The 57,151-nt window shown below is 73.8% G+C and carries 51 protein-coding genes and 1 pseudogene (2 of these 52 running past the window's edge); 19 read left to right on the top strand and 33 right to left on the bottom strand.

The window, feature by feature from the left end; genetic code table 11:
* From ACFFKU_RS11310 to ACFFKU_RS11265, 10 genes are all read right to left on the bottom strand, one after another.
* A protein-coding gene (locus ACFFKU_RS11310) for a TAXI family TRAP transporter solute-binding subunit (RefSeq protein ID WP_380137941.1) crosses the window boundary here: on the bottom strand, positions 1-693 show its 5' portion. The gene continues 204 nt to the left of window position 1, outside the view; 693 of the gene's 897 nt are visible here — the first part of the coding sequence; its start codon is at positions 691-693; the stop codon falls past the left edge of the window.
* Positions 694-728: 35 nt separating this feature from the next.
* The gene (locus ACFFKU_RS11305) at positions 729-2,204 is read right to left on the bottom strand and encodes a sensor histidine kinase (RefSeq protein ID WP_380137939.1); all 1,476 of its coding nucleotides are present in this window, start codon (positions 2,202-2,204) and stop codon (positions 729-731) included.
* Positions 2,205-2,207: 3 nt separating this feature from the next.
* Positions 2,208-2,897 (bottom strand): response regulator transcription factor, encoded by a 690-nt coding sequence (locus tag ACFFKU_RS11300; RefSeq protein ID WP_380137937.1) that lies wholly within the window; start codon positions 2,895-2,897, stop codon positions 2,208-2,210.
* Between the two features lie 38 nt (positions 2,898-2,935).
* Complete coding sequence (locus ACFFKU_RS11295; protein WP_380137935.1) at positions 2,936-4,162, bottom strand: L,D-transpeptidase; 1,227 nt, start codon at positions 4,160-4,162, stop codon at positions 2,936-2,938.
* 216 nt (positions 4,163-4,378) lie between these two features.
* Positions 4,379-4,780 carry a cytochrome c oxidase subunit 4 gene (locus ACFFKU_RS11290; RefSeq protein ID WP_380137934.1) on the bottom strand — a complete coding sequence of 134 codons (402 nt, stop codon included), beginning with the start codon at positions 4,778-4,780 and terminating at the stop codon, positions 4,379-4,381.
* Between the two features lie 3 nt (positions 4,781-4,783).
* On the bottom strand, positions 4,784-6,556 hold the full coding sequence (gene ctaD / locus ACFFKU_RS11285) for an aa3-type cytochrome oxidase subunit I (RefSeq protein WP_432499594.1): 1,773 nt from the start codon (positions 6,554-6,556) through the stop codon (positions 4,784-4,786).
* Positions 6,556-7,458 carry an aa3-type cytochrome oxidase subunit II gene (ctaC, locus tag ACFFKU_RS11280; RefSeq protein WP_380137933.1) on the bottom strand — a complete coding sequence of 301 codons (903 nt, stop codon included), beginning with the start codon at positions 7,456-7,458 and terminating at the stop codon, positions 6,556-6,558. Before ctaC ends, ctaD begins: the two co-directional genes overlap by 1 nt.
* A gap of 120 nt (positions 7,459-7,578) precedes the next feature.
* Positions 7,579-8,286 carry a leucyl/phenylalanyl-tRNA--protein transferase gene (aat, locus tag ACFFKU_RS11275; protein WP_380137931.1) on the bottom strand — a complete coding sequence of 236 codons (708 nt, stop codon included), beginning with the start codon at positions 8,284-8,286 and terminating at the stop codon, positions 7,579-7,581.
* A gap of 145 nt (positions 8,287-8,431) precedes the next feature.
* A complete protein-coding gene (locus tag ACFFKU_RS11270; RefSeq protein ID WP_380137929.1) occupies positions 8,432-8,818 on the bottom strand; it encodes a HesB/IscA family protein in 387 nt (128 codons plus the stop codon).
* A gap of 132 nt (positions 8,819-8,950) precedes the next feature.
* Entirely contained in the window at positions 8,951-10,429 is a 1,479-nt protein-coding gene (locus ACFFKU_RS11265; RefSeq protein WP_380137927.1) for a dipeptidase, read from the bottom strand.
* Between the two features lie 131 nt (positions 10,430-10,560).
* Between ACFFKU_RS11265 and ACFFKU_RS11260 the strand changes: the two genes are divergently transcribed.
* Together ACFFKU_RS11260 and ACFFKU_RS11255 are read left to right on the top strand one after the other, a co-directional pair.
* A complete protein-coding gene (locus ACFFKU_RS11260) occupies positions 10,561-11,154 on the top strand; it encodes a DUF3043 domain-containing protein (RefSeq protein WP_380137926.1) in 594 nt (197 codons plus the stop codon).
* Positions 11,155-11,225: 71 nt separating this feature from the next.
* Complete coding sequence (locus tag ACFFKU_RS11255; protein WP_380137925.1) at positions 11,226-12,236, top strand: aldo/keto reductase family protein; 1,011 nt, start codon at positions 11,226-11,228, stop codon at positions 12,234-12,236.
* A gap of 42 nt (positions 12,237-12,278) precedes the next feature.
* Here ACFFKU_RS11255 and ACFFKU_RS11250 read toward each other — a convergent pair whose 3' ends face one another.
* From ACFFKU_RS11250 to ACFFKU_RS11215, 8 genes are all read right to left on the bottom strand, one after another.
* Entirely contained in the window at positions 12,279-12,512 is a 234-nt protein-coding gene (locus ACFFKU_RS11250) for a hypothetical protein (RefSeq protein WP_380137923.1), read from the bottom strand.
* Positions 12,509-14,005 (bottom strand): MFS transporter, encoded by a 1,497-nt coding sequence (locus ACFFKU_RS11245; protein WP_380137922.1) that lies wholly within the window; start codon positions 14,003-14,005, stop codon positions 12,509-12,511. Before ACFFKU_RS11245 ends, ACFFKU_RS11250 begins: the two co-directional genes overlap by 4 nt.
* Positions 14,006-14,064: 59 nt before the next feature.
* On the bottom strand, positions 14,065-15,159 hold the full coding sequence (locus tag ACFFKU_RS11240; protein WP_380137921.1) for a quinone-dependent dihydroorotate dehydrogenase: 1,095 nt from the start codon (positions 15,157-15,159) through the stop codon (positions 14,065-14,067).
* A gap of 142 nt (positions 15,160-15,301) precedes the next feature.
* Entirely contained in the window at positions 15,302-16,375 is a 1,074-nt protein-coding gene (locus tag ACFFKU_RS11235) for a Gfo/Idh/MocA family protein (protein WP_380137920.1), read from the bottom strand.
* Between the two features lie 37 nt (positions 16,376-16,412).
* On the bottom strand, positions 16,413-16,853 hold the full coding sequence (locus ACFFKU_RS11230) for a DUF779 domain-containing protein (RefSeq protein ID WP_380137919.1): 441 nt from the start codon (positions 16,851-16,853) through the stop codon (positions 16,413-16,415).
* Positions 16,850-17,875, bottom strand: coding sequence for an alcohol dehydrogenase AdhP (adhP, locus tag ACFFKU_RS11225; protein ID WP_380138090.1), 1,026 nt, complete (start codon positions 17,873-17,875; stop codon positions 16,850-16,852). The genes ACFFKU_RS11230 and adhP overlap by 4 nt, the downstream gene beginning before the upstream one ends.
* Before the next feature lie 257 nt (positions 17,876-18,132).
* On the bottom strand, positions 18,133-19,656 hold the full coding sequence (gene adh, locus ACFFKU_RS11220) for an aldehyde dehydrogenase (protein ID WP_380137918.1): 1,524 nt from the start codon (positions 19,654-19,656) through the stop codon (positions 18,133-18,135).
* Positions 19,657-19,759: 103 nt separating this feature from the next.
* The gene (locus tag ACFFKU_RS11215) at positions 19,760-21,052 is read right to left on the bottom strand and encodes a GAF domain-containing protein (protein ID WP_380137916.1); all 1,293 of its coding nucleotides are present in this window, start codon (positions 21,050-21,052) and stop codon (positions 19,760-19,762) included.
* Between the two features lie 128 nt (positions 21,053-21,180).
* On the opposite strand from ACFFKU_RS11215, the gene ACFFKU_RS11210 reads away from it, so the two are divergent.
* The 6 genes from ACFFKU_RS11210 (at position 21,181) to ACFFKU_RS11185 (ending at position 29,214) form a co-directional block, all read left to right on the top strand.
* A complete protein-coding gene (locus tag ACFFKU_RS11210; protein ID WP_380137915.1) occupies positions 21,181-22,521 on the top strand; it encodes a nicotinate-nucleotide--dimethylbenzimidazole phosphoribosyltransferase in 1,341 nt (446 codons plus the stop codon).
* A gap of 28 nt (positions 22,522-22,549) precedes the next feature.
* Positions 22,550-24,076, top strand: a complete 1,527-nt coding sequence (locus ACFFKU_RS11205) for a leucyl aminopeptidase (protein WP_380137913.1) — start codon at positions 22,550-22,552, stop codon at positions 24,074-24,076.
* Between the two features lie 334 nt (positions 24,077-24,410).
* Positions 24,411-24,755 carry a hypothetical protein gene (locus ACFFKU_RS11200; RefSeq protein WP_380137912.1) on the top strand — a complete coding sequence of 115 codons (345 nt, stop codon included), beginning with the start codon at positions 24,411-24,413 and terminating at the stop codon, positions 24,753-24,755.
* Positions 24,756-24,883: 128 nt separating this feature from the next.
* Complete coding sequence (gene lpdA / locus ACFFKU_RS11195) at positions 24,884-26,335, top strand: dihydrolipoyl dehydrogenase (protein ID WP_380138089.1); 1,452 nt, start codon at positions 24,884-24,886, stop codon at positions 26,333-26,335.
* Between the two features lie 23 nt (positions 26,336-26,358).
* A complete protein-coding gene (gene sucB / locus ACFFKU_RS11190) occupies positions 26,359-28,239 on the top strand; it encodes a 2-oxoglutarate dehydrogenase, E2 component, dihydrolipoamide succinyltransferase (RefSeq protein WP_380137911.1) in 1,881 nt (626 codons plus the stop codon).
* Between the two features lie 78 nt (positions 28,240-28,317).
* On the top strand, positions 28,318-29,214 hold the full coding sequence (locus tag ACFFKU_RS11185) for a TIGR01777 family oxidoreductase (protein ID WP_380137909.1): 897 nt from the start codon (positions 28,318-28,320) through the stop codon (positions 29,212-29,214).
* A 9-nt stretch (positions 29,215-29,223) separates the two neighbouring features.
* Here ACFFKU_RS11185 and ACFFKU_RS11180 read toward each other — a convergent pair whose 3' ends face one another.
* Entirely contained in the window at positions 29,224-31,122 is a 1,899-nt protein-coding gene (locus ACFFKU_RS11180; RefSeq protein ID WP_380137907.1) for a serine/threonine-protein kinase, read from the bottom strand.
* 194 nt (positions 31,123-31,316) lie between these two features.
* Between ACFFKU_RS11180 and ACFFKU_RS11175 the strand changes: the two genes are divergently transcribed.
* The 6 genes from ACFFKU_RS11175 to ACFFKU_RS11150 all read left to right on the top strand — a co-directional run bounded on the left by ACFFKU_RS11175 (position 31,317) and on the right by ACFFKU_RS11150 (position 37,431).
* Positions 31,317-32,612: an FAD-dependent oxidoreductase gene (locus ACFFKU_RS11175; RefSeq protein ID WP_380137906.1), complete on the top strand. Its 1,296-nt coding sequence runs from the start codon at positions 31,317-31,319 to the stop codon at positions 32,610-32,612.
* On the top strand, positions 32,602-33,336 hold the full coding sequence (locus ACFFKU_RS11170; protein WP_380137904.1) for a Type 1 glutamine amidotransferase-like domain-containing protein: 735 nt from the start codon (positions 32,602-32,604) through the stop codon (positions 33,334-33,336). Before ACFFKU_RS11175 ends, ACFFKU_RS11170 begins: the two co-directional genes overlap by 11 nt.
* Before the next feature lie 54 nt (positions 33,337-33,390).
* The gene (gene lipB / locus ACFFKU_RS11165; RefSeq protein ID WP_380137903.1) at positions 33,391-34,044 is read left to right on the top strand and encodes a lipoyl(octanoyl) transferase LipB; all 654 of its coding nucleotides are present in this window, start codon (positions 33,391-33,393) and stop codon (positions 34,042-34,044) included.
* A gap of 99 nt (positions 34,045-34,143) precedes the next feature.
* Positions 34,144-35,547 carry a serine hydrolase domain-containing protein gene (locus tag ACFFKU_RS11160; RefSeq protein ID WP_380137901.1) on the top strand — a complete coding sequence of 468 codons (1,404 nt, stop codon included), beginning with the start codon at positions 34,144-34,146 and terminating at the stop codon, positions 35,545-35,547.
* Positions 35,548-35,574: 27 nt separating this feature from the next.
* On the top strand, positions 35,575-36,576 hold the full coding sequence (lipA, locus tag ACFFKU_RS11155) for a lipoyl synthase (RefSeq protein ID WP_380137900.1): 1,002 nt from the start codon (positions 35,575-35,577) through the stop codon (positions 36,574-36,576).
* Between the two features lie 108 nt (positions 36,577-36,684).
* Positions 36,685-37,431, top strand: a complete 747-nt coding sequence (locus ACFFKU_RS11150; RefSeq protein ID WP_380137899.1) for a DUF4191 domain-containing protein — start codon at positions 36,685-36,687, stop codon at positions 37,429-37,431.
* A gap of 27 nt (positions 37,432-37,458) precedes the next feature.
* On the opposite strand, the gene ACFFKU_RS11145 is transcribed toward ACFFKU_RS11150, so the two are convergent.
* Positions 37,459-37,887, bottom strand: a complete 429-nt coding sequence (locus ACFFKU_RS11145; protein WP_380137897.1) for an RDD family protein — start codon at positions 37,885-37,887, stop codon at positions 37,459-37,461.
* A gap of 171 nt (positions 37,888-38,058) precedes the next feature.
* Here ACFFKU_RS11145 and glnA point away from each other — a divergent pair, with 171 nt between their 5' ends.
* On the top strand, positions 38,059-39,483 hold the full coding sequence (glnA, locus tag ACFFKU_RS11140) for a type I glutamate--ammonia ligase (RefSeq protein ID WP_380137895.1): 1,425 nt from the start codon (positions 38,059-38,061) through the stop codon (positions 39,481-39,483).
* A gap of 112 nt (positions 39,484-39,595) precedes the next feature.
* Here glnA and ACFFKU_RS11135 read toward each other — a convergent pair whose 3' ends face one another.
* The 6 genes from ACFFKU_RS11135 to ACFFKU_RS11110 form a co-directional block, all read right to left on the bottom strand.
* A complete protein-coding gene (locus ACFFKU_RS11135; protein WP_380137893.1) occupies positions 39,596-40,423 on the bottom strand; it encodes a hypothetical protein in 828 nt (275 codons plus the stop codon).
* A complete protein-coding gene (locus ACFFKU_RS11130) occupies positions 40,423-41,175 on the bottom strand; it encodes an SDR family NAD(P)-dependent oxidoreductase (RefSeq protein ID WP_380137892.1) in 753 nt (250 codons plus the stop codon). The genes ACFFKU_RS11135 and ACFFKU_RS11130 overlap by 1 nt, the downstream gene beginning before the upstream one ends.
* Positions 41,172-41,963: an SDR family NAD(P)-dependent oxidoreductase gene (locus tag ACFFKU_RS11125; protein WP_380137891.1), complete on the bottom strand. Its 792-nt coding sequence runs from the start codon at positions 41,961-41,963 to the stop codon at positions 41,172-41,174. The genes ACFFKU_RS11130 and ACFFKU_RS11125 overlap by 4 nt, the downstream gene beginning before the upstream one ends.
* Entirely contained in the window at positions 41,963-43,375 is a 1,413-nt protein-coding gene (locus tag ACFFKU_RS11120; RefSeq protein ID WP_380137890.1) for an MFS transporter, read from the bottom strand. Before ACFFKU_RS11120 ends, ACFFKU_RS11125 begins: the two co-directional genes overlap by 1 nt.
* Before the next feature lie 186 nt (positions 43,376-43,561).
* Positions 43,562-44,461: a polysaccharide deacetylase family protein gene (locus tag ACFFKU_RS11115; RefSeq protein WP_380137888.1), complete on the bottom strand. Its 900-nt coding sequence runs from the start codon at positions 44,459-44,461 to the stop codon at positions 43,562-43,564.
* Positions 44,462-44,534: 73 nt separating this feature from the next.
* The gene (locus ACFFKU_RS11110) at positions 44,535-45,548 is read right to left on the bottom strand and encodes an asparaginase (protein WP_380137887.1); all 1,014 of its coding nucleotides are present in this window, start codon (positions 45,546-45,548) and stop codon (positions 44,535-44,537) included.
* Between the two features lie 231 nt (positions 45,549-45,779).
* Here ACFFKU_RS11110 and ACFFKU_RS11105 point away from each other — a divergent pair, with 231 nt between their 5' ends.
* Positions 45,780-46,838 carry a LacI family DNA-binding transcriptional regulator gene (locus ACFFKU_RS11105; RefSeq protein ID WP_380137886.1) on the top strand — a complete coding sequence of 353 codons (1,059 nt, stop codon included), beginning with the start codon at positions 45,780-45,782 and terminating at the stop codon, positions 46,836-46,838.
* A gap of 516 nt (positions 46,839-47,354) precedes the next feature.
* Here the strand turns inward: ACFFKU_RS11105 and ACFFKU_RS11100 are convergent.
* Positions 47,355-47,750: pseudogene (locus ACFFKU_RS11100) on the bottom strand (EamA family transporter); the annotation flags it as partial.
* 58 nt (positions 47,751-47,808) lie between these two features.
* Between ACFFKU_RS11100 and ACFFKU_RS11095 the strand changes: the two are divergent.
* Both ACFFKU_RS11095 and ACFFKU_RS11090 read left to right on the top strand, forming a co-directional pair.
* Entirely contained in the window at positions 47,809-48,471 is a 663-nt protein-coding gene (locus ACFFKU_RS11095; RefSeq protein ID WP_380137885.1) for a TetR/AcrR family transcriptional regulator, read from the top strand.
* A gap of 26 nt (positions 48,472-48,497) precedes the next feature.
* On the top strand, positions 48,498-48,869 hold the full coding sequence (locus tag ACFFKU_RS11090) for a DUF427 domain-containing protein (protein ID WP_380137884.1): 372 nt from the start codon (positions 48,498-48,500) through the stop codon (positions 48,867-48,869).
* Positions 48,870-48,893: 24 nt separating this feature from the next.
* On the opposite strand, the gene ACFFKU_RS11085 is transcribed toward ACFFKU_RS11090, so the two are convergent.
* The 6 genes from ACFFKU_RS11085 to ACFFKU_RS11060 all read right to left on the bottom strand — a co-directional run bounded on the left by ACFFKU_RS11085 (position 48,894) and on the right by ACFFKU_RS11060 (position 56,075).
* Positions 48,894-49,943 (bottom strand): ABC transporter permease subunit, encoded by a 1,050-nt coding sequence (locus tag ACFFKU_RS11085; RefSeq protein ID WP_380137883.1) that lies wholly within the window; start codon positions 49,941-49,943, stop codon positions 48,894-48,896.
* Positions 49,940-51,031 carry an ABC transporter permease gene (locus tag ACFFKU_RS11080; protein ID WP_380137882.1) on the bottom strand — a complete coding sequence of 364 codons (1,092 nt, stop codon included), beginning with the start codon at positions 51,029-51,031 and terminating at the stop codon, positions 49,940-49,942. The genes ACFFKU_RS11085 and ACFFKU_RS11080 overlap by 4 nt, the downstream gene beginning before the upstream one ends.
* Positions 51,028-52,635 carry a sugar ABC transporter ATP-binding protein gene (locus ACFFKU_RS11075; protein ID WP_380137881.1) on the bottom strand — a complete coding sequence of 536 codons (1,608 nt, stop codon included), beginning with the start codon at positions 52,633-52,635 and terminating at the stop codon, positions 51,028-51,030. The genes ACFFKU_RS11080 and ACFFKU_RS11075 overlap by 4 nt, the downstream gene beginning before the upstream one ends.
* A 71-nt stretch (positions 52,636-52,706) precedes the next feature.
* On the bottom strand, positions 52,707-53,684 hold the full coding sequence (locus ACFFKU_RS11070; RefSeq protein WP_380137880.1) for an ABC transporter substrate-binding protein: 978 nt from the start codon (positions 53,682-53,684) through the stop codon (positions 52,707-52,709).
* A 232-nt stretch (positions 53,685-53,916) separates the two neighbouring features.
* The gene (locus ACFFKU_RS11065; RefSeq protein ID WP_380137879.1) at positions 53,917-54,975 is read right to left on the bottom strand and encodes a LacI family DNA-binding transcriptional regulator; all 1,059 of its coding nucleotides are present in this window, start codon (positions 54,973-54,975) and stop codon (positions 53,917-53,919) included.
* A 77-nt stretch (positions 54,976-55,052) separates the two neighbouring features.
* Positions 55,053-56,075, bottom strand: a complete 1,023-nt coding sequence (locus tag ACFFKU_RS11060) for an acetamidase/formamidase family protein (protein WP_380137878.1) — start codon at positions 56,073-56,075, stop codon at positions 55,053-55,055.
* 118 nt (positions 56,076-56,193) lie between these two features.
* Between ACFFKU_RS11060 and mprF the strand changes: the two genes are divergently transcribed.
* Positions 56,194-57,151: the 5' end (the start) of a bifunctional lysylphosphatidylglycerol flippase/synthetase MprF gene (gene mprF, locus ACFFKU_RS11055; RefSeq protein ID WP_380137877.1), read on the top strand. Its footprint extends 1,574 nt past the window's final position; the window shows 958 of its 2,532 coding nt (coding positions 1-958); it begins with the start codon at positions 56,194-56,196; the stop codon falls past the right edge of the window.

The following is a 57,151-nucleotide window of genomic DNA, read 5'->3' as shown; positions in this document are numbered from 1 at the left end:
CCCGACGGTGCTGAGGCGTCCCTCGGTGCCGTAGGCGCCGACCGGGACGCGCACGGTCCGGTACACCTCGCCCCAGCGTTCCCGCAGCGCCACCGCCTCCTCCCCCAGGTCCAGCAGCCGCAGACCGGCGCCCACCTCGGTCAGCGCCGGGGTGGGCACCCCGCCGGAGAACAGCACCCCGTCGACCTGTCCGCCCACCAGCGCGGCGACGGCGTCGCGCAGCGGCAGACTGACCCGCTCGACCCGCACCCCGGTCAGGTCGAGCAACCGCGCCGCGGTGAGCGCCGCCCCGGACCCGACGTTGCCCACCGACACCGGACGACCGGTCAGGTCGGCGAGGCGGGTGGCCCGGTCACCGGCGCGGACCACGAGCTGCAGGTAGTTCTGGTAGACGCGACCCAGGGCCAGGAGGCCCGTCGCCTCCGGGGCCGCCGCCACGTCGGCCAGCGCCAGCCCGACCTGGGCCGTCCCGGCGCGGACCCGCGACACGTTGTCGACGCTGCCCCCGGTGCTGAGCTCCTCGGTCGGCCGCCCGGCCGAGCGCAACGCGCTCGCCAGCAGCCGGCCGAACTCGGCGTAGAACCCGCCCGGCTCCCCGGCCGCGAGCCGCAACGGCTCCGCCCGGGTTCCGCAGCCGGCCACCGGTCCCAGCACGGTCAGGAGAGCCGCCGCCGTCCCGGCACGGAGGCACACGCGCCGTCCCGGCCCCGGCCCCTCTCCCGCGCGGGTCACGGATGCTTCCCCGGGAGCACCGCCACGGCCAGCAACCCCCCACGCCCCGACGTCTCCAGGCGCAGCTCCCCACCGCGGCCGCGCACGAGCCGGTCGGCGATGGCCAGACCCAGCCCCGTCCCCCCGCGCCCGCTCCAGAACCGCCGCCGCGCGGCCTCGCGCTGCTGCGGCGGGATCCCCGGACCGTCGTCGTCGACCGACAGCAGCACGACCGTCGCCCGGTCCGCCCCGGCGTCGGCCACCGAACCGGCCACGGAGTCCACCACGGAATGCACCACGCTGACCCGGACCTCCGACCCCGGACCCGCGTACCGGATCGCGTTGTCCAGCAGCACGTCGAGGACCTGGGCGAGTTCCCCGGGCGGCCACGGGACCTCGCCCGTCGTCCCGGCGCTCTCCGACGTCGCGGCACCGTCCGACACCCCGTCGCCGTCCGTCGACCCCGGGCCCAGGATCCTGACCCGGGCCGCCCGGGCGGCGGGCGCCCAGGCCGCGACCTGCTGCTGGGCGACCTCGGAGGGGTCGCAGCGGTCCCCGGTGTCCGCGGGGCCGACGGAGGCCAGCGCCGAGGCCTCCGCCGCGGCCAGGCCGAGCGTCCCGTCGAGGATCCCGGTCAGCCGGTCCACCTCGACCAGGGCACCCTCGTAGGCCGCCCGCCCCGGTCCGGTGACGTGCGGGTCCAACGCGTCCACCCGCAGCTGCAGGGCGGCCAGCGGGTTGCGGATCTGGTGGGAGGCGTCGGCGACGAGGTGCCGTTGCCGCTCGGCGGTCTCGCCGACCGTCTCGGCCATGGTGAGGAAGGACCGCTCGAGCTCCCGCAGCTCCCGCGGTCCGGTCTCCCGTCCGAGTCGGACGCCCCGGCCGGCCATGACGTCGGCCACCCCCGCCGCGAGCTCCCGGACGGGCCGGAGCAACCAACGGGCCAGCAGCAGCGCGAGGACCGCGGCGAGCAGCGAGGCGAGCAGCGCGCCGGCGGCGACCAAGGACCAGGCGCGGGTGATGTCGGCGGCGGCCAGGGTGGGGTCGGCCCGCAGGACGACGGCCCCGTCGGCGTCGGCCCCGGTGCCGACCGGACGCCAGAGCAGCACGGCGTCGTGCGACCACGGTCGCAGCCCCGCGGGCGGGGCCGGCGGCTGGTTGCGCAGGGCGGCGTCGACCGCGGCGGCGGTCCGCGGGTCCCCGAGCGGTTCGGCCCCGAACCCCGCGGCGGCCCGGACGCGCCCCTGCCCGTCGACCACGACCACGGCCTCCCCGTAGAGGTCGTGGTGGCGGCGGACGTCCTCGGACAGCGTGCCCCCCGCCGCCTCGTCGGGGTCGGCGGCCGTCGCGGCCAGGCGGTCGAGGTCCCCGGAGCGGACCAGCAGGAACTGCGCGGTCCGGGCCGCGGCGCTGCTGGCGGCCAGCGGCACCGCGAAGGCGGCGACCGCGAGCACGCTGAGCACGGTCAGGACGAGCAGCAGCCGCCGGCGCACCGCCTACTCCCCCAGCCGCAGGCCGACCCCGCGCACCGTGACGAGCAACCCCGGCCGGTCGAGCTTGCCCCGCAGGCCGGTCAGGTGGACGTCGAGGGACCGCGAGGCGCCCAGGTGGGCGTCGCCCCACACCTCGTCGAGGATCAGCTGCCGGGGCACGACGACCCCGGTCCGCCGGGCCAGCACCGCCAGGATCTCGAACTCCTTGCGGGTCAGCTCGACGGTCTCGCCGCCCACCAGCACCCGGTGGGCGGCGAGGTCGATCTCGAGGTCGCCCACCACCACGGGACCGACCTCCTCGGCCCCCTCCTCCGCCCCCGGGCCGGTCCTTCCGGCACCGACCCCGGCCCGGGCGGCGACCACGTCGATGCGGGCCAGCAGCTCGCGCAGCCGGACGGGTTTGACCAGGTAGTCGTCGGCCCCCAGGTGCAGGGCCCGGACCACGTCGCGCTCGGCGGAGCGCGCGGTCATCACCAGGACGGGGGTGCGCGAGCGGTGCCGCAGCTCCCGCAGCAGCACCAGTCCGTCCCCGTCGGGCAGGCCCAGGTCGAGCAGGACGAGGTCGACGTCGCCCAGGACCCCCCGGGCCTCGGAGATCCCCGCCACCCGCAGGACGGCGTGGCCGTAGGTGCGCAGGGCGTCGACGACGGCCCCCGCCACCCCGTCGTCGTCCTCGACGACGAGGACCTTCATGCGGTCACACCCACCGGATCACTGTGCCCTACCGGTGTTCAGGAGGGCAGGGCGGACCCGCCCTTCCAGTCCGCGAAGCTCTCGTTCCAGACGTCGAAGCCGTTGCCCGCCTCGATGGCCCGGTCCGAACCCGAGTAGGTGACCACGTCACCGACCTTGGAGTGCGCGAACATCCACTGCGCGTCGGCGGTCGACATGCCCGTGCAGCCGTGCGAGACGTTGGCCCGCCCCTGCGACCCCACCGACCAGGGCGCGGCGTGCAGGAACTCCCCCGAGTTGGTCAACCGCATCGCGTACTTCACGGCCACGTTGTAGTAGTTCGGGTCGTCCTTGCTGACGCCGGTCGTCTCGGCGTCCATCTGCCGGCTCTTCTCCAGGCTCATGATGACCTTGGTGCCGCTGCGGGTGACGTAACGACCGCCGGACCCGGACTGGCCCAGGGTCACCGGGATCGTCCGGAGGACCGTCCCGTCCTCGGTGACGGTGAGGGTGTGGGCGGCGATGTCGACGTGGCTGACCATCGCCGACCCCACCGTGAAGTCGATGTCGCGGGTCGTGCCCCACACGCCGGGCGAGACCTCGACCGAGCCGAGGTCGAGGTCGACGTGGACCTTGGTGTGCGCGGGCCAGTAGTTCTCGGGCCGGAACTCGACCTTGGTGGCGGACTGCCAGCTCCAGGCCCCGACGACGCCCTGCGGGTCGGTGCTGACGCGCAGCTGCTCCTCCACGGCGGCCCGCCGGTCCTCCGCCACGGGCTCGTCCAGCGTGACGATGATCGGCATGCCGACGCCGACCGTGGACCCGGACAGCGGGGCCACGGCGGGGAAGGCGGTCGTGGCCGGGGTCAGGGTGGCGACCTCGGCGTCGCGCGTCGCCGAGGCGCCGGCCGCGTTGCGGGCCACGGCGTGCACGGCGTAGCGGGTCGCGGGGGCCAACGGATCGGTGCTGGTCCAGCGCTGCCCGCCCTCGCCGAGGGCGCCGGCGACCGGGGCACCCTCCGGGGTGGTGACGGCGACCTCGGTCAACGCCCCACCGGCGGCGGTGACGACGAGCGGCTGGTCGGGGCGCACACTGCCGGCGACCTCGGTGCCCTCGACCGTGATGACGGCCGGGGCGGCGCTGGCGGTCGCGGCCGGGGCCGCGGTCCCCGCCGCGGTGCCGGGCTGGCACCCGCTCAGACCGACCACGAGCGCGAGGCCGACGACCCCCGCGCCGACGAGACGCGTCCCCCCGTACCGCTGCGAACGGGCCCTGCTGCTGCTCACGACACTTCCCCCCGGCTTGCTGCTGACGTCCACCCCCGATCGTGACGGCTCCGGGGGCTCGGTAGGTGGACGTCGCGCGGCATCCTCGCGTTGCACACCAGATGTGCGCAGTCCGCGAAGGATTCCGGCGGCGTCGTCACCTCCTCCATCGACCACGACGACGACGACCGCAGTCCCGGAGGACTGCGGTCGTCGTGGTCGTGCGTGCGGTGGGTCTCAGTGGGCGTGCTCACCGCGGTAGTACTCGAAGACCCACCCGACGATCATCGGGATCGTGATCACGACGCCGATGATCCAGAGCCACCAACCGACGGCCACCCCGAAGAAGGCGATCGCCGCGCCGAGGGCGAGGTAGAGCGGCCACCAGCTGTACGGGGAGAAGAACCCCTGCTCGCCGGCGCCCTGGGTGATCTCCCCGCGGGGGTCGTCCTCCGGACGCTCGTCGATCCGGCGGGCGGTGACGGCCAGGTAGGCGCCGACCAGGATCGCGAGGCCACCGGTGAGCAGCAGCGCGATGAAGCCGACCAGCTCCTGCCACTCGGTGAGCAGCGCGTAGATGAACGCCACCGGGACGAAGAAGAGGATGCCCCCGGAGAACAGCCAGGTTTCGGACTTCATGGCTCAGTGCTCCTTGGTGCGCGTCGTGCCGGCGTCCTCGCGGTCCGCCTCGCCGAAGACGTGGTCCAGCAGGTTCTTGTCCTGCGTCTTGCTCTCGGCGGCCGCGACCTCGGGGTGGTGCAGGTCGAAGGCGGGACGCTCGGAGCGGATGCGCGGCAGGGTCGTGAAGTTGTGCCGCGGCGGCGGGCAGGACGTCGCCCATTCCAACGAGGCTCCGTAGCCCCACGGGTCGTCCACGGTGACCTTCTCGCCGAAGCGCGCCGTCTTGTAGACGTTCCAGAGGAACGGGATGAACGAGGCACCGAGGACGAACGAACCGATCGTCGAGATCTCGTTCATCGTCGTGAAGCCCTCGTCGGGCAGGTAGTCGGCGTAACGACGCGGCATGCCCGCCGCACCCAGCCAGTGCTGGATGAGGAACGTCGCGTGGAAGCCGAAGAACATCAGCCAGAAGTGGATCTTGCCCAGCCGCTCGTCGAGCATCTTGCCGGTGAACTTGGGCCACCAGAAGTAGAAGCCGGCGAACATCGCGAACACCACGGTGCCGAAGACCACGTAGTGGAAGTGGGCGACGACGAAGTAGGAGTCCGAGAGCTGGAAGTCCAGCGGCGGCGCGGAGAGGATGACGCCGGTCAGACCGCCGAAGAGGAAGGTGACCAGGAAGCCGACCGCCCACAGCAGCGGGGTGTCGAACGTCAACGACCCGCGCCACATGGTGCCGATCCAGTTGAAGAACTTTACGCCGGTCGGCACCGCGATGAGCATGGTCATGAACGCGAAGAACGGCAGCAGGACCTTGCCGGTCACGTACATGTGGTGCGCCCACACGGTCACCGAGAGCCCGGCGATCGAGATGGTGGCGAAGACCAGGCCCTTGTAGCCGAAGACCGGCTTGCGGCTGAACACCGGGAAGATCTCGGTCACGATGCCGAAGAACGGCAGGGCGATGATGTAGACCTCGGGGTGGCCGAAGAACCAGAACAGGTGCTGCCACAGGATCGGCCCGCCGTTGGCGGCCTCGAACACGTGGGCGCCCAGGACGCGGTCGGCCCCGAGGGCCAGCAGCGCGGCGGCCAGCACCGGGAAGGCCATCAGCACCAGGACGCTGGTGATGAGGACGTTCCAGGTGAAGATCGGCATCCGGAACATGGTCATGCCCGGCGCGCGCATGCAGATGATCGTGGTGATGAAGTTGACCGCCCCGAGGATGGTCCCGAACCCACCGAGGGCCAGACCCATCACCCAGAGGTTCCCGCCGAGACCCGGCGAGTGCACGACGTCGGACAGCGGCGCGTACGCGAACCACCCGAAGCTCGCGGCCCCCTCGGGGGTGAGGAACCCGGCGGCGGCGATGAGGCCGCCGAAGAGGAAGAGCCAGTAGGCGAACATGTTCAGCCGCGGGAACGCCACGTCGGGCGCACCGATCTGCAGCGGCATGATCGCGTTCGCGAACGCGGCGAACAGCGGCGTCGCGAACAGCAGCAGCATCACCGTGCCGTGCATGGTGAACGCCTGGTTGTACTCGTTCTTGGTGTTGAAGATCTGCATCCCGGGCTCGAACAGCTCGGCGCGGATGAGCAACGCCATGACGCCGCCGGCCAGGAACCAGACGAACGAGGTGATGAAGTACAGGTTGCCGATGACCTTGTGGTCGGTGGTCGAGAGCCAGTTGGCGATGACCCGGCCCCGGCTGAGCGGGGTGGCCACCCCCATCGGCTGACGGCTCGTCGCGACCCGCGGGCTGAAGCCCGGGGACTGCGGGTTGTCGGTGGACATCAGTTCCCTCCCCCCTGGCTGGCGTCGACACCGAGGTCGGCGTCGGCGTCGGTGTCGCCCTGGTGCTCGCGCTCGATCGCCCCGGCGAGGCCGGTGGGCAGTCCGCCGGTCTGACCGCGGGCGGCCAGCTCCTGCAGGTGCTGCTGGTACTCCGCCTGCGACACGACCTCGACGTTGAACAACATCTCGGAGTGGTACTCGCCGCACAGCTCCGCGCACTTGCCCTGGAAGGTGCCTTCCTTGGTGGGCGTGATGACGAAGGAGCTCGGGTCTCCCGGGATCATGTCCATCTTGAACAGGAACGCCGGGATCCAGAACGAGTGGATGACGTCGCGGCTGAAGATCTGGAAGCGGACGGTCTCGTCCACGGGCAGGTACAGCGTGGGGAGGTTCTCCTCCACGCCCGGCTGACCCGAGAGGTCGGCCTGGCGGCCCGTGTCGTAGACGAGCGGGGTCCGCTGGTCGGTGTCGAGGTAGTTGAAGTCCCACGACCACTTCTTGCCGACGATCTGCACCGTCACGTCGGTCGGCTCGTCGCGGTCGATGATCGCGGCCTGGTCGCGGGCGGTGTAGTAGAAGAGCACCCCGACCATCATGACCGGGACGATCGTGTAGAGGATCTCGATCGGCATGTTGTACCGGACCTGCGGCGGCAACTCCGGGTCGCCCTTGCGGCGCCGGTAGGCGATGACGACCCAGATCGTCAGCCCCCACACCAGCAGGCCCGTCGCCAGGGCGGCGATCCAGGACCCGTTCCACAGGTTCTGCATGCGTTGCGTCATGTCGGTGGCGCCGACGCTGACGTCCGGGAGGAAGCCGTTTCGCAGGCTCGCTTCCGGGAATTCTGCGCTCGCGCAGCTGCTCAGCAGCAGCGTCGTCGCGCCGAGGAGCGCACCACTCACCAGCGCTCTAGCTCGCGTGCCCAAGGTCGGCCTTCCCACGGTTCCTCTGCTGCCCGGACTCCTGCGCCTGCGCACGGAAGGCTCACCGCCCGTGCACGCAATCGTCCCGTCGGGAGGAGACTACCCCCCGTCGTAGGTCGCGGAGGGGCCGGGGCGCGCCGAGAACCGCTCGGGCACAGGCAGCGCCCGGGCTGCTCCCAGCAGTCGCAGGTAGCGTGCGCGGGGCACCTCCCGCACGCCGAGGGTCTCGAGGTGGTCGGTGGCCCACTGCACGTCGATCAACCGCCCCGGGATCGCGTCGCCGTGCATGATCCGGGCCAGTCCGACCACGGCCGCCTTGGAGGCGTCGGTCACGCGGTGGAACTTGGACTCGGCGGCGAACAGGCCGCCGATGCTGACCCCGTAGAGACCGCCGGCGAGCTCCCCGTCGGCCCACACCTCGACCGAGCGGGCCCAGCCGAGCTCGTGCAGGCGCAGGTAGGCGGCCGCGAAGCGGTCGGTGATCCAGGCGCCGCTGCGGCGGGGGTCGGCGCAGCCGGCGACCACGTCGGCGAAGGCCGTGTCCGTCGTGATCGTGAAGCCCCGCATCGAGCGGCGCAGCGACCGGGAGACGTGCACGTCCGCGGGGTGCAGCACCCCCCGCCGGGCGGGGCACCACCACCCGAGCGGGTCGGAGCCGCCCGACCCCGTCCCCATGGGGAACAACCCGAGCGCGTAGGCCTCCAGCAGCGTGGACGGGCTCAGGTCGCCGCCGCAGGCCAGCAGGTCCGGGTCGTCGGGGTCGAGGCCGACCAGGAGCGCGGAGAGGTCGAACCGGGACGGACCCACCTCGGCCCGGGGGCGAGCCCTGCCTCGGTCGGACCCGGCCCCGGGACCGGCCCCGGACGCGACGACCCCCGCACCGTGGGGTGCGGGGGTCGTCACGGGAACCGCTGACCCGGCCGCGGCGCGCGCGCCGTCCGGGTCGGAGGGCTCAGGAGAAGGAGTCGCCACAGGCGCAGGAGCTGCCCGCGTTGGGGTTGTCGATCGTGAACCCCTGCTTCTCGATGGTGTCGGCGAAGTCGATGGTGGCGCCGTCCAGGTAGGGGGCGCTCATCTTGTCGACGACGACCTCGACGCCGGTGAAGTCGCGCACGGCGTCACCGTCGAGCTCGCGCTCGTCGAAGTAGAGCTGGTAGATGAGGCCGGAGCAGCCGCCGGGCTGCACCGCGATCCGCAGGCGGAGGTCGTCGCGACCCTCCTGCTCCAGCAGCGTGCGCACCTTGGTCGCGGCGACCTCGGTGAGCTCCACCCCGTGGGCCTGGGCGGTCGTCTCCGCGGACGCGGCGTCGGTGGCCGGGGCGGTGGTGGGGGTGCTCATGGACATCGTCTCCGGTTCGCTCGGGTACCTCCCCCACGAGGGGCGAGGCTGGCCTGTCGAGGCGTCCAACCACCGGGCGGGCCCGGGTGTTCCCGGGACGGTCCCGCGGGGTGCCGTCGGCCGAGGACCAGGTTACGACGTCCGCGGCCCCGTCCGAGGCGGGTCGGGAACGGGATCCCCCGCGGCCAGACCCTCCAGGAGCAGCACCTCGCCCAGGCACACCCGGGCGAAGTCGGCCAGGTGCAGGGACTCGTCGGCCCCGTGGGCGCGGGAGTCCGGGTCCTCGACCCCGGTCACCAGGATGGCGGCGCCGGGGTAGACCGCGGCCAGGTCGGCCACGAACGGGATGGACCCGCCCATGCCGGTCTCGACCACCTCGGCCCCGAACGCCGCGGCGAAGGCCCGGCGGGCGACGTCGTGGGCGGCCGAGGACGTGTCGGCGGAGAACGGCCGCCCCTCCTCCCCCGGGACGACCTGCACCCGCGCCCCGAACGGGGCGTGGGCGAGCAGGTGCTCGTGCAGCGCCCGGGCGGCCTCGGCCGGGTCCTGGCCCGGGGCCACGCGCAGGCTGAGCTTGGCCCGGGCCGAGGGCAGCAACGTGTTCGAGGCCCGGTCCACCGGGGTCGCGTCCAGACCGACGACCGCGAGCGCCGGTCGGGTCCACAGCCGGTCGGCCAGGCTGCCCGTCCCGGCCAGCCGGACCCCGTCGAGCACACCGGCGTCGGTGCGGAACGTCGCCTCGTCCAGCCCCGGGTCGGTCGCGGTCCCCCGGTGCAGCCCGGCGACCGCGACGTCGCCCGCCTCGTCGTGCAGGGTCGCGAGCAGGCGGCAGAGCAGGGTGAGGGCGTCGAGCACCGGGCCACCGTTGATGCCGGAGTGCACCGCGTGCGAGAGCACGTCGAGACGCACCTCGCAGTCGACGAGACCCCGCAGCGTGGTGGTCAGGGCGGGCACGCCCACGGCGAAGTTGGCGGAGTCGGCGACGACGATCACGTCGGCGGCGAGGTCGTCGCGGAACGTCTGCAGGAAGGTGCCGAACGAGGGCGAGCCGACCTCCTCCTCCCCCTCGACGAAGACGGTGACCCCGACGCCGTCGTCGTCCGACCAGCGCGGCAGCAGGGTGCGCAGGGCGGCCACGTGGGCCATGACGCCCGCCTTGTCGTCGGCGGCGCCACGGCCGAACAGCCGGCCGTCGCGCTCGGTGGGCTCGAAGGGCGGGCTGGCCCAGTCCGCGTCGTCCCCGGGCGGCTGCACGTCGTGGTGGGCGTAGAGCAGGACGGTCGGGCGTCCTTCCGGTGCCGGGCGCCGGGCCAGCACCGCGGGGGCCCCGGGTCGACCGTCGGGTCCGGGGACGCGCACGACGCGCACCGAGGGCAGCCCGGCCCCGCGCAGGAGGTCGGCGACCGCCTCCGCGGAGGCCTCGACGTGGGCCTGGTCGAAGGCGGCGGCGGACACGCTCGGGATGCGGACGAGGGCCTCCAGGTCGGCCCGCACCCCGGGCGCGACCGCCTCGGCGGCGGCCCGCAGCTCGGCCACGAGCGCAGGGTCCGGGTCGCTCCTCGGGCCGCCCGGGGCGCTCGTCGGGGCGGTGGGGACGTCGGGCTCGGCCATGCCGGCCACCGTAGGCGACGTGCTCGCGGGGGCCCGGGCACCCCGACCGGGCCGCGACCGGGCCGCGACCGGGCCGCGACCGGGCCCGCGCCGGGGCCGGTCGCGACGGCGGCTGTCGTACCCTGAGCGGCGTGTTCGGGCGAAGCAAGAGCGAGAAGAAGGCCGCCGACGCGGCCACCCCCGCGGTCAACCTGACCAAGGAGGGCGGCAAGGGGCGGCCGACCCCCAAGCGCAGCGTGGCCCAGGCCCGCAACGTGCGCCCGCTCGTCCCGGCCGACCGCAAGCTCGCCCAGAAGGCTTCGCGGGAGCAGGCGCGCGCCGAGCGGATGAAGGTGCAGCAGGCCCTGCTCACGGGCGACGAGCGGCACCTCCCGCTGCGCGACCGCGGCCCGCAGAAGCGGCACGTGCGCGACGTCGTGGACGCCCGCCGCAACGTCGGGGAGTACTTCCTGATCGTGGCGGCGGCCTCGCTGCTGCTCTCCATCGTGGTCACCCCGCTGAACTCCCGCGAGGTGGTCGCCGGGACCACGCTGCTGATCTACGGGATGCTCGCGGTCGTCATCATCGACTCGATCCTGCTGGGCCGGAAGATCAAGCGTTCGGTGACCGAACGGTTCGGGACCCCCGAGCGCGGGGTCGTCGGGTACGGCGTGACCCGGGCGTTGCAGATCCGCCGCCTGCGCCGCCCCGTGCCCATGATCAAGCGCGGGGACGCCCCCCGCTGATCCGCGGGTCCGCCCGGGACGCGTGCCGGGGTGGAGCTGCCCCTCGCCGGTCGCGGTCGTAGGTTGCCGCCATGGAACACCGCCACCTCGGCTCCTCCGGTCTCAAGGTCTCCGAGATCACCTACGGCAACTGGCTGACGCACGGCTCGCAGGTCGAGAACGACGCCGCCGTCGCCTGCGTGCACGCCGCGCTGGACGCGGGGATCACGACCTTCGACACCGCCGACGTCTACGCCAACACCGCGGCCGAGTCGGTCCTCGGTCGGGCGCTGAAGGGCCAGCGCCGCGAGAGCCTGGAGATCCTGACCAAGGTCTACTTCCCCACCGGCCCCAAGGGCCCGAACGACACCGGGTTGTCCCGCAAGCACATCCTGGAGTCCATCGACGGTTCGCTGCGCCGGCTCGGGACCGACCACGTCGACGTGTACCAGGCCCACCGCTACGACACCGAGACCCCGCTGACCGAGACGATGCAGGCCTTCGCCGACGTGGTGCGGGCCGGCAAGGCGTTCTACGTCGGGGTCAGCGAGTGGACCGCCGAGCAGCTGCGCGAGGGCCACGCCCTGGCCCGCGAGCTCGGGTTCCAGCTGGTCTCCAACCAGCCGCAGTACTCCGCGCTGTGGCGGGTGATCGAGTCCGAGGTCGTGCCCACGTCCGAGGAGCTCGGCATCGGTCAGATCGTGTTCTCCCCCGTCGCCCAGGGGGTCCTGACCGGCAAGTACACCCCGGGCGGGGAGCTGCCCGCCGGGTCGCGCGCACGGGACGAGAAGGGCGGCAAGACGATGATCAGCCGGTGGATGCGCGACGACGTGCTCGTCGCCGTTCAGGGGCTGCGACCGGTGGCCGACGACCACGGCCTGAGCCTGTCGCAGCTCGCGCTGGCCTGGGTCCTGCAGAACCGCAACGTGTCCTCGGCGATCATCGGCGCCTCCCGCCCCGAGCAGGTCGTGGAGAACGTCAAGGCCTCGGGGGTCACCCTGCCGCCGGAGACCCTGCAGCGCATCGACGAGGTGCTGGCCGGGGTGGCCGAGCGGGACCCCGGCAAGACCGCCGAGAACGCGCCCAAGGCCCGTCTCGTCTGACGTCCCGCCCGTCTGCGGCGGGGCCCGGTCCGCGGGCCCCGCTCAGTCGGCCGGGTGCAGGCTGAGCGGGGGCCCCACCGGTCGGCCGTCACCGTGCAGGTGGGCGTGCTCCACGCCGTGGCGGCGCAGCTCGCGCCACCGCTGCCCGATCCACACCTCGGCGTCGGAGCGGGAGGGGAAGCCGCCCGTCGTGGGCGGGCCGGTGTCCGGCACGCTCTCCACCGCGCGTCCCTCGGTGTCGGTGTAGGTCCACGTCCACTGCTCGACCCGGCTCATCGGGCCACCGTAGAAGACCCCGGCCCCGGTGCCTCGCCCGCGGGGGTCGGGGCGTCCTGACGTCGGCGGGCGTCCACGAGGGCCAGGACGAGCGCGAGGACCACGCAGCCGACCGAGACCCGCAGCCCGGCCGAGAGCGCCTCGCCGTACACGGCCGCCCCGCGCCCGCCCCCGACGCCCGCGAAGAAGACGCTGGTCACGGCGGCGACCCCGACGGCCGTCCCGATGCGCTGCCCGGTCTGCAGGACCCCGCCCGCGACCCCGGCCACCCGACGCGGCACCTCGGCCAGCGCCAGGGTCTGGTTCGGCGAGATGGTCAGACCGCTGCCCGCCCCCGCCACGGCGAGGACCGCGCCGAGCAGGACCGCCGGCAGCCAGGTGGGGGCGTCGGCGGGGACGGTCGCGGCGACGACGTCGGCCCCCACGAGACCGACGAGGGTGAGCACCAGCCCGACGACGACGATCCGGCGGCCCCGGGTGGAGACCCGCCGGCCCCCGATCTGGGCCGTGACCGCCGAGGCCAGCGCGAAGGGGGTGAGCACGAGACCGGCCTGCAACGGGGGCAGCCCGAGCCCGGTCTGCACGTAGAGCGTCGTGACCAGGAAGATGCCGGTGAAGCCGGCGAAGTAGGCGATCCCGACCGCCGCGCCCAGGCTGAACGAGGCCGTCCGCACGAGGTCGCCGGAGACCACCGGCTCGCGGCCGCGACGGGCGTCGTGGCGTTCCCAGAGCACGAAAGCGGCCATGAGCAGCGCCGCCACGGGCAGCAGCGCCCACCGCCAGGCGGGGGCCCCGCCCCCGGACCCCTCGGTCAGGACGAAGGGCAGCATCGCCACGGTCACCGCGGCGGCCAGCAGCAGCAGCCCGACGACGTCGAGGTGGACCCGCCCGGACGCGCTGCGGTGCCGCGGGCCGGCCGGCTGGGCGGCACCCGTGGGACCGGTCCCGGCGGCCGCCTCGCGCGGACCGGCCGCGGTCGGACGCGGGAGCCAGCGCCAGGCGAGCGGGAACAGCACGAGCCCGATGGGGACGTTCACGAGGAAGACCCCGCGCCAGCCGTGCTCCTCGCCGAAGACGAGCAGGATGAGTCCGCCGAGCAGCGGCCCGACCGCGGTCGAGATTCCGACGGTCGTCCCGAACGCCCCGAAGGCCCGGGCCCGTTCGGCCCCGCTGAACAGCTGCTGCAGCAGGCCGAGCACCTGGGGGTTGAGGATGCCGGCCGCCGCCCCCTGGATCAGCCGGACGACGGCGAGCGCCGTGCCCGACTCGACGAGGCCGGCGACCGCGCTGGTGACGGTGAAGGCGACCAGGCCGACGAGGAACAAGGTGCGTCGGGAGAACACGTCGCCGAGACGGCCCGAAGGCACCAGGAACAGGCCGAAGGCCAGGGCGTAGCCGGCCACGATCCATTGCAGCTCACCGGCGGAGGCGCCCAGCGAGCGCTGCATGCTGGGCAGGGCGACGTTCACGATGGACACGTCGAGCAGGGTCATGAACCCGGCGGCCAGGCAGACCCCGAGGGCCCGCCAGCGCTGCGGGTCGTCGGCGGCGTTCAGGCCGGGTCCGTCTCGCGGCGGCTGCGCTGGGCGGCGACGCCTTCCAGGACCCGCCGCGGCCAGGCCGGGCCCTCGTAGATGAAGGCGGTGTAGGCCTGGACCAGGGACGCGCCCGCGTCGAGCCGTTCCTGCACGTCGGCGGCCGTCTCGACCCCGCCGGCGCTGATCAGCACCAGGCGCGAGCCGACCCGCTCGGCCAGGCGGCGCAGCACCGCGAGCGAGCGGGCCTTGAGCGGGGCCCCGGACAACCCCCCGCCGCCGGCGGCGTCGACCTCGGCCGAGGAGCTGCGCAGGCCCTCGCGCGAGATGGTCGTGTTGGTGGCGACGATGCCGTCCAGCCCCTCCTCGAGGGCGAGGTCGGCGACCGCGTCCACGTCGGCGTCGCCGAGGTCGGGGGCGATCTTGACCAGCAGCGGGACCCGGCGCGGCGAGCTCTCGTCGGCGGCCTCCCGCACCGCGCGCAGGACGGGGCGCAGCTTCTCCACGGCCTGCAGGTCGCGCAGCCCGGGGGTGTTCGGGGAGGAGACGTTGATGACCAGGTAGTCGGCGTAGGGGGCCAGCAACCGCGCCGAGGTGGCGTAGTCGGCCGCGGCGTCCGCCTCGGCGACCACCTTGCTCTTGCCGATGTTGACGCCGATGGGGACCAGGTTCGGCGGGGGGGCCGCGCGCAGCTGCCGCAACCGCCCGGCGACCTCCTCGGCCCCGCGGTTGTTGAAGCCCATGCGGTTGACGACCGCCCGGTCGGCGGTGAGCCGCTGCAACCGCGGCCGGGGGTTGCCCGGCTGCGGGAGGGCCGTCACCGTCCCGATCTCGACGAAGGTGAACCCGAGGTTGCCCAGGGCCTCCACCCCGGTCCCGTTCTTGTCGAAGCCGGCGGCGAGTCCGAGGGGTCCGGCCAGGTCCATCCCCAGCACGCGGGTGCGCAACCGGTCGTCCTGCGGTATGAAGACGCGCCGGATCGCGGAGTTGGCCAGGGGGACCCGCGCCGAGGCCTTGATGGCCGAGAACGCCCAGGTGTGCGCCGTCTCCGCGTCGATGCGCGTGAACACGTGTCGGTACAGCGAGCGGTACAGCACAGGCGACTTCCTCACCCCCGGGGATCGTGACGATCGGAGGCTAGCTTGCAGGTCGGGGCGGGTGCGCGCGCGGGGAGGGCGGGCCACCCCGCTCCCCCCTTCCCTCCCGTGATCAAGGAATCCATTCCTTGATCACGGAGGGGTGGGGGATGCGGGGTCAGGCGAGGCGGACGGTCGTCCCCTCGGCGGCGGCCCGGCGGGCGGCGTCCAGGACGCGCATCGAGGCGATCGCCTCGCCCGGCTCGACCGGGAGCGGCCCTCGGCCGCGCACCGCCCGCGCGACGGCGGCGTAGAACCGGGGCCAGGCCCCGGCCTCGCTCGGGACGGGCAGCGCCGGGCCCGACCCGACCGCGACCCGCGCGAAGTGGTGCGGGGGTTCGACGCCCCAGGCCGCGCCGTCGGCGCGGGGGGTGCGACCCGCGAGCAGGGCCGCCTCCTGGGAGTCCATCGGCGCGTCCAGCACGAAGCTCCCCCGGGTCCCGGTGACCCGGAAGCGAGGCGCCGGCTGGGCCTGCTTCCAGGATCCGGAGAGCTCGGAGCGGACCCCGTTCACGTGGGTCAGCTGCAGGCGGACGTCGTCCTCGGGCGCGTCGGGACCCGCGGCCCGCGACCGGGTCTGCGCGGCGACGGTGGCGACCGGCCCGAACAGGTGCAGCGCCTGGTCGACCAGGTGCGAGCCGAAGTCCCGCAGCAGCCCGGCCCCGGCCGCGGGCGGCTCGGAGTCCGCCCAGCGTTCGAAGGCCGACTCGAAGCGGACGACCTCGCCCAGCGTCCCCTCCTGGAGCACCCGGCGCAGGGTCAGCAGGTCGGAGTCGAAGCGACGGTTCTGGTAGACGCTCAGCAGGACGTCGCGCTCGGCGGCGAGCGCGACGGTGGCCTCGGCGGCGGCCGCGTCGAGCGCGAACGGCTTGTCGCAGACGGTGGCGAGACCGAGGCGCAGCGCCCGGTCGGTCAGCTCGGTGTGGGTCGCGGCCGGGGTGGAGATCGCGACCGCCTCGACGCCGAGGTCGGCCAGCTCCTCCAGCTCGGCGACGGTGCGCACGCCGTGCTCGGCGCGGGCCAGCGCGGCCCGCTCAGGGTTGCCGGTCACGACCGCCACGAGGTCGCAGCCGTCCGCCCCGCTGATGATCGGGGCGTGGAAGAACCGCCCGCCCCCGCCGTAGCCGACGAGGGCGAAACGGACCGGTGGGAAGGGTTCGGCGAGGTCGGTGGGCACGGCGTCGTGGGTCACGCGGCGACCCTAGGGCACGCCTGCGCGGTCCCCGGCGTCAGATCTCGCAGGACGCGGGTGGGGCCTCCTCGCCCAGCCGACCGTCGGAGAGGATCAGCCGGGAGCGGATGAGGAAGCGCACCCCGTCGGGGGCCTCGAGGGAGAACCCCGCCCCGCGTCCGGGCACGAGATCGATGGTCAGGTGGGTGTGCGACCACAGGCGGAACTGCTCCTTCGACATCCACACCGGGACGCGGAAGACCTCGGTGGAACCGTCCTCGGTCGAACCCTCCTCGACGGCGACCTCGAGGTCGCCGAGGAACTCGTCGGCGTCGGAGGTCAGGAAGTCCCCGGCCGCGAAGCACATCGGCGAGGACCCGTCGCAGCACCCGCCGGACTGGTGGAACATGAGTTCGCCGTGCCGCGCCCGGAGGCGGCGCAGCTGCTGCGCCGCCTCCGGGGTCACCGCGACCCGCTGGACGTCGGCCGGGGAGGTCACGAGTTGTTCCCGCTCACGTCCAGCACGATACGCCCGTCCACCTTCCCGTGGTGGAGCCGCTCGAAGACGTCGTTGACCGCGTCCAGGGGTTCGACGGCCACGGTCGGGTGGATCTTCCCCTGGGCGTAGAAGGCCAGGGACTCGGCCAGATCCTCGCGCGTGCCGACGATCGAACCGCGGATGGTCAGCCCCTTCAGCACGATGTCGAAGATGGGTGCCGGGAAGTCCCCGGGCGGCAGTCCGTTGAACACGATGGTGGCCCCGCGCCGGGCGACGCCGAGGGCCTGCCCGAACGCCGCCGGGTGGACCGCGGTGACCAGGACCCCGTGGGTGCCGCCGACCTGGCGCCGGATCTCCGCGGCGGGGTCGACCTCCCGCGCGTTCACGGTGACCTCGGCCCCGTGCCGGCGGGCCAGGTCGAGTTTCGCGTCGTCGACGTCGACCGCGGCGACGTGCATCCCCATCGCCACCGCGTACTGCACGGCGACGTGGCCCAGCCCGCCGATCCCGGAGATGGTCACCCACTGCCCCGGGCGCACCTCGGTCTGCTTGAGCGCCTTGTAGACGGTCACCCCGGCGCAGAGCACCGGGGCGACGGCCACCGGGTCGGCCCCGTCGGGGATCCGGGCGGCGAACCGGGTGTCCACCAGCATGTACTCGGCGAAACTCCCGTTCACCGAGTACCCACCGTTGGTCTGCTGCTCGCACAGCGTCTCCCAGCCGGTGTTGCAGTAGCTGCAGTGCCCGCAGGCCGACCAGAGCCAGGCGTTGCCCACCCGGTCGCCGACCCGCAGGTCCTCGACGCCGTCGCCGAGCGCGACCACCTGCCCGAACCCCTCGTGCCCGGGAACGAACGGCGGGGACGGTTTCACCGGCCAGTCCCCCTGGGCGGCGTGCAGGTCGGTGTGGCAGACGCCGGTCGTCTCCACCCGGACGAGGGCCTGGCCCCGGCCCGGCTCGGGCACGGGCAGCTCCAGCAGTTCCAGCGGCCGGCCGAACGCGGTGACCACGGCGGCCCGCATGGTGCTCGGCACCGGGGTGGAGGTCGACGCCGCGGGGGTGGTCGCGACGGCGGGGTCGAGGGTAATCTGGGCGTTCACGGGATTCTCCTTGTCTCGGCGTCGGCCTCGCCGCCGGCGCCGGTCGGGGTTTGCTCGTGCGGAACGGTTCGGTGCAGATCGGACCCTCGGGCCGGGGAGTTGCCGCTCCCCGGCCCGACGCGTGCGCGGGCACCGCCGTCCGGCCCGGGCGGACCCGGGGCCGGACGGGGTGCGACCGGTCAGAAGAAGCCGAGCTTCGACGTCGCGTAGCTCACCAGCAGGTTCTTGGTCTGCTGGTAGTGGTCGAGCATCATCCGGTGGTTCTCGCGGCCGATGCCGGAGGACTTGTACCCGCCGAACGCGGCGTGCGCGGGGTAGGCGTGGTAGTTGTTCGTCCACACCCGCCCGGCCTGGATCCCGCGCCCCATCCGGTAGGCCAGGTGGATGTCGCGGCTCCACACACCGGCCCCGAGGCCGTACAGCGTGTCGTTGGCGATCTTGAGGGCGTCGTCCGGGTCGTCGAACCGGGTCACCGAGACCACGGGGCCGAAGATCTCCTCCTGGAAGATCCGCATCGAGTTGTCACCCTCGAAGATGGTCGGGGTCACGTAGTACCCGCCGGAGAGTTCCCCACCCAGGTCGGCCCGCTCACCCCCGGTGACGATCTTCGCGCCCTCCTGCTTCCCGATGTCGATGTAGGAGAGGATCTTCTCGAGCTGGTCGTTGCTGGCCTGGGCGCCGATCATCGTGTCGGTGTCCAGCGGGTTGCCCTGCTTGACCGCCTGCGTCCGCGCGGTCGCGTCGTGCAGGAAGTCGTCGTAGATCGTGGACTGGATGAGCGCGCGCGAGGGGCAGGTGCAGACCTCGCCCTGGTTCAGCGCGAACATGGTGAACCCCTCGAGGGCCTTGTCGTAGAACTCGTCACGGCGGCTCGCGACGTCCTCGAAGAAGATGTTCGGGCTCTTGCCGCCGAGTTCCAGGGTGACCGGGATGAGGTTCTGGCTCGCGTACTGCATGATCAGCCGACCGGTGGTGGTCTCCCCGGTGAAGGCGATCTTGCGGATGCGCGGGGAGGACGCCAACGGCTTGCCGGCCTCGGCGCCGAACCCGTTGACGACGTTGACGACCCCGGGCGGCAGCAGGTCGCCGATGAGTTCCATGAGGACCAGGATCGAGGCCGGGGTCTGCTCGGCGGGTTTGAGCACGACCGCGTTGCCCGCCGCCAGGGCCGGGGCGAGCTTCCAGATCGCCATGAGCAGCGGGAAGTTCCAGGGGATGATCTGCCCGACCACGCCCAGCGGTTCGTGGAAGTGGTAGGCGACCGTGTCGTCGTCGATCTGGGAGATGCCGCCCTCCTGGGCGCGCACCACCCCGGCGAAGTAGCGCAGGTGGTCCACCACCAGGGGGAGGTCTGCGGCGAGGGTCTCGCGGACCGGTTTGCCGTTGTCCCAGGTCTCGGCGACCGCGAGCTTCTCGAGGTTCTGCTCGATGCGGTCGGCGATGCGGTTCAGCACGAGGGCCCGTTCGCCCACCGACGTCCGACCCCAGGCCGGCGCCGCGGCGTGCGCGGCGTCGAGGGCGCGGTCGATGTCGGCGGCGGTCCCCCGGGCCACCTCGGTGAACACCTCCCCGGTGACCGGGGTGCGGTTCTCGAAGTACTCCCCACCGGCCGGCGGGACCCATTCCCCGCCGATCCAGTGCTCGTACCGTTCGGCGTACGTCGCCGGGCTTCCGTCTCGGCCAGGGGCCGCGTAGAGCGCCACGGAACAACCTCCACTTCGAGGGGCGGCCCGGCACCGTCACCGGACCCGTGCCAGCAACGCTAGGTCGGCCCCCGTTGCGGCCCCGTTGCGCGAGCCGGCCCCGTCAGCCCACCCGCAACCGCGCCGCACGGGCCAGGGCCTCGCCCCGGGCCGGGTCCCCCGGGGCGAGCCGGCGCAGCAGCTCCCGGGCCACCACCGGGTCCTCCCGCCCCTCGGGCGTACGGGCCCAGCGCAGCAGCGCGTCGTCGTCCTCGCCCTCGAGCACCGCCGTGCGCACGCTCATCAGCAGGTCCTCGCGCAGCTCCCGCACGGCCGGGGCCTCCGAGGCCGGGAGCACCGGTCCGCCCCAGGCCGCGACGGCGTCCCCGATCCGACCGGAGCGCACCGCGTCCCGGACGTCGAGCGCGTCGCAGCGCAGGCGTCCGGTGACGCGGTAGGGCGAGGGTGTGAGGCCCACCTGGCCCCCGGTCCGCTCGCCCAGCACCGCCCGCAGCCGGTGGATCTCCGCGCGCACCGAGACCGGCGCGAGGTCGCGCTCGTCGAGGTCGGCCGCGAGCTGCGCCGCGCTGGCCCCCGGCGCCGTGCCGCCGGCCGTCTCCGCCGCCAGCAGCAGGAGGAGGATCTCGCTGTGGCGCAGCGCGATCTGCCGTTCCAGACCGTCGAAGAGCAGGGTCGGGTCGCCCGGGCCCAGCACCCGCAGCATGGGCGCGGGCGGCGCGAGCCCCTCGCCCTGCCAGACCCGGCGACGGAGGTCGACGACGCGCAGCTCGGCCTCGACCGCGCTGACCGCGGCCCGGACCAGCTGCAGCGCCCGGTCGCGCCCGAGCTCGTCCCCCCCGGTCAGGTCCAGGACCCCGAGGACGTGCCCGGTCGAGGGGTCGCGCACGGGTGCCGCCGAGCACGACCAGCCGGCCACCGCGGTCGCGTAGTGCTCCGCGGAGCGGACCCGGACCGGGCGGCGCAGCTCCAGGGCCGTCCCCGGGGCGTTGGTGCCCGCGACGTCCTCGCTCCAGCGGGCGCCCTCCACGAAGCTCATGCGCTCCGCGGCCCGGCGCAGGCCGGGGTCGCCCTCGACCCAGAGCAACGTGCCGTCGGCGTCGCTGACCGCCATGAGGACGGGGACGCCGAGAGGTTCCTCGAGCAGGAGCCGGCGGGCCGTCGGCAGCACCGGCGACAACCGGTGCGCGTCGCGGCGCTCGCGCAGACCGGCCGCGGTGAGCCCCACCGGGGCCACGATGCGGTCCGGGTCCAGCCCGGTCCCCCGACTGCGCCACCAGGACGTGGACACCAGTTCCCGGGCGCCGGGCAGCGGTTGCCCGGTCTCGCCACGGGAGAAGTGCTGCAGCCAGTCCTCGCGTGCCGCGAGCAGCTGCGTGCGGACCGCCTCGGTTCCCATCCGTCCCGCCCCCCGGACCCTCGTCGTCGGGCCCTCGTCGTCGTCGACGCGCTCGACGGTAGGCCGAGCACGGCGGGGGCGACAAGCCACCCACGGCCCCCGGCCCACCGGATGGGAGCATTCGGCGCATGAGCGACGAGACGCCCCCCCAGGACGAGACGCCGGCCCCGCCGCGGCCCCTCACCCTGCGCGACCTGGCGTCCGGTCTGGCCGCTCCGACCAAGCGCCCCGTCACCACTCCCCGTCCTCTGCTGCCCCCCTCCCGTCTGGTGGAACTCGCCGAGTGGCTGCGGTCGGTGCAGGACGGGGCGGTCGCCGCCCCGGTACGCCGGCCGCGTCTGGTCGTGCTCGCCGGTGACCACGGGGTCGCCGCCGCCGGGATCTCCACCCGGCCCGTCGGCTGGACGGGGTCGGCGATCCGCGACCTGGTGGCCGGGCGCGGTCCGGTGGCCGCCCTGGCCGCCGAGGCCGGCGTCGAGGTCGCGGTCCACGCGCTGTCCCTGGACGAGGACGCCGACGACCTGCCCGAACCGGTCCGTCGGCACCGCTGCGGTCGCGGGAGCGGCGACGTCCGGCGGGGGGACGCCATGACCGCCGCCGAGGCCGAGGCGGCCGTCCGGGTGGGGGCGGGCATCGCCGACGACGAGATCGACGCCGGGGCCGACCTGCTGCTGCTGGGGCACCTCGGCACGGGGGGGACGACGGTCGCGGCCGGCCTGGTCGCCGCCTGCCTGCGCAAGGGGGCCGTCGACGTCGTCGGGCGCGGCAGCGGTGCCGGGATCGACGACGACACCTGGATGCGCAAGACGGCCGCCATCCGCGACGCCGTCCGCCGCAGCCGACCGTTCGCGACCCGTCCGGTCGTGCTGCTGCAGACCATCGGCAGTCCGGACCTGGCCGCCGCGGTCGGGCTGCTGGTGCGGGCCGCGACCCGGCGCACGCCCGTCCTCGTCGACGGCGTGATGGGCGTGGCGGCCGCGCTGGTCGCCTCCCGGGGGGTCCCCGGCGTCGAGAACTGGTGCCGGCTCGCGGCCCGGACCGCCGAGCCCGCGCTGGTCCTGGCTGCGGAGCGGTTGAAGCTGGAACCGTTGCTGGACCTGGGTGCCGGGCGCGGGGACGGGACCGGCACCCTGCTGGCCCTGCCGCTGCTCCGCGCGGCGCAGGTGCTCGCCGAGCTCGACCCGCAGCCGGAGCCCGACCCGCAGCTCGACCCGGAGCCCGACCCGCAGCCCGACCCGCAGCCCGACCCGCAGCCCGAGCCCACGCCCGCACCCCACCCGCAGCCCGAGCCCGCACCCGGACCCGAGCCCGGCGAACCCACCGGCACCGGCTGGGTGCCCGAGCCGGACGCGACTCCCGAGGACGCGCACGACACCGGGGCCGCCACCGACGCCGGGACCTCCGCCGACGGGAGCGGGCACCGCGTCCGCTCCTCCGCCGCAGGTGAGAACCACTCCCCCCAGGGGTGAGACCGGCGGCTCTGGTTAGTGTGGAGCGGTGCCGCAACTGACCCTGTCCACCAAGTCCGTCAAGAGCCTCTCCGCCGACGCCCTGTTGCTCGCGGTCGCCTCTCCGGAGGTGTCCGGCACCCCGGTCCCCGGTTCGTTCACCCCCGCCGCGCTGCTGGGGGCCGAGACGCTGCCCCGGGCCACGCGCGAGGCGCTGACCACCGCGATCGCGGACCTGCGGGTGACCGGACGGGCCGGTCAGGTCCAGCTCGTCGGCAACGTGCCCGGCGTCGCCGCCTCGCTCGTCGCGCTGACCGGGGTGGGGCCGCTCGCCGGGGCGGGGTCGACGGAAGGGGTGCGCCGGGCCGTGGGCGCCGCGGTCCGCACCCTCGCCGGCCGCGCCCGCGTCGTCGTCGCCGTCCCGCTGGCCGACACCGACGCCCTGGCCGCCGCCGCCGAGGGGGCCGCCCTCGGGGCCTACGCCTTCGAGAAGTACCGCCCGGCCCCGCAGGCCCCGGTGGCCGAGGTGGTCCTGGTCGCACCGGGGCTGCGGGACAAGGCCGCGAAGTCGGCGCTGGCCCGCGCCGAGGTGGTGGGGCGGGCGGTGCGGACGGCCCGTGACCTCATCAACACCGCTCCGGGCGACCTGGCCCCGGCCGACCTGGCCGAGGCGGCGCGGCGCACCGCGGCCGGCACCAAGCTCAAGGTCCGCGTCCTCGACGAGAAGCAGCTCGCCGCGGGCGGGTACGGCGGCATCCTGGGCGTCGGCCAGGGGTCCTCCCGCCCGCCGCGCCTGGTGGTGCTCGACCACCACCCGCGCGGGGCGTCGGCGCACCTCGCCCTGGTCGGCAAGGGGATCACCTTCGACTCGGGTGGCCTGTCCCTCAAGCCCGCCTCGGGCATGGAGACGATGAAGAGCGACATGTCGGGGGCGGCGGCCGTGCTGAGCACCCTGCGAGCCGTGGCCGACCTGAACCTGCCGATCCGCGTCACCGGGTGGCTGGCCATCGCCGAGAACATGCCCTCGGGCACCGCGATCCGTCCGTCCGACGTCCTCACCCTGCGCGGGGGCAAGACGGTCGAGGTCCTCAACACCGACGCCGAGGGGCGCCTGGTGCTGGCCGACGCCCTGGTGGCCGCCGCGGAGGAGAAGCCGACCCACGTCGTCGACGTCGCGACCCTGACCGGGGCGCAGGTGGTCGCGCTCGGCAACCGGGTCTCGGCCGTGATGGGCAACGACGACGCGTTCCGCGACGCCGTCCTGGCCGCCGCCGAGCGCAGCGGGGAGCAGTTCTGGCCCATGCCGCTGCCCGCCGAGCTGCGGCCCAGTCTGGACTCCACCGTCGCCGACATCGCCAACATCGGCGGCCGCGACGGGGGCATGCTGACGGCGGGCCTCTTCCTCAAGGAGTTCGTCGGCGAGCGGCCCGACGGGACCCCGCTGCCCTGGGCCCACCTCGACATCGCCGGTCCTTCCTTCCTGCAGGGACAGGCGCACGGGTACACGCACCCCGGGGGCACCGGTGTCGCGGTGCGCACGATGCTGGCGCTCGCGGAAGATCTCGCCCAGGGCTGATCCGTGCGGCACTCTTGACCCCGGTCACTCGTTCGGCGCAGCGGGCCGCCACGTCTCTCGGCGATCATGGCGAAAAGTTTTCCGTCGTTCTCGCCGCCGACAACGTTGCATCCGTCGAGGGGACCCGGGTCGACGGACGATTCCTGACGCCAGATCCATCCGAACGGGGGGTCTCGAACGGCCGAACGGTAGATCGGCGGGATCGTCTTCCCGGATGACGTGTGCACCGAGAGCTACAACATCTATGCTCTCCGTGACGGCGCGGACTTCGGCCCTGCCGCTGAGCAGTCCCGCCCCGCCCGACCGACCGGGTCCGTATCCATCTGGAGGCACCATGTCCCACCTGATCCGTACCGCTCGTCGTACCGCTCTGGGTGTCGCCGCGGCCGCCCTCGTCGCAGGTTCCGCCGTCGGCGTCGCCGGCTCGGCCTCCGCCGCCACGGTCACCCAGATCACGCCGCTCTCCTCCGTCTCCTCCGTCACCGCGGCCACGGTCGCGAAGAAGGAGGCCAAGAAGGAGGCGAAGAAGGAGTCGGCGGTCGACGCCAAGAAGGAGTCGTCCACCGACGCGAAGAAGGAGTCGGCCCCCCTCGCCAAGAAGGAGGCGAAGAAGGAGGCCAAGAAGGAGTCCTCCGTCACCGCCAAGAAGGAGAGCAAGAAGGAGGAGTGGCTGCGCTGACGCGGCCCTCCCCCGGCCCGTGAGGGCCGATCGCCCCTCCCCCGCAGCCCACCGGCCCGCCGTCCCCGGTCCGGTGGGCTGCGTCGCGCCCGGCGCCCGGCACCCCGCGACGCCGGATCGGGGGCGTGATGACAGAATCGCCGACGAGCGGTGGAGACACCCGGTCCGTCCAGAGCTCAGCAGTCCAACGTGGGGAGCGATCCGTGGCTGAAGCCGCGCAGGAGTACGACGTCGTCATTCTCGGAGGAGGCAGCGGCGGGTACGCCTGCGCGTTGCGCTCCGCGGAGCTGGGGTTGTCCGTGGCCCTGGTGGAGAAGGACCTGCTGGGAGGGACCTGCCTGCACCGCGGCTGCATCCCGACCAAGGCCCTGCTGCACGCGGCCGAGGTCGCCGACACCGCCCGCGAGTCCGAGACCTACGGCGTCCGGGCGACGCTCGAGGGCGTCGACATGGCCGGCGTCAACAAGTACAAGGACGGCGTCATCGCCCGGCTGCACAAGGGTCTGCAGGGCCTGGTCAAGTCGCGCAAGGTCGAACTGGTCGCCGGGGCGGGCCGGCTGGTGGCCAAGAACACCGTCGAGGTCGACGGCAAGCGCTACACCGGCAAGTCGGTCGTCCTGGCCTCCGGCTCCTACTCGCGCACCCTGCCGGGCCTGGAGATCGGCGGGCGGGTCATGACCAGCGAGCAGGCCCTCGGCCTGGACCACGTCCCCGACCGGGTGGTCGTGCTCGGCGGCGGGGTCATCGGCGTGGAGTTCGCGAGCGTCTGGCGCTCCTTCGGCGCGGAGGTCACCGTCGTCGAGGCGCTGCCCCACCTCGTGCCCCTGGAGGACGAGGTCATCAGCAAGGCGCTCGAGCGCGCCTTCCGCAAGCGCGGCATCGCCTTCTCCGTCGGCGTGCGGTTCTCCGGTGTCGAGCAGACCGACTCGGGCGTCACGGTCTCCCTGGAGAACGGCAAGTCCTTCGAGGCCGACCTGCTCCTGGTCGCCGTCGGGCGCGGCCCCAACACCGCCGGCCTCGGCTACGAGGAGCAGGGCGTGTCGATGGACCGCGGCTTCGTGCTCACCGACGAGCGCCTGCGCACCAACGTCGAGGGTGTCTACGCCGTCGGCGACATCGTCCCGGGTCTGCAGCTCGCCCACCGCGGTTTCCAGCAGGGCATCTTCGTGGCCGAGGAGATCGCCGGGCTCGACCCGACGCCGATCGACGAGACCGGCATCCCGAAGGTCACCTACTGCGAGCCGGAGATCGCCTCCGTCGGGCTCACCGAGGCCAAGGCCAAGGAGAAGTTCGGCGAGGTCGAGACGGTCGAGTACAACCTGGGCGGCAACGGCAAGAGCCAGATCCTCGGCACCGCGGGCTTCATCAAGCTCGTGCGGCAGAAGGACGGTCCGGTCGTGGGCGTGCACATGATCGGTTCCCGGATGGGTGAGCAGGTGGGCGAGGCCCAGCTGATCGTCAACTGGGAGGCCTACCCCGAGGACGTCGCCGCCCTCATCCACGCCCACCCCACCCAGAACGAGGCGATGGGCGAGGCGTTCCTGGCCCTCGCCGGCAAGCCCCTGCACTCGCACGCCTGAAACAGCTGAGGAGAAGAAGCCTGATGGCGAACACGGTCCAGATGCCGGCCCTCGGCGAGAGCGTCACCGAGGGCACCGTCACCCGCTGGCTGAAGTCGGTCGGGGACACCGTCGAGGTCGACGAACCGCTGCTCGAGGTCTCGACCGACAAGGTCGACACCGAGATCCCCTCGCCGTTCGCGGGCACCCTGCAGGAGATCCTGGTCGAGGAGGACGAGACCGTCGACGTCGGCGCCGACCTGGCCCGCATCGGCGACGGCGCCGCTCCGGAGTCGGGCGGCTCGGACGCGCCGGCCGAGGAGACCTCCGCCCAGGAGGCCCCGGCCGAGGAGCCCGCCGCCGAGCAGGCGTCCGCGCAGCCGGAGCCGGAGGAGTCCACCCCGGCTCCGTCGTCGAGCGGGTCCGGCGGGTCCGGCGGGTCCGGCGGCGAAGCCGTCACCATGCCCGCGCTCGGCGAGAGCGTCACCGAGGGCACCGTCACCCGCTGGTTGAAGTCGGTCGGGGACGCCGTCGAGATCGACGAACCCCTGCTCGAGGTCTCGACCGACAAGGTCGACACCGAGATCCCCTCCCCCGTGGCCGGCACGTTGCTGGAGATCCTCGTGGGCGAGGACGAGACCGTCGCCGTGGGGGCCGAGCTAGCCCGCGTCGGTGACGGGTCCGCCCCGTCCTCCTCCGGGGACTCCACGGGCTCGGCGTCCGCGGGCTCCTCGTCCGCGGACTCCTCCTCGGAGTCGCCCTCGACCCCGGAGTCGTCGTCCGGCGAGGAGACCCTCGCCGACGAGGCCGAGGAACGCGCCGCGGCCGAGAAGCAGGCGGAGGCCTCGACCCAGCCGAGCTCGGGCGCCGACAAGGAGCCCGAGGCGGCCCCGGCGAAGACCTCGACCGCGGTCCAGTCGCCCGCCGCCGCGCCCGCCGCGCCGACGAGCGAGGACAAGCCTGCCGAAGCGACCGGTGGCAGCACCTACGTCACGCCCCTGGTCCGCAAGATGGCCAAGGACCTCGGGGTCGACCTCTCCTCGGTCACCGGTACCGGGGTCGGTGGACGCGTCCGCAAGCAGGACGTGCAGGAGGCCGCCGACCAGGCCAAGAAGGCGGCCGAGGCCGCCTCCGCGCCGGCGCCGGCGCCGGCGGCCGGGAAGCCGGCCGGGGGCGGCAAGCCGGCCCCGACCGTCGAGGTGTCCGCCAAGCGCGGGACCACCGAGAAGATGACGCGCCTGCGCAAGATCATCGCCAAGAAGATGGTCGAGTCGCTGCAGACGAGCGCCCAGCTGACGACCGTCATCGAGGTCGACGTGACCAGGGTCGCGCGACTGCGGGCCCGGGCCAAGGACTCGTTCCAGGCCAACGAGGGCGCGAAGCTGACGTTCCTGCCGTTCTTCGTCAAGGCCGCGGTCGAGGCGCTCAAGCAGCACCCCTCGCTCAACGCCAGCATCGACGGCGAGAACATCGTCTACCACGCCTCCGAGAACATCTCGATGGCCGTGGACACGCCGAAGGGGCTCATCACCCCGGTTATCCGCGACGCGGGCGACCTGAACCTGGGTGGCCTGGCCCGCAAGATCGGTGACCTCGCGGCCCGGACCCGGGCGAACAAGATCACCCCCGACGACCTCGCGGGTGGCACGTTCACCATCACCAACACGGGCAGCATCGGGGCCCTTTTCGACACCCCGATCCTGAACACCCCGCAGGTCGGGATCCTCGGCACGGGGACGATCGTCAAGCGGCCCGTCGTGCTCACCGACGCCGACGGCCAGGAGACCATCGCGATCCGGTCGATGATGTACCTGTCCCTGTCCTACGACCACCAGATCGTCGACGGGGCCGACGCCGCCCGCTTCCTGCAGACCATCAAGAAGCGCATCGAGGCCGGCGAGTTCGAGGGTGACCTCGGGCTCTGACCCCCTCTCCCACCGCGCCCCGGGATCCGTCGTGGATCTCGGGGCGCGGTGCGTCGCGGGCCGTGTGAGGGTGCCTGCGTGCGCATCGTCATCAGCGGCGCCGGCGGGCTCGTCGGTCGTCACCTCGTCCCCCACCTGCGTGGTCGCGGCCACACCGTCCTCACCCTCGTCCGGCGCCCGGAACGCTCGCCCGAGGAGATCCGCTGGGACCCGGCCACGGGTGACCTGGACCCCCGTCGGCTCGCGGGCGTGGACGCGGCGGTCAACCTGTCCGGCGCCGGCGTCGGGGACAAGCGGTGGACCGACGCCTACAAGCGCGAGATCCTCGCCTCCCGCGTCGACTCGACCCGGACCCTGGTCTCGGCGCTGCTGGCCCAACCGGAGCCGCCGCGCGTGCTCGTCAACGCCTCGGCCATCGGGGCCTACGGCGAGGGCGGTGACGCGGTCCTCGACGAGGACGCCCCCTGGGGGGAGGACTTCCTCGCGGGGGTCGTGCGGCGGTGGGAGGCGGCGACCGCGCCGGCCGAGGCCGCCGGGATCCGGGTGGCGCTCGCCCGCACGGGCCTGCTGGCCGATCCCGACGGCGGTGCCTTCGGCCGGCTGCTCCCGCTGTTCAAGGTGGGCCTGGGTGGCCGTCTCGGTGACGGGCGGGCCTGGTGGAGCCTGATCTCGCGACCCGACGAGCTCGCCGCGCTGACCCACCTGGTCGAGGGCGACCTGGCCGGCCCGGTGAACCTGGTCTGCCCGGCCCCCGCCCACAACGCGATGGTGACGCGCTCGCTCGGGGCCGCCCTGAACCGCCCCACGGTCCTGGCCGTCCCGGGGCCCGCCCTGAAACTCGCGCTCGGTGAGTTCGCCGAGACCGTGCTGGCCAGCCAGCGGGTGGTCCCCGCGCGGTTGCTCGCCGACGGGTTCACCTTCACCCACGCCGACTCCGCGGCGGTCACGGGCTGGTTGGCCCGGGCCGCGGCCTGAGCGCCGGGCTCACCCGGCGGAGCTGATCCGCCACTCCCCCTCGACGCGCACGAGGGTCAACCGCGAGGGCGTCGGCGGGGTGGCCGCGACCGTCGTGATCCCCTCCGGGCCGACGACCTCGTGGGCCGCGGTCGCGACCCGGGCGAGGACCACCGCCCGGTCCGGACCCGCCGTCTCGACCTCGACGTCGGCGACGTCGAAGCCCAGCCCGCGGTAGCGCCGGCCCGAGTCCCGGACCTCCGCCACCAGGGCGGCGTCGGCCAGCAGCGCCGGGGAGCCGCCGACGTCCACCCCGCTGAGCCCCGTCTCGTCGACCGCCTCGAGGACGGCCGCGCGACGGATCGCGAGTTCGCGCACGACCGCGGTCAGGTCCGAACCCGTGAGGACCGTGCGGCCGGGCTCGTCCACGACCTCCGCCGCGGCCGGGTCCCCGGGCACCGTTCCCGCGGACACCGTCCCCACGGACACCGTTCCCGCGGACACCGACGGCGTGGACACCGACGGCGTGGACACCGACGGCGTGGACACCGACGGCGTGGACACCGACGGCGTGGACACCGACGGCGCGGACCCGGACGTCGCCGTCCTGGTCCCCCGCGCCGCCGTGGTCGACGAGACCGACGGCGAGGGCGCCACCCGGGCCGCGTCGTGCGTCCCCACCCCCATCGCGGCACTCGTGGACGGACCCGGTCGATCGCCGCCGGCGTTCCGGAGGGCTGCGCCGGTCCCGACCGCCCCGAGCGCCACCGCTCCGACGGCCAACCCCACGACGGCCGCGCGGCCCGGACGCCACCCGGTGGCGCTCCGCCTCGCCCCGACCCGCGGCCGCCCCGACCGCGGGCTCCCGCCGCCGACCGAGGCACGCGAGCGGTGGCCGTGACGCGTGCCGGCCGAGGCCGCGCCCGACGGGTCGGTGACCGACGGTTCCGGGACCGGCCGGGGGCCGACGTCCACCCGACGGGTGCCCGCGAAGCGCGAGCGGAGCGCGTCGTCGGCGGGGTCCCCGGCCACCTCCGGGGGCGCCGTCACGCCGGACGGGCGCGACCCCGCACCCGCACCCGGTCGGGTCCCGGCCACGAGCCGGACGGGGCGGGGCCGGGCGCAGGCCAAGGCCGCCGTGGCCAGCTCACCCGGCGTCGGTCGGCGCGAGGGACGCCCGTGCAGGCCCTCGCGGAGCACGTCCAGCAGTGCCGCGGACGTCCCCGGGGGCAGCGTGGCGCGGGAGTCCCTCAGCTCCGCCCGTCCCGGACCGCGCGGACCGGTCCCCGGGGCCGACCCGGTCAGCGCCGCCCAGGCGACGGCGGCGAGGCCGTAGACGTCCCCGGCCGCGTCCACCCGACCGTCGGCGACCGCCGCGGGATCGCAGAACCCCGGTGTCGCGAACAGGCTGCCGGGGCGTCGACTCAACGCGCGGGCGACGCCGAGGTCGGCCAGCACGGCCTCGCCCGCGGCGTCGAGGAGCACGTTGCCGGGGGCCAGGTCCCCGTGCACGATCCCGGCGGAGTGCAGTTCCTCCAACGCCGGTCCGAGGGCCTCCAGCAGGCCCACGACCTCACCCACCGCCAGCCGCCCCCGGTGGCGCAGCAGGGCGGCGAGACTGCCGCCGGCCAGGAGGTCGAGCACGAGGACGGGGCGCCCGTACCCGTCCCGGGCGATGTCGTGGACGGCCACCACCCGGGGGTGGCGGACCCGGCGCAGCGCCCCCAGCTCGCGCAGCACCCCGCCCTCGACGTCGGCCGTCCCCGTCGCCGCCTCCGGGGCCCCCGGCTCCGACCCGCCCGGGGTGCCGGCATCGGCCGGGTCGTGCAGGACCTTGAGCGCCCGGGCGACGCCGTCCGGCCCGGTGCCGGTCCAGACCGCACTGCTGGAGCCGACACCCAGCAGGTCGCCGAGGGTGTAGCCGTCCACCCGCGGCACCGGCCGCGACGCCGCCGTCCCGGCGTCGATCGACGCGCCCGTTCCGTCCACCCGCCCAGCCAACCGCAGATCGGTCCCGACCCCCCGGCGTTGTCCACAGGCCCGGGTCCGCGGGCCGAGGAGAGCACGACGCGAGACGCCAAGGTCAGGGCGCGTCGTCGGGGATGCCCACTAGTCTGCTGAGGGTGATCTCCAGCGCGGCCGCCCTGCCCTCCTCCGCCGAAGTCGTCGTCGTGGGGGCCGGTGTCGCCGGTCTCGCCTGCGCCCGTCACCTGGACGCCGCCGGTCTGGGCGTGGTCGTGGTCGAGGCCGCCCGCACGGTCGGCGGTCGGGTGCGCAGCGAGGTCGTGGGCAACTTCCGCGTCGACCGCGGCTTCCAGCTCCTGAACCCGGCCTACCCCGAGGTGCGCCGCGTCCTCGACCTCGAGGCCCTGCGCCTGCAGACCTTCGACGCCGGGGTCGCCGTGGCCCGCGACGGGGTGGTCTCCACCGTGCGCGACCCCCGCCGTCACCCGCTGTCGCTGGTCAAGGCCCTGCGCTTCCCCATCGGCGACACGGCCGAGAAGGTCGCCGCGGTCCGCTGGGCGCTGGGGGCCGGGTCGGCCAGGAGCCTGCGCGCCGAGGACGGCCCGTGGGGCGAGGCCCTCGACGACGCCGAGATCGACGGGGAGCTGCGCGAGCAGGTCATCGAGCCGTTCCTCGCCGGGGTGCTCGGCGAGGCCGACGGGTCCACCTCGCGCCGCTTCGTCGACCTGCTGCTCAAGAGCTTCCTGCGCGGGACCCCCGGGTTGCCGGCCCGCGGGATGCAGGCCGTCCCGGACCAGCTGGCCAAGGGGCTCCCCCGGGGCAGCATCGTGACCGGGGTCGAGGTCAGGCACGCCGGTCACGGACCGCGCTCGCTGGTCGTGGAGACCACCGAGGGCGGGCTCACCGCCGACGCCATCGTCGTCGCCACCGACGCCGCCGCGGCCGCCCACATCGTGCACGCCCCGGAACTGCCCCCGGCCCGCGGGCTCTCGACGTTCTGGTACGCAACGCTCAACTCCCCCGTCCCGCACGAACGGGCCAAGCTCCTGCACCTCGACGGCGACCGCAGCGGCCCTGTCGTCAACACCGCCGTGGTCTCCGAGGTCGCCCCGAGCTACGTGGTGACCGACAGCGAGCGCCGCTCGCTGGTCTCCGCGCAGACGCTGGGGGCGGACACGTCCGCGGCCACGGAGGCCGCGGTGCGCGCCCAGCTGGGGCGCATCTACTCCGAGGACACCTCGGCGTGGTCGCTGGTCGCCGCGCACGAGATCCCCGAGGCGCTGCCCGTGGTGCCGGCCCCCTTCACCGGGCCCAAGCCGGTGTCGCTCGGCGAGGGCATCTACCTGGCCGGTGACCACCGGGAGAACGCCTCGCTGCAGGGCGCCCTCGTCTCGGGTCGGCGGGCCGCGGACGCGCTCGTCGCCGACCTGCGCCAGGGCCGCCGTGCCGGCTGAGGCACCCACGATCCTCGCGACCTCCGGTGGTTTCCGCCGCGGTCCGCGCGGGTTGGAGTTCTCCCCCCTGCTGCGGCACGGGCTGGACCTGGCCGGGCGACCGGGTGCGGATCGGCGGTCGCGGGTGACCTACCTCGGTACCGCGGGCGGGGACCAGCGCTCGGCGGCGGCCGAGGTGCACGCGGCCGGCGCTCGCGCCGGCGTCGAGGTCACCGTCCTCGACCTGTTCCCGATGCCCTCGGTCGACGACGTCGCCGCGACCCTGCTGGGCTCCGACCTGGTCTGGGTCGGGGGCGGTTCGGTGGCCAACCTGCTGGCGGTCTGGCGCGTGCACGACCTGCCCGGGCATCTGCGTGCGGCCTGGGAGGCGGGTGTGGTGCTGGGCGGGGTCAGCGCCGGCTCGATCTGCTGGTTCCGCGGGGGCACGACGGACTCCTACGGTCCCGAACTGCGTCCGGTGACCGACGCCCTCGCGTTCCTGCCCTACGGCAACGGCGTCCACTACGACTCCGAGTCCCGTCGTCGGCCCCTGGTGCACCGGCTGGTGGCCGAGCAGGTGCTGCCCACGACGCACTGCACCGACGACGGCGTGGGCCTCGTCTACCGGGGCACCGAGCTGGTCGAGGCGGTCTCCGACGTCGCGGGCGCGGGCGCCTACGTGGTCGAGCGGGGGGCCGACGGCCGGGCGGCCGAGCGTCGACTCGCGGTCCGCCGGCTGGGCTGATCTGCTCCGCCGCCGAGCGCGCCCGCGTGGCCCGGCGCGACGTAACCTGACGCCATGCAGGTGGTCAGGCTGGGGCTGGGCGAGCAGGTGCAGGACTACCGCGAGACCTGGGAGCAGCAGCGTCGCCTGCACGCCGAGGTCGCCGCCGGGGAGCGCCCGGACACCGTGCTGCTGCTGGAGCACGCGCCGGTCTACACCGCGGGCAAGCGCACGAACTCCTGGGAGCGGCCGACCGACGGCACGCCCGTCGTCGACGTCGACCGCGGCGGGCGCATCACCTGGCACGGTCCGGGGCAGCTCGTCGGGTACCCGCTCGTCCGGCTGCAGGAGCGTCTCGACGTGGTCGGCTACGTCCGGCGGCTGGAGCAGCTGCTCATCGACGTGGTCGCCAAGCTCGGGGTCGCGGGCTACCGGGTGCCCGAACGGACCGGGGTCTGGGTCGCCCACGACGCCGCCGACGTGCCCGAGGGGTGGCGGGCCGAGCGCAAGCTGGCCGCGATCGGGGTCCGCGTCGCGCGGGGCGTCACCATGCACGGCTTCGCCCTCAACTGCGACACCGACCTGCAGGGTTTCGGGGCGATCGTCCCCTGCGGCCTGCCCGACGCGGGCGTCACCTCGTTGAGCGCCGAGACCGGGCGCCGCGTGCGGGTCACCGAGGCCGCCGACCTCGTCGAGGCCCTCCTCCCCACCGCCGACCTCCCCGGTTGACCTCCCACCCCCCACCTCCCCCGTGATCAAGGAGTTGCTCCCTTCCGCCGCGACGGGGGCGCTCCGGCCGACGACCGCGGGGTCTGGCAATCTCGGACGGTGACCACCGCCGACCTGCTGCCCGGTACCGTCCGCGCCCTCGACCTCGCGCTCGCCCGGGCCCAGGCCACCTCGCGGTTGCCGTCGGTGAGCGCCGGGCTGGTGCGCGGCGGACGTCTGGTCTGGTCGGGCACGCGGGGCACGACGGGGATCGACGCGCCGACGAACGGGCTGCCGGGACCCTCGACGCAGTACCGCATCGGTTCGATCACCAAGACGTTCGTCGCGGTCGGGGTGCTCAAGGCCGTCGAGGACGGCCTGGTCGGGCTGGAGGACCGGATCGGCGCGCACCTGCCGGAGATCGACGCCCTGCCCGCGGGCGGCATTGGTCATCTCACGGTCGGGCAGCTGCTCGGCCAGGCGTCGGGGATCCAGGCGGAGACCGACGGTCCCTGGTGGGAGCGGACCCCCGGGGGCGACTTCGCGGCGCTGCTGCCCCTGCTCGGTCCGGGCGCCCTGCGCCACCGGCCCGGCACCCGGTTCCACTACTCCAACGTCGGCTTCGCGGTGCTCGGCGAGCTGCTCGGCCGCTTGCGCGGGGCGGCCTGGCACGAGGTGGTCCGGACCGAGCTGCTGCAGCCGCTCGGCATGACCCGCACGACCCTGCGCCCCGACGGTGAGCACGCGCGGGGCCTGGCCGTGCACCCCTGGGCCGACGTCGTGCTGCCCGAGCCGGAGCACGACGCGGGGGCGATGGCTCCGGCCGGTCAGCTCTGGTCGACCGTCGAGGACCTGGCCCGCTGGTCGACCGTGGTCGCCGGGACCTCCGGCCTGCTGAGTCCGGCCACGGTGGCGGAGATGCGCCGCCCGCAGAGCGTCGACGACGCCCGCAACGCCGCCTGGTCGGTCGGGTACGGACTGGGCTGGCAGCTGTGGAACGTCGACGGGCGCCGCCACGCCGGGCACTCGGGGTCCATGCCGGGATTCGTCGCCATGCTGCGCGTCGACGTGGAGTCCGGCGACGGGGTGCTCGCCCTGACCAACACCACGACCGGGTTCGGCGACCTGCCGGCGACCCTGCTGCGCACCCTGGCCGAGACCGAACCGCCCCTGCCCGCTCCCTGGACGCCGCGGCCGGTGGCCGACGACGTCCTGGAGCTGGTCGGTCCCTGGTACTGGGGTCCGGCCGCGCTGACCGTCCGCTCCCGCGCCGACGGCGGGTTCGACCTCGGCGGCCTGGCCGGCCGCGGACGGGCGTCGCGGTTCGTCCGGGCCACCGACGGCGACGGGTGGGTCGGGCTCGACGAGTACTACGCCGGGGAGCGGCTGCGCCCGGTCCGCGGGGCCGACGGCACCGTCTCGCACCTGGACCTGGCCAGCTTCCGGCTGACCCGCTCCCCCTACGACCCGGACGCCGACGTCCCCGGCGGGGTCGACGGGGCAGGGTGGGGTTCGGGGGCCTGAGCCGACGGGGCGACGTAAACTCGTCCGGTGACCATCGCACCGGAAGGCCGGCGCATGCTGCGCGTCGAGGCGCGCAACGCCGAGACGCCCATCGAACGCAAACCGGCCTGGATCCGCACCAAGGCCAAGACCGGCCCCGACTACACCGAGCTCAAGGGCCTGGTGAAGACCGGCGGCCTGCACACGGTGTGCGAGGAGGCGGGCTGCCCCAACATCTACGAGTGCTGGGAGGACCGCGAGGCCACGTTCCTCATCGGCGGTTCCGACTGCACCCGCCGTTGCGACTTCTGCCAGATCGACACGGGCAAGCCCGAGCCGCTGGACCGGGACGAGCCGCGCCGTGTCGCCGAGAGCATCCGGACGATGGGTCTGCGCTACGCGACCATCACCGGGGTCGCCCGCGACGACCTCGAGGACGGCGGCGCCTGGCTCTACGCCGAGACCATCCGGCAGGTCCACGAGCTGAACCCGGGCACCGGGGTGGAGATCCTCGTCCCCGACTTCAACGGGGTGCCGGGGCTGCTGCAGCAGGTGTTCGACGCCGCCCCCGAGGTCTTCGCCCACAACGTCGAGACGGTTCCGCGCATCTTCAAGCGCATCCGCCCGGCGTTCCGCTACGAGCGCTCCCTCGACGTGATCACCCAGGGCCGGGACGCCGGGCTGGTCACCAAGTCCAACCTCATCCTGGGGATGGGCGAGACCGACGAGGAGGTGCTGCAGGCGCTGCAGGACCTGCACGACGCGGGCACCGACATCATCACGATCACCCAGTACCTGCGTCCGAGTCCTCGTCACCACCCGGTCGAGCGCTGGGTGAAGCCCGAGGCGTTCGTCGACTTCTCCGAGGCGGCGACGGAGATGGGCTTCTCGGGGGTCATGGCGGGTCCGCTGGTCCGCTCCTCCTACCGCGCGGGGCGGCTGTGGGCGCAGGCGATGCGTCGCCGCGGCGTCGAGATCCCCGAGCACCTCGCGCACCTGGACAAGGAGATGGCGGCCGCGCAGGAGGCCAGCAGCCTGCTGCGGCGCTGAACCCGCCAGCGGCCCCCCCACGGTCCCACCACCGTCCCGCCACCGCCCCCGTCGGAGCCGTCCGGTGGGCGCGGCGCGCCGGGTCCGCCGCGCCGTATCCTGACCCGCATGGCTCGCCGCACCGACTCCACGACCCCCGGACGGAAGGACCCCTCCGGGGCCCCCGCGCCGAAGAAGCAGCGCTTCAAGCGCATCCGTCAGATCAAGGCCGTCTACCAGATGACGGTGAAGGCGGACCCGGCCACCAAGTGGTGGCTGCTGCTGGCGGTCGGTGCGCCGCTGCTGATCTCGGTCGTCGTCGGCATCGCGAGCGGTCACTGGATCTACTTCCCGCTGCTGGGGGTCCTGCTGGCCCTGCTGGCCGGGATGTTCGTCCTGGGCCGACGCGCCGAGCGGGCCGCCTACCTCTCCATCGCCGGGGAGAAGGGGGCCGCCGGGGCCGCGCTCAACTCGATCCGCCGCGGGTGGGTCGTGGACCAGGAGCCGGTGGCCTTCGACACCCGCACCAAGGACATGGTCTTCCGCGCGACCGGGCGCGGGGGGATCGTCCTCGTCGGTGACGGGCCGCCCGCCCGGGTGAAGAAGCTGCTCGAGGCCGAGCGCCGCAAGGTGGCCCGCGTGGTGCCCAACGTGACCACCCACCTGTTCACCGTCGGCGACGGCGGCGGCGAGAACGAGATCCCGTTGGCCAAGGTCGCCTCCAAGGTCCAGCGCCTCAAGCCGGTCCTCACCAAGCAGGAGGCGGCCGCGGTCCGTCAGCGGCTGCAGGCGCTCACCGGGATTCGCCCGCCGGTCCCCCAGGGCGTCGACCCGATGCGGGCCCGCCCGGACCGCAAGGCCATGCGCGGGCGCTGAGCCCACCGCCCCCCGGAGCCGTCGAGGTCAGCGTCGTAGGACGACGACCTCGGCGGCTTTGTCGTGCAGACCGCGTCGGTCGTGGTCGTAGACGACCGCGGGGATGACCAGGAGCAGCAGCAGGGTCCGCAGCGACCCCCGCAGCAGCCCGACGGGTCGCCCGTCGAGCCGGCGCACCGCGATGCCGGCGACGAAGTGGCCGATGCTGAACCCGAGGGTGCTGACCAGCAGCACGTGCATGAGCCCGAACACGAGCAGGGGGCCGAGCTCCGGGCCGAGGACGTCGCCGAGCAGCACCCGCCCGATCAGCGAGGCGAGCACCCAGTCCACGGCGATGCCGAAGACCCGTCGCCCCCAGCCGGCGACGGAGCCGGGCCCCTGCTCCGGCAGACCGAGCCGCACCCCGGCGGCGGGCCACTGCTGATCGTCGGGTCGGTCCTGCGCACCTCGGGCCACGCCCCGAGACTAACCGCCGGCGATCGTGGCGCCCGACCCGACGATCGACGCCCTCCCAGACCTCGGTAACCTCGGGGAAACGTCGGCGACACGGGTGCGCAACACGGCCCCCCTAGCGTCGGCGCGGTCCCACGGCGGCTCATCGGAGCCGAAACCGTCGATGGAGGTTGGATGTTCAGCAACTCCGAAGAGATCCTGAAGTACATCAAGGACGAGGGTGTCAAGTTCTTCGACATCCGCTTCTGCGACCTTCCGGGTGTCATGCAGCACTTCACGCTCCCCGCGGAGTCGGTCGACGCGGACGCGCTGGTCGAGGGTCAGATGTTCGACGGGTCCTCGATCCGCGGCTTCCAGGCCATCCACGAGTCGGACATGAAGCTCATCGCCGACCCGACCTCGGCGTTCGTGGACCCGTTCCGCAAGGAGAAGACGCTCGTCGTCAACCACTCCATCGTGGACCCGTTCACCGACGAGGCCTACAGCCGCGACCCGCGCAACATCGCGATGAAGGCCGAGCAGCACCTCAAGAGCACCGGCATCGCCGACACCGTGTACTTCGGGGCCGAGGCCGAGTTCTACATCTTCGACGACGTGCGCTTCGAGACCTCCCCGCAGGCCTCCTATTATCACATCGACTCCATCGAGGCCGCGTGGAACACGGGCCGCAAGGAGGAGGGCGGGAACCTCGGGTACAAGACCCGGTTCAAGGGTGGGTACTTCCCCGTCCCGCCGATCGACCACTTCGCCGACCTGCGCGACGAGATGGTCGTGGAGCTGACCAAGGCCGGGCTGAGCGTCGAGCGCGCCCACCACGAGGTCGGCACCGCCGGCCAGGCCGAGATCAACTACCGGTTCGACACCCTGAAGAACGCGGCCGACCAGCTGCTGCTCTTCAAGTACATCATCAAGAACGTCGCGCTCCGCAATGGCAAGACCGTGACGTTCATGCCCAAGCCGCTGTTCGGCGACAACGGGTCCGGCATGCACTGCCACCAGTCGCTGTGGAAGGACGGTTCGCCGCTCTTCTACGACGAGAAGGGCTACGGCGGCCTGTCCGACATGGCCCGCTGGTACATCGGCGGTCTGCTGCACCACGCGCCCTCGCTGCTGGCCTTCACCAACCCGACGGTGAACTCGTTCCACCGTCTGGTCCCGGGCTTCGAGGCGCCGGTCAACCTGGTCTACTCGGCCCGTAACCGCTCGGCCTGCATCCGCATCCCGATCACCGGTTCCAACCCGAAGGCCAAGCGTCTCGAGTTCCGCGTGCCGGACCCGTCGGCGAACCCCTACCTGGCGTTCTCCGCGCAGCTCATGGCGGGCCTGGACGGCATCAAGAACCGCATCGAGCCGGCCGACCCGATCGACAAGGACCTCTACGAGCTCCCGCCCGAGGAGCACGCCAACATCAAGACGGTCCCGTACTCGCTGCCCGCCGTTCTCGACAAGCTCGAGGAGGACCACGACTACCTCACCGAGGGTGGCGTGTTCACCGAGGACCTCATCGAGACCTGGATCGACTACAAGCGCACCAACGAGGTCGACCCGATCCGGCTGCGTCCGCACCCGCACGAGTTCGAGCTCTACTACGACATCTGATCGGCGGGTCCCCCGGACCCTCGGTCAAGTCGCCTGACGGCGGCCGACCCGGACACGCTCGTGTGGTCCGGGTCGGCCGCCGTCGTCGTTCTCCCCGGTGCTCGCCGGGTCCTCAGCCGGGCAGGAGGACCGGCGCGGATGCCGGACGGGCCCGCAGCACGACGTCGTCGACCACGTCGAGCACCGTCCCGGAGGCCGTGCGCACCCGCAGCCGCGGACCGGTGGCCCCGGCGGCCACGGCGGCTCCGACCCAGGCGGCGACGACCGCGAGGTCGGTGGTTCCCGCGTCGTGGAGGACACCGGCCGCAGCCGGCGGCACCCCGCCGTCGAGGATGTCCGCGACCGTCTCCCGGTCGAGGCCGTCCAGCGCGTCAGCGCGGAGGTCGCGTTCGTCAGCGCCTCGCGACACGAACGCGGTCACGACGCTGCGCTGCGCCGGGCCGGGCGCCCGCAGCGCGGCGAGGGCGGGGAGCGCCGGCGCACCGGGCGGGAGCACGACCAGGACCCGCGCCGAACTCGGGGTCGCGTCGACCGCCTCGAGGACGTCCGCGGCCCCGGCGGCCCGCAGCACGACGTCGGCCCATTCCCGCTCGGGCGGTCCGGGAACCCCGCACAGCACCGCGACCCGACGGGTGGGCAGCGTCTCCCCCTCCGGTCCGGGTGCGCACGACCCCGCCAGCGGCGGCAGGCCGTGCTCGGCGACGAGCCGGGCCCAGCCGGGCACGGCGGCCCAGAGCTCCGTGACGGTCGCGGCGACGCGCACGGCCCCGGTGGGCGAGGCCACGGTCCAGCCCGCCCCGGCGGGGCTCACCTGGACCAGGACCCCGACCCGGCGGCACCAGGCCGTCACGGACGCGGCGACCGCGGCGCGGGCCCGCGGTCCGACGACCAGCCCCGAGGCCCAGTCGCGGTCCCGGGCCGCGCCGCACCCTCCGCACATCAGGGCATCACGTCGCCGGAGTTGGGGCCGAGCACCTGCCCGACGTAGAGGTTTCCGCCGGGATCGCTGGCCAGCAGGACCGCCGTGGGCGCGATCTCGGCCGGCGTGCCGAACCGGCCGAGGGGCAGCTCGGCCCGTTTCGCACGCTTCCAGTCCTCGCTGATCCCGGCGACCATCGGCGTCTCGACCGGCCCCGGGGCGATGGCGTTCACCAGCACACCGGCCGGTGCGACCTCCCGGGCCAGGGCCTTGGTCAACCCGATGACGCCGGCCTTGGCCGCGCTGTAGTGGGTCAGGCCCACACCGCCCTTGATGCCGAGCTGCGAGGCGATGCTGATGATGCGCCCGCCTCCGGCCGCCAGCATCGAGGGCAGCACGGCGCGGCAGGTGAGGAAGACCCCGGTGAGGTCCACGTCCACGGTCCGCCGCCACTGGGCGAGCGACATCTCGGCGAGCGGGCTCTCGTCCAGCACCCCGGCGCTGTTGACCAGGACGTCGATGCGCCCGTGCTCGGCCAGCACCCGCCCGACCGCCGTCGTGACCGAGGCCTCGTCGGCCACGTCCAGGGTCACCGTCGAGGCGACGCCCTCGGCCGACCGGACCAGAGCCTCGCCGTCGCGGTCGGCCGCGACCACCGCGGCTCCCTCGGCGGCGTAGGCCTCTGCGATGGCCGCGCCGATCCCGCTGGCCGCCCCCACGACGAGCGCGACCCGGCCGGCCAGCGCTCCCCCGGCACCGGTCCCCGCGCTCACGCGGGCATCCGCACGGTGAGGCCGCCGTCGACCACGAGTTCCTGGCCGGTGACGTAGCCGGCGTCGGGCCCGGTGAGGAAGCGGATGACCGTGGCCACCTCCTCGGCGCGCCCGACCCGCCCCCACGGGATGCCCGCCCCGGCCGCACGCAGCCCCTCCGGTCCGAGGGAGTTCACCGGGTCGCTGGACTGCGGCGTCTCGATCAACCCCGGGACCACCGTGTTGACCCGGATCCCGCGGGGGGCGAGCTCGACGGCCAGGCTGCGGCACAGCCCGATCACGCCGGCCTTGGCCGCGCCGTAGTGGGCGTGGTCCCCCCACCCGTAGACGCCTCCGGCGATGGAGGAGACGGCGACCATCGCGCCCCCGTGCCCCATCCGGGCCGCGGCCGAGCGCAGCGTGCGCAGGACCCCGGTGAGGTCGACGGAGACGAGGTCGTCCCACGCGGAGTCGCTCAGCTCCGCCAGGGGTGCCTTGCGCAGCACCCCCGCGGCGGCGACGGCGACGTCGAGGCGCCCCCACTCGTCGACGGCCCGCTGCGCGAAGGCCTCGACCTGCGCGCTGTCGCGCACGTCCACCTCCACGACGACGCACTCGCCGCCGACCGCGCGGACCCGGGCGGCCGTCTCCTGCGGGTCGTGGGGGTCACCCGGGAAACTCCCCACGACCACCCGGACGCCGTGCTCGGCGTAGGCGACCGCGAGGGCGGCGCCGATCCCGCTGGCCCCGCCGGTGACCAGGGCCACCCGCGGTTCGTGACGGTCGGCGGCGGGTGCGTCGGCGGCCATCAGTGCGTGGCCACCGCGGTCGCGCCGACCGGGACCAGTTCGGGGTCGATCGACTCCAGGACCGCGACGCGGCGGCAGAAGAGCATCGCCACGGTCGAGACCAGGATCCCGCCGGCCCCGACCCACAGGGCGGCCGCCGACCAGGAGGTGCCGGCCGCGAGCAGCGCGGTCACGGTGATGCCGGCGACGATGGCACCGGGCTGGCTCATGGCACCCAGGAAGGTCGCCCCGGTGGCCCGGCAGTCGGTGTCGTAGCACTCGCCCATGAGGAACAGCAGGGCGGCGTACGGGCCGACCAGGAAGAACATGCCCATCGAGTACAGGACGACGGTCATGACCGTCCCCGTCTGCAGGGTCAGCATGAGCGTGAAGGCGACCGTGGAGACGAACCACCCGACGACGATCACGTTGCGGCGGCCGAACCGGTCGCCCGCCCAGCCGTGGAAGAGGTACCCGGTGAACGCCACGACGTTGATGATGATGAACATGCCGAGAGCCGAGGCGAAGTCCACGCCCTTGGCCTGGACCAGGACGCTGGTCCCCAGGACGCTGAACACCTGGATGCCGAACCAGTTGAAGATCCAGGCCAGGGAGAGCGCGATGGTGTTGCGGCGGGCGGCCGGCGCGAAGATCTGGCGCAGCGGGGTGTGTTCCGGCGCCTCGAGCTCGTACTCGGCGGCCAGGCTGCGGGCCTCCTCGGTGCGACCCTCCTTGACCAGGGTGCGCAGCCGGGACGCGATCTGGAACTGCGGGGTCTCCTTGAGCGTGCGGCGCAGCAGCAGGATGACGATGGCGGGGAAGGTGGCCAGCAGGAAGCACCCGCGCCATCCGACGACCGGCAGCAGCAGGGCCGCGAACGCGGCGGCGAGCAGCGTGCCCAGCGGCCAGCCGCCCTGGACGATGCTGTAGACGAACCCGCGCCGCTTCTTGATGGCCGCGTCCTCGGAGACCGCGTAGATCTCGTTGAGGTAGGTGGTGTTGACCGACTGCTCGGCCAGACCCAGTCCGCCGAGGGAACGGACGGCCACCAGGTAGGCGGGGTTGAAGGTGAGCGCGGTCAGCCCCGACGCGACGGCCGTGCCGGCCACCGTGATGAGCATGCCGCGGCGGCGGCCGAGGCGGTCGACCAGCGGGCCGACCCCGAGCACGACGAAGGCGGTCCCGATGGAGATGAGGGTCGCGACACCGGTGGCGGTGGCGGCCGACCAGGTGAAGTCGGCCTGCAGCGCGGGCAGCAGGGTCCCGAACAGGATGAAGTCGTAGACCGCGAACACCCACGCCATCAGGGCGAACAGGGTTCCCTTGCGGGTCTCCCGGACGGACACGAGGTGGCGCCGCCAGGGGTTGGTGGTGGGGCCGGTCCCGGCGGGGGTACCCGCGGTGGGCGGGACGGTGGACTCGGGGACGTTCATCGAGGGTCCTCTCGGGGGGCGTCGATCGACGGGGCGGGGCGGAGGGTGGGAAGAACCGGGAGCGGGAACGGCTGCGCCGGAACGAGACGGAGGAACCAGATCGTTCGGAGGTGGGGATGGGGGTGGGGCGTGGGCCCAGAAGGTGGGCCGGGCCCCGGCCCGGACGAACCGGACCGGGGCGGGTCCTCAGCCCTGGCGCGGGTTGCGGGCGATGAAGTCGTCGGCGATCTCGTCGAAGGTCACCCAGCGGGTCCCCTCGTGAGCGTTGATGTGGGCGATCAGCCGCTCGAGCATGAGCAGCACCTGGGGGCGACCCGAGACGTCGGGGTGGATGGTGAACGTGACGACCGCGGGGGCGTCGTCGTCGCCGTCGCCCGTCTCGCGGTAGACCCAGTCGAACTGGTCGCGCCACATCTCCTCGAGGTGGCGGGGGTTGACGAAACCGTGGCTGTTCGGGCTCGTCTTGATGAACATCATCGGCGGCAGGTCGTCGAGGTACCAGTTCGCCGGAATCTCGACGAGCGCCGTCTCCTCGCCCCGCTGCAGGGGTTTCATCCACGAGCTCGCGGGCTGGGAGTAGTCGATCGGGGTCCAGGAGTCCCCGACGCGGACGTAGTAGGGCTCGAAGTCCCGGTGCATGAGCGAGTGGTCGTACTTGATGCCGCGTTCGAGCAGGAGTTCGTTGCTGACCCGGGAGAACTCCCACCATGGGGCCACGTAACCGGTCGGACGGCGACCGCTGACCCGGGTCACGAGGTCGATGCAGCGGTCGAGGACCTCGGTCTCCTGCTCCCGGCTCATCGCGATCGGGTTCTCGTGGGAGTAGCCGTGGATCCCGATCTCGTGCCCCGCGGCGACCACCGCATCGGTCTGGGCGGGGAAGGTCTCGATGGAGTGGCCCGGGATGAACCACGAGGTCTTCATCTCGTGGCGGCGGAACAGTTCGAGCAGGCGGGGAACACCGACCTCACCCGCGAACAGGCCGCGCGAGATGTCGTCGGGCGAGTCCTGCCCGCCGTAGCTGCCGAGCCAACCGGCGACGGCGTCGACGTCCACGCCGAAGGCGCAGAGGATCTCCTTGGGCACAGCACTTCCTCCTGGTGGTGGGTCCGACCCGGAACGGGTGGGTCCGGGGGTGGGTTTCGGGGGTTCGTAGGGTTCACTCCGCGAGGGCGCGGACGGGAAGCGTGGCGACCGCCCGGGCGGCGAAGGCGGCGGGCAGCTCGGCGGACGGGGTGCGCGCGGCCAGCAGGGCCAGCAGCAGCACCCGGGCCTGCCCCGGGCGCAGCAGGCCCGAGGGCAGGGCGCCCGCGGCCAGCAGGTCGGCCCCGCCCCCGCCGCCGTAGATGCCCACGACGGGGCCGGTCGGCACGCGGGTGGAGAGCACCACGGGCACGCCGGCGGCGACGAGGTCGGTCACCGGCCCGAGCAGCGCCGGCGGGGCGTTGCCCGCCCCCATCCCCTGCAGCACGACACCGTCCGCCCCGGCGGCCACGTGGGCCCGCAGGGCGACCGCGTCGGCGCCGGGGTAGAGCGCGACCACGTCGACCCGCACGGCGCCGAGGTCCAGGGCGGTGAGGTCCAGCGCGGGCGGTCGCTGCGGCAGCGAGTGCAGGTGGACGCCGTCGCGGCTCACCCGTCCGAGCAACCCGCCCGAGGGGGAACCGAAGGCCTGCGTGGCCAGCGTGTCGACCTTCTGCACCCCCCGCGCGGTCCGGACGGAACCGTCGAAGCAGACGACCACCCCGGCACCGCGGGCCGCGGGGGCGGTCGCCACCAGCAGCGCGTCGCGGAGGTTGGCCGGTCCGTCGGACCGCGGGTCGTCGGCCGGACGCTGGGCCCCGGTGACCACGACCGGACGGGGGTCGTCGTGGACGAGGTCGAGCAGGAACGCCGTCTCCTCGGTGGTGTCGGTCCCGTGGGTGAGCACGACGCCGTCGACGTCCTCGTCGGCGAGCGCCGCCCGCACGGACGCGGCGATCTGCCCCATGTCGGTCGGTTGCAGCGCGAACCCGTTCCACAGCCCCGCGTCGAGCACCTCGACCGTGACGCCGTCGGGAACCTCCACGCGGGCGAGCAGGTCCGCGCCGGACAGGGAGGCCCGATGGCCGCCCGCCGCCGATCGCTGGCTGGCGATCGTGCCACCGGTGGTGACGACGACGGCTCGACGCACAAGTCCTCCTGAGGGTCGTGGCGCGCGGCTCCGATGCGACGTCGCCCCGGTGGCCAATCGTTTGAGCAGCGCGCCCAAACGATTGCGCTTGGTGTTGACGCCTAGAAAACCGACCCCCAGGCACCGCGTCAAGACCTTCCGGAGAACTCGGGGCGGAGGCGGCGCATCCTTAACACGCGCGTCACACAGGACCGGCCCCGCTCACCTGCCGGCAACACGTACGGTGGCGCCGTGGAGGCTTCCGAGGAGCGAGCGGCGACGCCGGCGCGCGGGGTGCGCCGGGGGCCGGTGACCCTGCGCACCATCGCCGAACTGGCCGGTGTCCACGTCACGACCGTCTCCCGGGTCCTCGCCCCTCCCGCCCAGGCGGTCCGGACGTCCTCCCCCGAGACGGCGCAGCGCATCCGCGAGATCGCCGCCGAGCTCGGCTACCGGGCCGACCCCCACGGCCGGGCGCTGCGCACCAACCGCAGCCGACTGGTCGGGGTGCTGGTCCCCCGGCTCGCCGACCTCGTGCTCGCGACCATCTACGAGGGGATCGAGGACGCGGCCGGACGCTCGGGGTACTCGACGTTCGTCACCAACAGCCAGGACGACGTCGAGCGTCGGGCGGACCGCACCGACATGCTGCTCGCCCGCCGGGTGGACGGGGTGATCCTCGGCGACGCCCCCGTCGACGGTTCCTCCCTCACCCGGCTCGTCGAGCGCGGCACCCCCTACGTCCTGGTGAGCCGACGTTCCCCCGGGCACCCGTCGGTGACCTGCGACGACGTCACCGGCGGGCGCCTCGTGGCCGAGCACCTGCTGGAGCTCGGGCACCGCGACGTGGCGGTGGTCGCCGGGGAGCCCTACACCAGCACCGGCCTGGACCGGACCGGCGGCTTCCTCGCCGCCTTCGCCGCGGCCGGGTTCCCCGTCCCGGCCCACCGGGTGCGGACGTCGGGTTTCGACGTCCCCGGCGGGCGGGCCGCCGCGGAACTCCTCTTCGCCCACGGAACCCTGCCGACCGCGGTGTTCGCGGTGAACGACTTCGCCGCCATCGGCGTCATGGGCGCGGTCCGCGACCGTGGCCTCACGGTCGGGCGCGACGTGTCGGTGGCGGGGTTCAACGACGTTCCGCTGGCGGCGGAACTACCGGTCGCGCTCACCACCGTCCGCTCCCCGATGCACGAGATGGGCCGACGGGGTTTCGCACTGCTGCTGGCCCGGCTCGAGGGACGCGAGGTGTCCTCGGAACTGCTCACCCCGCAGCTGCTCGCCCGCGCCTCGACGGGTCCCGCCCCTCGCTGAGGACCGCGGGGTCGGCCCCGTCCGGGGAGTTCGCCGGATCCCCACGTCGCGGGGTTCGTTCTCCCGCAGCAGGATCACGCCGCCCAGCGCCAGGGCCAGCCCCAGGCCGGTCGGGACGGTCAGCGCGTGGCCGAGCATCGGGACCGCCCACAGCGCGGTCACCGCGGGCGTCAGGTACAGCAGGGAACTGGCCCGGGCCGCTCCGTCGCGGGCGGTCACGAGGTAGTAGCACGCGTAGCTGCCGAGCCCGGCGAGGACGGCCCACGTGACCGCCACCCAGAACCCGGACGCCACCGGCGGGACGAGCTCGCCGGCGGCAGCGGCCCCGGCGGTGAAGAAACCCGCGGTGAACAGCGACTGCGCGGCCAGGCCCGGCAGCAGCCCGACCCCGGGGTGGGACCACCGGCGGTGCAGCAGGGTCCCCGCGGTGAGGGCGAGCATGGCCCCGAACGGCAGCAGCAGGGCGAGCAGGGCCGTCCCGGCGCTCAGGTCGCCGGCGGCGGCGACGGCCACCCCGGCCGAGCCGAGACCGAGACCGACGACCTGTCGGCCGGTGACGCGTCCGGACCCGCCGAGCGCGGTCAGGGCGAGCACCAGCGCCGGTTGCAGCGAGGCGACCAGGGCGGAGGTGCCGGCCGGCACCCCGGCGGCCGCGGCCTGGAACACCCCCGCGAGGTAGAGGCACTGGCAGAGCAGCGCGATCACCCCCTGGCGCACCCAGTCCCGCCCCGACAGGCTCCGCAGGGCCGGTCCGAGCCACGGCGCCAGCAGCAGGGCGACGAGCAGCGCGCGCCAGGCCAGCAGGGTCCCCGGCGAGGCCCACGGCGCCCCCAGCTCGGCACCGATGAAACCCGAGCTCCACACCAGCACGAGGGCGACGCCCCGCGCCGTCCCACCCGAGATCGTCGTCATGGCCGCACACAACCATACCGGTCGGTATACTCGCAGTGCACCGACCGCTGGAGGAACCGTGCCGAGCATCGCCGCCCACCCGTCCCTGACCGGGCTCGACGGGTCGACGCCCCCGTCCCTGCGTCCCGTGCTGCAACCCCTGCCCGCGCTGACGTCCGCCGGGACCCGGCTCCTGGACGCCGCCTCGGAACTGTTCTACGACCGCGGGGTCCGGGCCGTCGGGGTCGACCTGATCGCCGAGACGGCCGGGACGACCAAGAAGACGCTCTACGACCGGTTCGGCTCCAAGGACGCCCTGGTCGCGCTCTACCTGCTGCGCCGGGCCCACCGGTGGCGGGCCCACCTGCTCGCCCACCTCGCCGAGGCCGGTGACGTCGCCCCCGTGCTCGTGGTCTTCGACGTGCTCGAGGACTGGATGGGCGGCCAGCGCCGGGGGTGCGCCTTCGTCAACGCCTACGCGGAGCTGGGCGGGGTCGGCCCGGGACGCGAGGAGCACCCGGCCGTCCCCGTCGTCCGCTCGGAGAAGGCCTGGATGCGGGCGCTGTTCGACGAGCTGACCGGGGACGCCACCCTGGGCGGGCACGTGCACCTCGTCTACGAGGGGACGCTCGTCCTGCTCACCGCCGGTGGTGACCCCGGGGTGAGCGCGACCGCGCGCGCGGTGGTCGCCGGCCTGGTCGAACGACGCGGGGACCGGGACCGCCCGGCCCGGGGAAGGTGAGGAGCCTGCCGACGGTTGCCGAGGGCATGAGCACCCGAGAGCACCGCGAACCCGGCCCGGACCACCCGATCACCGTCACCCCCACCGCCGGGGAGGTCGTCGTCCGCGTCGGTGACGTCGTCGTCGCCCGGTCCTCGGCGGCCCTGACCCTGCAGGAGTCGACCTACCCGCCCGTGCAGTACGTCCCGCTCACCGACGTGGACCCGGACCGGTTGCGCCCCAGCAGCACGCGGACGTGGTGCCCGTTCAAGGGTGAGGCCGCGTACTTCTCCCTGGCGGTCGAGGGACGGGAACTGCCCGACAGCGTGTGGAGCTACCCCGAGGCCTCCCCCGCGGTCGCGGGCATCCGCGGCCACGTGGCGTTCTACCCCGACCGGGTCTCGATCACCGTCGGCTGAGCGGCCTCGCGACGGGCGCGGCGGTCATCCCCGCCGCGTCCGCCGGATCGAGATGACCCGCTGCAGGATGACGAACACCAGCAGCACGCTGCCGATGAACACCCGGGTCCACCAGGAGTCGAGGTTCTCCCGGGCGATGAGCACCTGGATGAGGCCGTACACCGCGACCCCGGCCCCCGTCCCCAGCACGAAACCCGTGCCCCCGGTGAGCAGGGTGCCGCCGATCACCACGGCGGCGATGGCGTCGAGCTCCATGCCGACCCCGGTGAGGTTGTACCCCGACTTCGTGTAGAAGGCGAAGAGGATGCCCGCGATCCCGGCGCACGTCCCGCTGATGACGTAGACGAGGACGCGGGTCCGCTCGGCCCGCAGCCCCATGAGGCTCACCGCCTGGCCACGGTCACCCGCGCCGAGACCGTAGACGGTGCGACCGAACCGGGTGTGGTGCAGCACGAGGTAGGCCAGCAGCAGGATCGCCAGCGCCACGACGACGCTGCTGGTGATCCGCCAGGACTGCCGGCCCTCCCCGAACCGCAGGCCCGCCGCGGCGAGCGCGCTGAAACCCGGGTCGTCGATGGGCAGCGGCCGGGTCCCGATGACGGTGGCCGCCCCTCGCGCGAGGAACAGCACGGCCAGTGACGCGATGAACGGTTGGACGTCGAAGTACTGGACGAGGACGCCGATCACGGTGCCGCACAGGGTTCCCAGCAGCACCCCGAGGACGAGCACGACCGGCAGCGGCAACCCGGCGCCGAAGAACTGGGCCACCACGAGCCCGACGAGAGCGACGACGGCCCCCACGGACAGGTCGATCCCCCCGGCCAGGATGACGAACGTCATCCCCACCGCCAGCACCAGCAGGTAGGAGTTGTCGATGAGGAGGTTCGAGACCAGGCGCATGCTGATGAAGTCCGCGCGCGGGGTCGAGTAGCGGGCCTGCCCGACGGCGAGCATGACGACGAGGGCCAGCAGGGTTCCCGCGACCGGCAGGTGGCGGACGTCGAGGCGGCGCCGGGGCCGGGTGGGGGCGGGCGAGGGGGCGCGCCCGGGAGCGGTGGGGGTCGAGGTGCTCATGCCGACATCTCCTTGGCCGGGTCGGGGGCGCTGATCCGTCGGGGGTCGCTGCCGGGCGTCGACGGGGGCCGTCGACGCCCGCCCAACCACTGCTTCGCCCGCGGGGAGGCCGCGACGCAGATCGCGATGAGGACGGCCGCCTTGAACAGGTTCGTCGTCGTCGAGGGCAGCTGGAAGATGATGACCGCCCGTTCGATCGTGGTGAGCAGCAGCGCTCCCACGACCAGACCGGACAGGTAGAACCGTCCGCCGTCGAGCCGGGTCCCGCCGAGGACGACCACGACGATGGCGTTGAGCTCGAAGAACAACCCGATGTTGTTCGCGTCGGCGGCCATGGTCGGTGCGCCGTAGACGATCCCGGCCAAGGCCGCCAACCCGCCGGCCAGCACGTACACGGTGAACGTCGTCCGTCGGGACCGGACCCCGGAGAGCCGGGCCGCCTCCCGGTTGATGCCGATGGCCTCCAGCAGCATGCCGAGGGCGCTGCGCCGGACGACCAGGGCGACGACGGCGAACACCACGGCCCCGATCACGACGGCGGTGGGCAGGCCCAGCACCGAACCGGCGCCGAGCGCCTTGAACGGCGGACTCGTCACCGTCGTGATCTGTCCCTTGGTGATGAGCATGGCGATCCCCCGCCCGGCCACCATGAGGATCATCGTGGCGATGAACGGTTGCACCCCCAGCACCGTCACGAGGACCCCGTTGAAGGACCCCACGGCGACCCCGAGGAGCAGGCCCAGGACGACCGCCGACAGCACGGTGAGGGGGTTCCCGGCGTCGGCGGACCCCTGCAGGTAGGTGAGCGAGACCGCCAACGAGATCGCCATCACCGCCCCGACCGACAGGTCGATACCGCCGGTGGCGATGACCAGGCACATGCCGAGGGCCAGCAGCAACGGGGTCACGCTGTTGCGCAGGATGTCGACCGGTTGCCCGACGAGCGCTCCGTCGCGCACCGAGACGTCGGCGAAACCGGGGCTCGTGACCGAGCAGGCGACGAGCAGGACGACGAGGGCGAGCGTGGGCCAGAACAGGGCGTGCCCGCTCACCCGTCGGACGGTGCTCACCGGGGCGGATGCGTTCATGCCGCGGGTTCCTCCTTCTGCTGGTCCTGTGCCGGGGCCGTGGCGGCCATGACCGCCATCACCGTCCCGGTGCCGACGTCGTCGGAGTTCACCAGCTCGGCGACCACGGCCCGGTCCCGCAGCACGATCACGCGCTGGCTCAACCGCAGGACCTCCTCCAGCTCCGAGGAGATGAAGACCACGGACAACCCCTGCTGGGCGAGTTCCACGACCAGACGCTGGATCTGTGCCTTGGCCCCGACGTCGATGCCGCGCGTCGGTTCGTCCAGGACGAGGACCCGGGGCGACGTCGCCAGCCATCGCGCGAGCAGGACCTTCTGCTGGTTGCCGCCGGAGAGGTTGCGGATGAGGGCGTCGGGGTTCTTGGGGTTCACGTCGAGGGCGGTCATGTACCGCTCGACGATCTCGTCCAGCTCCCGGGCCGGCAGGGGGCGCCAGGCCCCGCGGCGGGCCTGCAGGGCGAGGGCCATGTTCTCCCGGATCGTGAGGTCTCCCACGATGCCGTCCTTCTTGCGGTCCTCCGTCGAGTAGGCGATCCCGTGCTGCAGGGCGGGCAAGGGTGAACCGAACCGGACCGGGGAACCGTCGACCCGCAGCTCCCCGGCGTCCGGGCGGTCGGCACCGGTCAGCAGCCGCACCGCCTCGCTGCGCCCGGAACCCAGCAACCCCGCGAACCCGACGATCTCCCCCGCGTACAGGTCGAGGTCGAACGCCTCGACCCCTCCCGTCCGGGCGATCCCCCGGGCGCTCACCACCGGCCGGTCGTCGGCACCGTGCAGACCGACCGCGGCCCGTGCCGTCTCCTCCACCCCGGCGAGCTCGTCGCCGGACCGCCCGATCATCGCCGCGATGAGGTCGCGCCGGGGCAGGTCGGCGGTCCGGCTCTCCAGCACGAAGCGCCCGTTGCGCAGCACCGTCATCCGGTCGGAGATCTCGTAGACCTGGTCCATGAAGTGCGAGACGAAGAGGATCGCCACCCCCGAGTCCCGCAGCTGCCGCACGACCCGGAACAGTTCGGCGACCTCGGCGCGGTCCAGGCTCGACGTGGGTTCGTCCAGGATGAGCACCTTCGCCTCGACGACCATGGCCCGGGCGATCGCGACGAGCTGCTGCACCGCGATGGTCTGCGCGTCCAGGGGCGAACGCGGGTCCAGGTCGAGGTTGAGGCGCCGCAGGTGCTCCACCGCCGCGCGCCGGGTCCGGCGCCAGTCGACGAACGGCCCCCTCCGCACCTCGTGCCCGAGCATCACGTTCTCGGCCACCGACAGGTTGGGGCAGAGGTTGACCTCCTGGTAGACCGTGCTGATGCCGGCCGCGCGGGCGGCCCCGGGTTCGGCCAGGTGCAGGACCCGGCCGTCCAGGCGGACCTCCCCGGCGTCGAGGCGGTGGACCCCGGTGAGGGCCTTGATGAGCGTGGACTTCCCGGCCCCGTTCTCGCCCATGAGGGCGTGGACCTCACCGGGGAACAGCCGCAGGTGGACGTCGTCGAGGGCGCGCACCCCGGGGAAGTCGATGGTCGCCCCGGAGACCTCCACCCGGGGGGCGACCTCGCGCACGTCGGGCGACAGGCCGGGGTTTCCTGCTGGGACCGGGTTCTCGGTCATGTCTCCTCCGGAGGGGTACGACGGGGACGGACGGGTTCCGGCGCCGGGGGGACCGGCGCCGGAACGAGACCTCAGTAGGGACGGGCGTCGACCTGGGCCTGGGTGATGGTCTGGTCGAACGTCGTCTCCTCGACCACGGTCTCCTTGGGGACGTCCTCGCCGTTCGCGACCTTCTTCACCAGCTCGGCGAGCTGGTCGCCGAAGGCCGGGTTGCACTCCACGACGTAGTTGAACTTCTTGTCGACCAGGGCCTGCAGGCCGTCGCGGACGGCGTCGACGGACACGATCTGGATGTCGGTGCCCGGGGCCTTCCCGGCGGCCTCGATCGCCTCGATCGCCCCCAACCCCATGTCGTCGTTGTGCGTGAAGATCATCGTCATGTCGGGGTAGGCCTGCAGGGCAGCCTCGGTGGCGGTCCGGCCCTCGGCCCGGGTGAAGTTGCCGCTGGCCTTGCCGATCACCTGCTCGCCGACGACCGCGTCGAAACCCTCCTCGCGGTCGACCTGGGCCCCGGACCCCAGGGTGCCCTGAAGCTCGAAGATCTTGGCGTCCGGCGCGTTCTCGGCCACCCAGTCCCCGGCCTTCTTGCCCTCGGCGGCGAAGTCGGAGCCGATGTGGGTCACGTACGGGTCGCTGACCGTGGTGTCGACCGTGCGGTCCACCAGCACGACGGGGATCCCGGCGTCCTTGGCCTCCTGCAGGACGTCGTCCCACCCCGTCTCGACCACCGGGGAGAAGGCGATGACGTCGACGTCCTGGGCGATGAAGTCGCGCAGCGCCTTGATCTGGTTCTCCTGCTTCTGCTGCGCGTCGACGAACACCAGGTCGAAACCGTTGGCCGCGGTGAGGTTCTCCTTGACCGACTCGGTGTTCGCCGTCCGCCACCCGCTCTCGGCGCCGAGCTGGGAGTAGCCGACCCGGATCGCCGAACCGGCGTCGCCACCACCGCCCACGTCGCTCTGCGCGTCACCCCCGCACGCGGCGAGCGACAGCGCCAGGCCGGTGCCGGCCAGGATGGACAGGAAGGTGCGCCTCTGGGTCTGGAACAAGGTGACTCCTCATCGAGCGGGTGGTCGCCGGTCCTGCCGTTGCCGACCGGGTGGTGCCCACCGACGTCGGGGGTGGACGGCGTCACCCCCGGGAGCGGGTCGGGTCGCTGCACTGCAACCCGGGGAACCACGCCGGTGTCCGCCCTCCACCGCGTTCCGGTGGTGTGCATCTCCAGTGTGAGCGCTCACACGACAGCGAATCAACGCACCCGGGATCACGAACGGGTAACACTCAGCCGCGGGTGACGGGTGCGGAACTCCGACGCGCGACGAGCTGAGGCGGCAACCGCACCGAACTCACCGGGGCCACCACCTCCCCGCGCCCGAGCGCCACGAGCTGCAGCGCGGTCCGCAGCGCGGTCCGGCCGAGTTCGGCGAACTCCTGCCGGACCGTGGTCAGGGGGGGCAGGAAGTGGGCCGATTCCGGGGTGTCGTCGAAACCCACGACGCTCACGTCCTGCGGGACGCGACGACCGGCCTCGGCCATGGCCCGCAGCACCCCGAGGGCCTGGGCGTCGTTGGCGGCGAACACCGCGGTCGCGTCGGCGATGCGTGCGAGGATCTGCCCGGCCCGGTAACCGGACCCGGCCGACCAGTCGCCGTCCAGGTGCGGGGGGATCTCCCGTCCGCCCGCCCGCAGCGCCGCTTCCCACCCGCGTCGGCGGGCCTGGGCGTCGTGCCATGAGTCCGGCCCGGCGACGTGCCAGACGGTGTCGTGCCCCAGGTCGAGAAGATGTTGCGTGGCAAGGAATCCGCCCGCCTCCTGGTCGACCGACACGTCGAGACGACCGGCTGCCGGCACGGAGTCCACGCTCACCACCGGAACCGGTGCGGTGGTGTCGGCGAGCGCGGCGGCCGCCGCCCGGACGGGGGCGACGACGACGATGGCCGACACCAGTTGTTCGGTCAGCCGGTTCATCCCCTGCGCCACGGAGGCCGCCTCGAACTCGATGACGTGCTCGACCGCGAGATGGATCCCGGCCTCGACCGCGGCCACCCCGAGGGCCGCGGTGATCGAGGCCGGCCCGTACAGCGCCGAACTGGGGGCCAGGACCCCGAGCACCCCGGCCCGCCCGGTCGCCAGCGCGCGGGCGACCGGATTGCGCCGGTACCCGAGTTCGTCGATGACGGCGAGCACGCGCTTGCGCGTCGCCGGCGCCACCTTCGGCGAATCGTTGAGCACCCGCGAGACGGTCTGGATCGAGACGCCCGCCCCGGCCGCGACGTCGTTGATGGACGGCGGACGGCCCCCGCGGACCCCCGCGGCGCGGTCGTCCATGAGAGCGCTCACACCCGGAGTGTAGGGATCACGGCCCGTCTCGTCAGCATCCCCGTCCATCCGCCCGCGACCGCCGTCGACCGGCCCGTTCAGAGGCCCCGGGCCCGGGCCCGGAGGTCGGCGTGGACGCCGCCGTAGGCCGGGGCTCCCCGGAGGAACCGTTTCGGGATCTTCGTGACGCAGGAGTAGTTCGCGTCGACGACGTTGGCCAACGGGACCCGGGAGATCTGCGACAGCAGCTGGTAGGCGTCGAGGGTGTCCAACCCGGTGAGGTCGGCGATCCAGGCGACGGCGTCGACCTGCCCGGCCCGCCAGGCGTCCTCCAGCGGCCGCCCGGACCCGACGACCATGAGGAACTCGTCGTCCTCCAACCGCGGCCAGGCCGGTCCCCCGCCCGAGGCGGACCCCTTCACCAGGTCGACCAGCAGGGTCGAGTGCATCGCCCCCTCGACCGCGGTCCCGCAGGACTCCCCCTCGCCCTGGCGGTAGTGCCCGTCGCCCAGCGAGAACAGCGCCCCGGGGACGTTCACCCGCAGGTACACGGTGGTCCCGACCCGCATCTCCGGGGTGTCCAGGTTGCCCCCGAACACGTCCGGGACGAGGGAGGTGCGCACCTCCCCGGCGGCCGGGGCGACCCCGACCGTGCCGAGCATGGGTTCCAGGGGCAGGGCCACCGACCAGTCACCGCCCCCGGCGACCTCCCCGCCCGCGACGAAACCCACCGTCCCCGCCGCGGTGTCCACCTCGTACACCCACGTGCGTTCCGGCAGCGCGGGCTGCAGCGTCGCGGTCCGGTCGGTCGAGGTGAGCCCGCCGAAGAACGGCACCAGCGAGGAGACCCCGTGGGAACGCGCGGGCCGGAGGTCCACCAGGTGCAGCACGAGGGTGTCGCCGGGTTCGGCGCCCTCCACGAAGAACGGCCCGGTCTGGGGGTTGAGACCGGGGAAGGTCTGCGCCGAGGTCACGTCGGCGGTGCCGCGCAGCTGCCCGGAGAAGGCGTCCTCGCTCCAGGCGGTGAGCAGGGTCCCCGGGCGCAGCGTGCGCAGCGGGGACGCGCCGCCGAAGGTCCAGGCGAACTCGGCCGGGGTCGGGACGACGTCCACGTGCTCCATCGCCCCACCCCACCACACCTCGCCCCGCCCCCGGGGCGACCCTCGACGCGACGCGCCCGGGGAGCCGCGACACGCCGGGACCTTCAAGATCCGGGCCCCGACGACCGATGAGGGTCGCGTGAGCTCCGCACCCTCGCGTCCCCGTGTCCCGGTCAAGCAGCTGCTGACCCCGCTCCTGGTCGTCGGGATGCTGGTGGCCGCCGCCGTGCTGCTGTTCCGGACCTTCCGCCACCTCAGCCTCGCCGATCTCGGCGCGGACCTCGTCGCGCTCGGTCCCGGGGTCGTGCTCGCCGCCCTGGCCGCGACCGTGGCCTCCTACGTGGCGATGACCGGGTACGACGCCCTGGCCCTGCGCTACGTCGAGCACCCGCTGCCCTACCGGCGCTTCGGGCTCGCCTCCTTCGTGGCCACCGCGTTCGGCAACAACCTGGGGGCCTCGGCCGTCGTCGGTGCGGCCCTGCGGGCCCGGGTCTACTCGACCTGGCAGGTCCCGGGCTTCGCCATCACCCGGATCATCGGGTTCAACCTCGTCACGCTGACCCTCGGGGCGGCCGTGCTGGCCGGGGCCGGTCTCGTGCTCACCCCGGAGCGGGCCGGCGACGCGCTGCGCCTGTCCCCCGGGGCCACCCTGGGCCTCGGCGTCGTCGTGCTGGCCGCGGTGGCGGCCTACCTCGGCTGGACCCTCGTGGGTCGCCGACCCCTCGGCTTCCGCGGCTGGCGCATCGACCGTCCCTCCCCCCGCCTCGCCCTGGCCCAGGTCGCGCTCTCCACGGTCGAGTGGATGACCATGGCGGCCGTCCTCCACGTCCTGCTGCCCGAACCGGGTCGGCTGCCGTTCCTGGCGTTCGCCACGGCCTTCACCATCGCCACCGTGGTCGGCCTGGTCAGCAACGTGCCCGGCGGGCTCGGCGTGTTCGAGACCGCGCTCGTCGTCCTCATCGGCTCCGGGACCCCCTCGGCCGGTCTGGCCGTCGCGCTGGTCGCCTACCGGCTCTGCTACTACGTCCTGCCCCTGCTGCTGGCCACCGTGCTGCTCGTGGGCCACGAGGCCCGGCACGGCCTCGGCTCGCGGTCGG

This window comes from Kineococcus gynurae, assembly GCF_042433995.1.
In the GTDB taxonomy this organism is placed as follows: domain Bacteria; phylum Actinomycetota; class Actinomycetes; order Actinomycetales; family Kineococcaceae; genus Kineococcus; species Kineococcus gynurae.
Note: the sequence above shows the minus strand (reverse complement) of the source record. Positions and strands in the feature narration are given on the sequence as shown.

What these genes read in the sequence shown, in the direction of transcription:
- ACFFKU_RS11245 (WP_380137922.1), bottom strand. Translation starts at nt 14,005, where the DNA reads ATGACCCTGCTCGACGTGTCCATCGTGAACGTCGCCCTGCCCAGCATG.
- ACFFKU_RS11120 (WP_380137890.1), bottom strand. Translation starts at nt 43,375, where the DNA reads ATGAACGTCCCCGAGTCCACCGTCCCGCCCACCGCGGGTACCCCCGCC.
- ACFFKU_RS11215 (WP_380137916.1), bottom strand. Translation starts at nt 21,052, where the DNA reads ATGGGAACCGAGGCGGTCCGCACGCAGCTGCTCGCGGCACGCGAGGAC.
- ACFFKU_RS11300 (WP_380137937.1), bottom strand. Translation starts at nt 2,897, where the DNA reads ATGAAGGTCCTCGTCGTCGAGGACGACGACGGGGTGGCGGGGGCCGTC.
- sucB (WP_380137911.1), top strand. Translation starts at nt 26,359, where the DNA reads ATGGCGAACACGGTCCAGATGCCGGCCCTCGGCGAGAGCGTCACCGAG.
- ACFFKU_RS11255 (WP_380137925.1), top strand. Translation starts at nt 11,226, where the DNA reads ATGGAACACCGCCACCTCGGCTCCTCCGGTCTCAAGGTCTCCGAGATC.
- ACFFKU_RS11075 (WP_380137881.1), bottom strand. Translation starts at nt 52,635, where the DNA reads ATGACCGAGAACCCGGTCCCAGCAGGAAACCCCGGCCTGTCGCCCGAC.
- ACFFKU_RS11090 (WP_380137884.1), top strand. Translation starts at nt 48,498, where the DNA reads ATGAGCACCCGAGAGCACCGCGAACCCGGCCCGGACCACCCGATCACC.
- ACFFKU_RS11270 (WP_380137929.1), bottom strand. Translation starts at nt 8,818, where the DNA reads ATGAGCACCCCCACCACCGCCCCGGCCACCGACGCCGCGTCCGCGGAG.
- ACFFKU_RS11265 (WP_380137927.1), bottom strand. Translation starts at nt 10,429, where the DNA reads ATGGCCGAGCCCGACGTCCCCACCGCCCCGACGAGCGCCCCGGGCGGC.
- ACFFKU_RS11125 (WP_380137891.1), bottom strand. Translation starts at nt 41,963, where the DNA reads ATGGCCGCCGACGCACCCGCCGCCGACCGTCACGAACCGCGGGTGGCC.
- ACFFKU_RS11135 (WP_380137893.1), bottom strand. Translation starts at nt 40,423, where the DNA reads ATGTGCGGAGGGTGCGGCGCGGCCCGGGACCGCGACTGGGCCTCGGGG.
- lpdA (WP_380138089.1), top strand. Translation starts at nt 24,884, where the DNA reads ATGACAGAATCGCCGACGAGCGGTGGAGACACCCGGTCCGTCCAGAGC.
- ACFFKU_RS11200 (WP_380137912.1), top strand. Translation starts at nt 24,411, where the DNA reads ATGTCCCACCTGATCCGTACCGCTCGTCGTACCGCTCTGGGTGTCGCC.
- ACFFKU_RS11210 (WP_380137915.1), top strand. Translation starts at nt 21,181, where the DNA reads ATGAGCGACGAGACGCCCCCCCAGGACGAGACGCCGGCCCCGCCGCGG.
- lipB (WP_380137903.1), top strand. Translation starts at nt 33,391, where the DNA reads ATGCAGGTGGTCAGGCTGGGGCTGGGCGAGCAGGTGCAGGACTACCGC.
- ACFFKU_RS11250 (WP_380137923.1), bottom strand. Translation starts at nt 12,512, where the DNA reads ATGAGCCGGGTCGAGCAGTGGACGTGGACCTACACCGACACCGAGGGA.
- glnA (WP_380137895.1), top strand. Translation starts at nt 38,059, where the DNA reads ATGTTCAGCAACTCCGAAGAGATCCTGAAGTACATCAAGGACGAGGGT.
- ACFFKU_RS11150 (WP_380137899.1), top strand. Translation starts at nt 36,685, where the DNA reads ATGGCTCGCCGCACCGACTCCACGACCCCCGGACGGAAGGACCCCTCC.
- ACFFKU_RS11080 (WP_380137882.1), bottom strand. Translation starts at nt 51,031, where the DNA reads ATGAACGCATCCGCCCCGGTGAGCACCGTCCGACGGGTGAGCGGGCAC.
- ACFFKU_RS11290 (WP_380137934.1), bottom strand. Translation starts at nt 4,780, where the DNA reads ATGAAGTCCGAAACCTGGCTGTTCTCCGGGGGCATCCTCTTCTTCGTC.
- ctaD (WP_432499594.1), bottom strand. Translation starts at nt 6,556, where the DNA reads ATGTCCACCGACAACCCGCAGTCCCCGGGCTTCAGCCCGCGGGTCGCG.
- ACFFKU_RS11060 (WP_380137878.1), bottom strand. Translation starts at nt 56,075, where the DNA reads ATGGAGCACGTGGACGTCGTCCCGACCCCGGCCGAGTTCGCCTGGACC.
- ACFFKU_RS11085 (WP_380137883.1), bottom strand. Translation starts at nt 49,943, where the DNA reads ATGAGCACCTCGACCCCCACCGCTCCCGGGCGCGCCCCCTCGCCCGCC.
- adhP (WP_380138090.1), bottom strand. Translation starts at nt 17,875, where the DNA reads ATGCGGGCCGCCGTGGTCACCGCGTTCGGCCGGCCGCTGGAACTGCTG.